The sequence below is a fragment of the Mucilaginibacter polytrichastri genome (genome assembly GCF_001911425.1).
In the GTDB taxonomy this organism is placed as follows: domain Bacteria; phylum Bacteroidota; class Bacteroidia; order Sphingobacteriales; family Sphingobacteriaceae; genus Mucilaginibacter; species Mucilaginibacter polytrichastri.
The window spans coordinates 3,556,906-3,612,433 of the sequence record NZ_MPPL01000001.1 but is presented as its reverse complement, the minus strand read 5'-3'; the positions used below and the strand labels follow the sequence as shown (position 1 = coordinate 3,612,433).

Sequence of the window (55,528 nt, the reverse complement as noted above, 5' to 3'; positions counted from 1 at the left end):
GGGTTATAACCGTGCCGGCCGGATCATAGATCAGCTGGAAGCGGCGGGTATCGTAGGCCCGTTTGAAGGCAGCAAAGCCCGCGAGGTTTTATACCCCGATGAGTACAGCCTGGAACGCCACCTGGAAGAATTATCCAAACCGCGCGATTAGTTATGGGGTTTCTAAAAAAAATATTTGGCCTAAATAAGGAGATAAATCGAACTTCTGATGATACATTACAAAATGATGCTCATGTTTTTAAACCTGTTTTGAAAGAGGAATTGAAACCTGTTAAAGTAAAAAATGAATTAAGCTCAGTAACGGTTCATGTCGTAAAATTGGATGAAAATTATTCAGTTTTTTTATTGAATGTCCTTTCAAACAGTATAATTATAAAAGCAATCAATTGTGTTGAAAATGATATAGTTGATAAAAATAAGATACTCAGAATTGAACTATGCGATTTGCAAAACCAAGAGAGAAAAATTTTATTGTTAGATATTCCATTTACCGTTGGTGTTGTAAATTATGTCCATGATCTGAAGAGAAATGTGTTATCGGTCAAGCCAATAGCTATACTAAATACTAATACTGAGGTAGTAGGGACAAGGCTATTGGAAATAAAAAAAAATCGCTATATAAATGTTCCTTTAATAGAAGAAGATCCATTCACAAAGTCCCGAAACATAAAATGGCGAAATGTAGGAGGTGTGGTGGGTGTTTTGGATCTCGCAAAGTATGCAATAGCTACCTCTTCAGATGATGGCTTCTTACTCCTAATTGCATTCATTAAAAGAAACAATAAGTCATATCTTACTTTAAATTATTTTACTGACGGATTATCAAGTCAACTTTCAAGATTTAGAATAAGTGAAGGTGATACTATAGATTTTCTTTTTGATGATGGTTTAATACGTAGTTTTGTCATCAACGACAAAACATATAAACCATTAGATAAGACTGACCAATATGTTGATAGTCGATCTGTATCAGGGATACATCAAAATAATATAGAGATTGATCAGACTGCTATTAATGAGTTTGCAAGTAAGCGATTAGTGGCATGGAAGCTATCAATTAAGAAGTTTGATTTAGAAATAATAGGTAAAAAAAGTGGACACGGTGATTATAAGACGTGGAATGATTGCCAATTTGTCTTAAAAAATTTGGCCGCTGATTTCGAGATAGTGTCGTCCTTAGGGAGTGATTATTTGGACACTTATACATCAAATAAATTATCAGAGATCAAATCTAAAATTGAAAAACTAAATACTTTCGATCCAAATGAACGCGATTCAATGTTTGAAGATGCCGCACGTTTAATAGTATTACATCAGCAAGGCTCAACCTCATTAATTCAGCGTAAACTAAAACTGGGTTATAACCGTGCCGGCCGGATCATAGATCAGCTGGAAGCAGCAGGTATCGTAGGCACGTTTGAAGGCAGCAAAGCCCGCGAGGTTTTATACCCCGACGAGTACAGCCTGGAACGCCACCTGGAAGAATTATCCAAACCGCGCGATTAAACTATCTATACATTTTACTATCTAACTTAATAAACGCCCCCCTGTATGTTTTGGGGAGAAAAGCTCATGAAAAAATATACACTACTATTTATACTCGCCATTATAGGCATCAACCCATTATTTGCACAAAAGGATACACAGGCTAAAGGTATTTTAGACGAGGTTACTAAAAAATACAAAAGCTACGACGCTATAAAAACCGATTTTGTGTTTACGCTAGAGAATCCGCAGGCAAATATTAAAGAAAGCCAAACTGGTACTTTAGTAGCCAAATCGAAAAGCAGTAAATTTAAAGTTACCATTTATGGTAAAGCTGTTGCCGGCAAACCTGCTGTAGCCCAAGAGATTATAAGCGATGGTAAAAGCCAGTGGACTTACCTTAAAAAGGATAACGAAGTACAGGTTAGTGATGTAGATAAAAGCGGAGAAGGCTTAAACCCCGCCCAGATTTTTACCATTTACGAAAAAGGCTATAAATACCTGTACACCGGCGACCAAAAACTAAACGGTAAACTTTGCCAGGTAATAGAATTAAGCCCGACAGATACTAAAAAATCGGTGTTTAAGGTAAAGTTGTTTATTGACAAGGCACAGAAACAGATTTATAGCGCATTGATATTTGATAAAAACGGTAACAAGTATAACTACACAATTAAATCATTTGCAGCCAATGGCGCGGTGCCGGATAATACCTTCAGCTTTGATACCAAAGGGCATCCGGGTGTGGAAGTGGTTGATTTGCGTTAAGCAGATTAAATAGAAGCATATATAGGCCGGCCATGCTGGCCTTTTTTGTAAACATTTGGTAAGTTTTACAGCTTACTTTACTATTTTTGAAAAAGCCACGTTATATATCATAATGTTAACCGTCACTAATCATACTTTAGAAAAAGTTGAAAATCTGCTTAAATCTGCAGGTTACAAGGTGAGGTATGAAAAGGGTAATTTTAAAACGGGCGCATGCCTGCTGCAAAGCAGCCGGATGATTGTGGTCAACAAATTTTCTAACCTGGAAAGCAAGATCCAGGCCCTTGCCGAATTGATACGTGGTACAGATATTGATCAGAAACTATTGGACGAAAAACAGCTGGCCTTTTATCAGCAAATAAAACAAACCGAACTTCAGCTGTGACCATCACTTTTTTAGGAACCGGAACATCACAAGGCGTACCCGTTATTGCCTGCTGCTGCGAAGTGTGCACATCAACCGATAAGCACGATAAGCGGCTGCGTTCTTCTATTTTGGTAGAGGGCGATGGGAAGGTGATTATTATTGATACCGGGCCCGATTTTAGATATCAGATGCTACGGGCAGGCGTAATGCACCTCGATGCTGTAGTTTTTACCCACGAACATAAAGACCATATTGCCGGGCTGGATGATATCCGCGCTTTTAATTTTAAGCAGCAAGCGGCCATAGATGTATACGCAAACGAGCGTGTGCAAACTGCCCTAAAACGGGAGTTCTACTATATATTCAGTGATTTTAAGTATCCGGGTATCCCGCAGGTAAATCTGCATAATATAGATAAAGAAGCATTTAATATTGGCGATGTAGTATTAACACCTGTTGAGGTAATGCACTACAAGTTGCCGGTATTGGGTTTCAGGATTAAAGATTTTACTTACATCACCGATGCCAAAACCATTAGTGATTTTGAAAAGGAAAAGATTAAAGGAAGCAAGATATTGGTGATTAATGCCCTGCAGCGGCAGAGCCACATTTCGCATTTTACGCTTGAAGAAGCTATTGCTTTTGCGCAAGAGATAGGTGCGGAGCAAACTTACTTTACACATATTAGCCATCGCCTGGGTAAGCATGCCGATGTGAGTGCCGAGCTACCTGCAAACATCTATTTAGCTTATGATGGTTTGCAGATAACTATTTAACAAAACCTACACCTTATATATAATATATAGGTATAAGTTTTACCATCCGGCAGCCAATCCCTCTTTTAAAGCCTGCTGATATTTTTCCAGATTAAACGAATAGAGATAAGGTGCTTTGTGGGCACCGCCTTTGCGTGGATGCTCAGACCGGTTTAAGATATCAAAAGCCAGTATTTTACGCTGGAAGTTTCTACGGTCGAGTTTTTTATCCAGTATGGTTTCATAAAGCTTTTGCAACTCGGGCATGGTAAACTCGTGCGGCATCAGGTTGTAACCAATGGGTTGGTAATTAAGCTGCAGGCGCAGGGCATAAAGCGCATTATCCAGAATCTGTTTATGATCGAGAATAAATCCCGGAAGCGCATCCAAACCGCACCACACACATTTTTCTGATAAGCTATCCGGTGCAGGAACCGTATTATGAAAATCAACCAGGGCATAGTAGCCAATGGTTATAAAACGGTTGCTAAACCAGTTGTTTTCATTGTCGGCTACATCTTTATACATCTCATAATGCGGGCGCGAACGCTGCGGGTCGCCAAATACATGAAACTGCTGCAAAAATATTTGATCGAGGCCGGTACGCTCATTCAATATCCGGCTGGCAGAGTCATCCAGGTGCTCGTCTTTTAAAACAAAGCCGCCGGGTAGGTACCAGCTTTGTTCGTCCTTCATTTTTAAAAGTAAAACCTTCAGCTGGCCTTCGTGAAATCCAAAAACCACACAGTCAACAGATATATGATTCAGCCATTTTTCTTTGGCATCGCGGGTATAGTCAATTAATTCCTGTCTTGTAAACATTTAATAATAAGCTAATAACAAATTTTGTAATCAAAAATGAGCAATATATTTTAAATAGGGAACAAAGCATTAACAGTATTTTATTACTAATAGTAATGAAATTTTAACACTTGTATTTACCCTTGTTCAGGCTAAAAATCAACTCTCAAAAATAGCGTTTGTTTAAATTATGTTAAGGCAAATACAAAAGTTGCTTAACATAGGGATTGTTTTTGGCTTAGCTACCTATGTTTTACTATAAAAGGGTGTTATTAAAATCACAATCGCACGTGGTATGTTTTGTGATTAATCTAAAAAACACCTGTGTATGTTTTACACTTATTTGATAAATAAGGTATTTTTTAAATAAATAACAATTCTGCAAAACTCCTTGTGTAAGCCCTACACTTAATCTACTTTAGGATTAAGCCAATTATATAATACTATTGAATAGGGATACATTGAGATCCTGATAGTATTATAACAAAAAAAGATTACGTACGCTCTTCAAATCCATGTTTTAGTAATGGGTTTGTTAAAAGCAGATTTTTTGTAACTAATAGAAAATTATGGTAAAACCTTTACTTAAATTTCTTCTGGGTAAATTAAATCGTACTGCCAAACAGTGTGACGATTACTCTAAGGGCACATTCAATTCTGGCCCTTAGGGGTACGGATTATTGTATGATGCTTTGTGTCTCTCAACAAATAAGCTCAATAATAAATCAATTAAATTAATCAACTAAAATCTCAATCTCATGTTTAAAAGTTTACTCCTCAAGGTAAGGGTGCTGTGCATGCTACTATGCTGCATACTCTCTTCATTGGCAGTTACAGCGCAAACAAAGATCACCGGCCACATTGTTGGCAGTGATGACAAGCAGCCTGTAGTTGGTGCCGCTATTCGCATTAAAGGCACTACTATAGGTACTGTAACTGATGTTAACGGTAATTTTACCTTAAGCGCCTCTTCTGGCCAAACGCTGGTAATTACTTATGTAGGTTATGCTACCACAGAAGTTAACGTAACCGGCGCTGCCGCTTACCCTATTACTTTACAGGTAAATAACAAATCATTAAATGAGGTAATTGTAACCGGTTATTCTTCTCAACGCAAAAAGGATATCTCTGGTGCTGTTGCTGTAGTTAATGTTAGCGATGCTAAAAAACTGCCTACAGGTAGTTCTGAGCAATTGCTACAAGGCCAGGCTTCGGGTGTTAACGTAATTACTGCAGGTGCGCCGGGTGCGGGTAGTAATGTGTTTGTACGTGGTGTATCCAGCTTTGGTAATAGCTCACCATTGTATGTAATTGACGGTGTGCAAACCAACAGCATGTCTGATATTAACCCTAACGATATCGAAAGCATCAGCGTATTGAAAGATGCAGGTTCTGCAGCGATCTATGGTGTATCTGGTGGTAACGGTGTTATAGTTATTACGACTAAAAAAGGTAAAAGCGGTAAAACTACTATTAGTTACGATGGCTTTTACGGCAGGCAGGTGCCTCCCGGCGGAAACGTTTGGAATACGCTAAGCCCTCAGGACATGGCTAAACTTGCTTCTGCAGCAGGTGATAATGGTAATATCGGTACAAATAAAATTTATACCAGCGGCCTTGGTATCCCAACCTATGGCTGGAACGGTACATTGGGTACAGGTACAGGTGATAATATCGATTTGTCTACTTACAAATTTGATGCGAGTAACCCGGCTAATGATTTCCTGATCCAGAAATTTAACCAACAAGGTACAGATTGGTTTCACGCCATATTTAAAGCTGCACCTACACAAAGCCACAATATTACAGCAACAGGCGGTAATGATAAAAATGTTTACTTGTTTTCATTGGGCTATCTAAATCAGCAAGGTACTTTAATTGATACCTACCTAAAAAGATACCAGGCACGTATCAACAGTACGTTTGCGCTTAATGACCATATCCGTGTAGGCGAAACAGCTTATATGATTTACAGACAAACACCTTACGGTAATGCAAATGGTGGTGGTGGTTATGGTAACCAGGCCGAAAATAATGCAGTATCAATGAGTTACCGTATTATGCCGCAAATACCGGTGTATGATATTGCCGGTAACTTCGGTGGTACTTATGATGGCCCTGCCGCACCGCTTGGTAATGCAGCCAACCCGGTTGCCCAACAGGTAAGAACCAAAGATAACTACAACAAAACCTGGAGCGTACAAGGTTCTGCATTTGTTGAAGCAGATTTCTTGAAACACTTTACTGCAAAAACACAAATAGCCGGAACTTATATTAACAACTGGGAATATGGTTTTAGTTCATTAAATGCTTATAATGACTCTGAAAACCACGGAACTTCAAATGCTTATTTTGAGAATTCACAATACAACAGTAATTATAACTGGACAACCACTGTTAATTACAAAGAAATATTCGGCAAACACAATATCAATTTCTTAGCCGGTTATGAGCAAAAGCAGTTTTATGGAAGGTTTGTAAGTGGTGTTTCTACCAATCTTTTCTCTGTAGATCCTAATTATGCTAACGTAAGCAACGGTACCTTAAATAATAAGGCAGCAAGTTACGCGCTTCAGCCAACTGCTACACGCTCATTCTTTGGTAAGGTAGATTATATTTATAATGACCGTTATATCTTGAGCGGTACCATCCGTCGCGATGGTTACTCTCAATTTGGTACTCAAAAATGGGGTAATTTCCCTGCGGCAACTGCTGCATGGCGTGTATCTCAGGAAGATTTCATGAAAGGCTTAACTTGGGTTAACGATTTAAAATTACGTGGTAGCTACGGTGTTGGTGGTAACAATGCCAACGTAACCGGCCCTAACGCTTTTAGCCAATACGGTTCTGGTTTCGGCTCGTCATATTATGCTGTAAACGGTACAGTAACCAGCCAGGGCTTTAATAATACCCAAATTGGTAATGCAAGTACCAGCTGGGAAAAAGATAAAATCCTGAATATTGGTTTAGATGCATCTTTATTTAACAAGCTGGATCTTTCTGTAGAGTATTATAAGAAAACAATCACCGGGTTATTATACCCACAACCATTACCAGCTACTGTAGGTGGTGCTACTGCACCATTTGTAAACCTGGGTGACATTCAAAATCACGGTTTAGATATCTCTGCTACTTACCATGGTACTGCTGGCAGTGACTTTACTTACAGCATTGGTGCAAATATTACTACTTACAAAAATACCATTACTTATATCCCTGGTGATTATTTTGATGCTTCTAACTCTCGTGTTGGTTACATCACCCGTAACGAAGTTGGCCACCCAATTGGTGCATTCTATGGCTACCAGGTAACCGGTTTGTATAACAGTACCGCCGAAGCTTTAGCCGCTCCAACTTATTCTGGTGCTGCTGCCGGTTCATTTAAATACAAGGATGTAAATGGCGATGGCAAAATTGATGCTAATGACCGTACCTATATCGGTAACCCTAACCCCGATTTTACTTATGGCTTAAACCTTAACGCTGCTTACAAAGGATTTGACTTTACTGCAGTATTTTATGGTTCACAAGGCAATGATGATTTTAACTTTACCAAATACTATACAGATTTCTACTCATCATTTACCGGTGGGAAATCAACAGCTGCTCTATATAATTCATGGGGCTCGCCAGGTGTAACAAACCCAACGGTTACCAAAGCAAGTTATACTCAAAGCATGGGTTCAACTATTCCAAGCAGTTACTATGTTGAAAATGGTTCGTTCCTGAAAATGCGTGTTGCTCAAATTGGTTATACCATCCCTACTAACACTACCAAAAAAATTGGTATTAGTAAAGTACGTGTATACTTACAAGGTACCAACCTGTTTACCATTACCAAATACTCAGGTTTAGATCCAGAGTTGCAGCCATCTTCATATAATGGTGTTTCAAATGCTACGCAAAGTGCTGCTTTTGGTATTGATTATGGTAGCTACCCAACCAACCAAAGACAGTACATTTTAGGTGTTAACGTAACCTTTTAACATTTATAAAAAAGATAAAACATGAAAAAGTCAATATATAAAATCATTATACCAGGTACGTTAGCCTTGCTTTCTGTATCCTACTCATGTAAGAATTACCTGGATAAAGCGCCAACAGGTGTTTTAAACTCAGCTGTGCTTGCCAATAAGGCAGGTGTTGAGGGCTTGTTAATTGGTGCATATTCACTGTTAGATGGCGTATACCAGGGGCAACCTGTTGATGCCTGGGAAACCAGTGTTGATAACTGGAGTTTTGGTGGTATTGCGTCTGATGATGCTTACAAAGGTTCAAACCCTACAGATCAGCCGTATGCTGCCGAAATCATGACCCACACCACTAGCTCTGTTAATGAGTATGTGTTAAACAAATGGAAAAACCTTTACAATGGTATTCAACGTGCCAATGATGTTTTGAGGGAACTTCCGATGGTTACAGACGGATCTATCGATGCAACTTACAAAGCCCAATTAATTGGCGAGGCTCGCTTTTTAAGAGGTGTATATGAATTGGAGGCCTCAAAAATATGGAGAAACATACCTTATGTAGATGAAACCATCACCTATGATGCAGGTAACTTCAATGTAGGTAATCCGGGCCCTATCTGGGATAAAATAGAGGCTGATTTTGCTGCTGCGGTTGCTTCATTGCCAACTAAACAGGCACAAATTGGCCGTGTTAATAAATATGCTGCCGAAGCTTATTTGGCAAAAGCCTACATGTTTGATCATAAATATGATTTGGCCAGAACAGCATTAACGGATGTGATTACTAATGGCATAACATCTGGCGGTGCTAAGTATGCACTTGAGCCGTTTGCCAATAACTTTAATCCTTCAACCAAAAATGGCCCCGAAGCAGTATTCTCCGTGCAGATGACTGTATTAGATAACGCAAACGGTTATAATGGTAACTCGGGCGATGTGTTGAATTACCCAAGCGGTGGTCCTGCTGCCTGCTGCGGGTTTTACCAGCCATCTTTTAGCCTGGTAAACTCATACAAAGTAGATGCTGTTAGAGGTTTGCCTTTGCTGGATACTTATAATAATTCTGATTTAAAAAATGACCAAGGCGTTTTAGCTACAGATGTTACCTGGTTGCCAGATTCAACAACCCCGCTAGATCCACGCCTTGACTGGACCGTAGGCCGCAGAGGTATCCCTTATTTAGATTGGGGTATTCACCCGGGAGCTTCATGGGCACGTGACCAGGCAGATGGCGGTCCCTTTAGTCCGATTAAAAACGTTTATTACAAAGCGCAACAAGGTACCACCAGCGATACTTACAATGGCTGGGCTGCAAATCAGGCGAACTCAAATAACTATAATCTTATCCGTTTTGCCGATGTATTATTATGGGCTGCAGAATGTGAAATTGAGTCGACTGCAGGTAGCGTAGCACAAGCAGTAACTTATGTAAACCTTGTCAGAGCCCGTGCTGCTGATCCAACCGGTTGGGTTAAAGGCCGTGTAACCGGTTATACAGGTGGTGATGCAACCAAGCCAATTGTTGATAATACTTTACCGGCTGCAAACTACAAAGTAGGTTTATACTCAGCCGCAGATTTTACGTCAAAAGATCAGTCTCGTAAAATAATCTGGTTCGAGCGTAAGCTGGAGTTAGCTATGGAAGGTCATCGTTTCTTCGATTTACAACGCTATGATGGTTTATATGGTGGCCCGGGTGGTGCTGGATACATGAAAAACATACTTACCAATTATGTTGCACATGATGCCAACATTACCGGTTTTGCCAACCCAACTTTAAAAGGTGTTACCTTTACCCAGGGTAAAAACGAGCTTTATCCTATACCTCAAACTCAGATTGATGTTGAGCGCGGTGCGTTAAAACAAAACCCTAGTTATTAATAGGCATTAACATTATGTTTAAGGCGGAAACACACGTTTCCGCCTTTTTTATAAAACCAGATCATTGATTTTTGCCCATACCCCAAATGAAGTTTTTATATTATATAGCGCTTATTGTATGCTCATTTTCAATTGCTTCGTGCCATAAAAAAAGCATGTTCGAGCTTATACCTTCTGCTCATTCGGGTATAAAATTCAATAACCATATTGTCGAAACAGATTCTATAAACCCGCTTACCCGTATCAATATTTATAACGGCGGCGGTGTTGGTGTTGGCGATTTTAATAAAGATGGCAGGCCCGACCTGTACTTTACCGGCAATGCTGTTGCCAATAAGCTCTACTTAAATAAAGGCAATTTTCAATTTGATGATGTTACCACCGCGGCAGGCGTAGCCGGCAAAGGTGGCTGGGGCAGGGGTGTGGCTGTTGTTGATATTAATAATGATGGCTGGCCCGATATTTATGTTTGTAATACCCTGCTTGGCGATTCGTTGAAACGAACAAACCTGCTCTATATTAACCAGGGCAATGATAAAAATGGCATGCCGCACTTTAAAGAAATGGCTGCCGAATATGGGCTGAATGCGAGGGTACACTCTACGATGGCCTATTTCTTTGACTATGATAATGATGGCGACCTGGATATGTACCTGGTAGTTAATGAACTTAATCCGGGAGATAATCCCACCACTTTCAGACCCATTCACACAGATGGCTCTTACCACAGCACGGGGCGTTTGTACCGTAATGATTGGGACCCTACACTAAAGCATCCTGTTTATACAGATGTTTCTAAAAAAGCCGGCATCGACATAGAAGGATACGGCCACGCGGCCAGTATTGTTGATATAAATAACGATGGCTGGAAAGATATTTATGTGACCAATGATTTTATAACCAACGATATTTTATATATCAATAATCATGACGGCACTTTTACCGATGCTTCAAAGCAATATTTTAAGCATACATCCCTAACTGCAATGGGGCAGGATTTTGAGGACATTAATAATGATGGCCTTGTAGATATGTTTGCCTTAGACATGAACCCCGAAGATAATTTCAGGAAGAAAATGTTTATGAGCCCCAACAGTTATCAACTATACCAAAACACAGATTACTACGGTTATCAATATCAATATGTTCATAATACGCTCCAATTAAACCAGGGGTATAGCCTGGGCGAAGGTGATTCTGTTGGCCACCCGGTGTTTAGTGAGATAGGCTTTTTAAGCGGTGTATCGCAAACAGATTGGAGCTGGTGCCCGCTCATTACAGATTTTGACAATGATGGCTATCGCGATATTGTAGTTACCAACGGCTACCCCCGCGATGTAACAGACCATGACTTTACAACCTTTCGTTCGCAGGCTTACCAGGTGGCCAGCATGGAGCAAATACTCAGCCAGATACCAATAGTAAAGATCCACAACTATGCCTTTAAAAATGGCGGTAACCTGCAGTTTAGTGACGAAACCACCAACTGGGGCTTAACCATCCCGAGCTTTTCAAATGGGGCTGTTTATGTAGACCTGGATGGCGATGGCGATATGGATATGGTGGTTAATAATATTAATGATGAAGCCCTGGTTTATAAAAATACCCTGCGCGATAAAAGCGATACGCAGGCTGTACACTATTTAGGTATCAGTTTTAAAGGGGGCGATCAAAATATTAACGGCCTGGGTGCCTGGGCCAATATCTATTATGACCATGGTAAACAGCAGGTATATGAGAACACCCCGTACCGTGGGTACTTGTCTACCAATGATGCGATAGCGCACTTCGGTCTGGGTAATGTAACCAAGCTGGATTCGGTTGTTATTCGCTGGTCTAACCTTAAAAAACAGGTGTTAACCAATGTGGAGGCAAACCAGGTATTAAAGGTAAATATTGCTGATGCCAAACTGCCTTATAATTTTTTGCATCCTGCCATAGATAAACAGGCCATGTTTACCGAGGTTACCAAAGCCCGTAACATTACCTACAAACACCAGGACGAAGACTTTATCGATTTTAATATCCAGAAATTAATTCCGCATAAACTATCAGAATATGCACCGGCTACAGCAGTGGGCGATGTTAACGGCGATGGTTTGGACGATATTATAGTGGGAGGCAATGCTAAAAATCACGCCCAAATCTTGTTACAACAAGCTGATGGTAAGTTTAGCCAAAAAGATTTGATGCCAGGCGTTAATACTGCTGCACAAACGTTTAAAGACGAAGGCCTATTACTCTTTGATGCAGACGGCGACGGCGACCTCGACCTGTATATTGCCAGTGGCGGTTTCGAAAGCGAAACTAACTCACCAAATTACCGCGATCGTTTTTATGTAAACGATGGCAAAGGCAACTTTACGCAGGAAACATCGGCTATGCCGAATAACTTTACCAGCAAACTTTGTGTACGCGCAGTTGATTATGATAAGGACGGTGACCTTGATCTGTTTATTTCCGGCAGGGTTGATCCGTGGAATTATCCCAAACCGGTATCCAGCATCATTTTACGTAATGACAGTAAAAACGGGCACATCAAGTTTACCGATGTTACTGCCTCTGTAGCTAAAGACCTTAAAAATATTGGCCTGGTATGCGATGCCACTTTTACCGATTTTGACAACGATGGCTGGCCCGATCTGGTACTTGCCGGTGAGTGGATGCCTGTTACCTTCCTGAAAAACGATAAAGGCATATTTAAAAACGTAACTGCCGGAAGCGGTATAAGCGATAAGCTGGGCTGGTGGAACACCATTGCAGCCGGCGACTTCGACCACGACGGCGATATTGATTATATAGTTGGTAACACTGGTTTAAATACTTTTTATAAAGCTACAGAGCAATACCCGGTGTATATAACCGCCAAAGATTTTGATCATAACGGTAGTTATGATGCTTTTCCTTCGGTTTACCTGAAAGACCAAAAAGGGGAGATGAAAGAGTTTCCGGTTAATACCCGCGATGATGTTGTTAAGCAGGTAATCAGTACCCGTATCAGGTATCAGAATTACAAATCATTCGCGACAGCTACTATGGACGAGTTTTTGACGCCCGAAATGCGTAAGGGAGCGGTGAGGCTTAAAGCCAATACCCTGCAATCGTGCTATTTGCGTAATGATGGTGGTGGCAAGTTTACCGCTGTCCTATTGCCTGTGCAAGCGCAAATGTCTGAACTTTGTGGCATCACGGTTGATGATTTTGATGGCGATGGCAACCTGGATGTAGTGATGAACGGTAATGATTTTAGTACCGAAGTTACCACCGGCCGTTATGATGCCTTTAACGGGTTAATGTTAAAAGGCGATGGCAAAGGCGGTTTTAGCCCATTAAGTATTATGCAAAGCGGTATTTACATTCCCGGTGATGGCAAAGCGCTGGTTAAACTGCGCGGCGCCAATGGCAGTTATATGCTTGCAGCCAGCCAGCATTTGGGTGCACTTAAACTGTTTGAGCTAAAACGCCGTGTAAAAACGCTTAAACTGGATGCTTTAGACATGTTTGCGCTGGTTAAATATAAAAATGGTAAAGCTAGCCGGTTCGAATTTTATAATGGTTCTTCGTTCTTGTCACAGTCAGGGAGATTCTTTAATATTGAAAGTAATATGGCGTCTGTACGAGTAACCAATAGTACAGGCAAAACCAGAGACATTTCCCTAAATCAATAACATGTTTAATCCTAAATTATTTAAAGCAACTTGTGTCATTTTAGCCGGGTGCTTTGTTATTAGCTGTTCCCCAGGTAAGAAAACGCCGGTTAAAATTGATGATGCCGAAATATTGCATCAAAACGAAGATCAGTTAACGCAGGTAATTATATATGATGTATTTACCCCGCCGGTAGCCAGCCGTATTTACGGTTATGCGTCATTAGCTTCATACGAGGCTTTGCGTTACTCAGACCCTAAGTACAACTCTATTATTACTCAGTTAAAAGACTTTGGCAAACCGCCAGAGCCTCAAAAGGGTAAAACGTATAACTATACGTTAGCTGCCACCCATGCATTTTTTACCGTAGCGCATAAGGTTATTTTTTCTATAGATACGCTTAAAAAGTATGAAGATGGTGTGTATGCCAAATTCAAAAATAATCTCGACGATTCTACTTTCGCCCGTTCGGCCGCATTTGGCGATAGTATCGGTAGGCTGATTTTAAAGCGTGCGGCTTTTGATAATTACCCGCAAACCCGTGGTAAACCTCGTTTTCTGGGTAGCCGCGATCCGGGCAAGTGGCACCCAACACCTCCTGATTACCTGGACGGGGTTGAGTTTTGCTGGGGTACCATGAAACCTTTTGCCATTAATTCATCATCGCAGTTCCCGGTGCCACCTCCGCCGGCTTTTAGCGAAGATAAAAACAGCGAATACTATAAGCAAAATGTAGATCTGTATAACAAATGTACCCATCTAAGTAAAGAAGAAGAACTAATAGCCCGCTATTGGGACGATAACCCTTTTGTAATACAACATACCGGGCATATTATGTTTGCCAATAAAAAAATAACTCCGGGCGGGCACTGGATAGGTATAACCGCAATTGCCTGTAAAAAAACACATGCTAGCGCTATTAAAACAGCACAGGCCTATGCCTTAACTGCTGTTGCGTTGTATGATGCATTTATATGCTGCTGGCAAGAAAAATATACCACAAACTACATTCGCCCGGTAACAGTAATTGACGACAAGATAGATCACGGCTGGTTGCCGTTGCTGCAAACACCGCCTTTCCCCGAGTATCCAAGCGGGCACAGCGATATCAGCGCTGCATCATCAACCATGTTAACGCATTTATTTGGCGATAACTTTGCATTTCAGGATACCAGCGACTTACATTACATAGGTTTGCAACGCCATTTCGATTCATTCCTTAAAGCATCAGACGAAACCTCTGTGAGCCGGTATTACGGTGGTATCCATTACCTTAACAGTGTTAATGTGGGCGCAAAGCAAGGTCATGAGGTGGGCGAATACATCTGGAGCAAGCTTAAACTGACCAAGTAATTAAATAACCCCTGTAAAATACTAAATGAGCGTATCAACCAAATCTAAATATATTGTTGGCTTGTGTGCTTTTGTGTTGCTTTCATCCGGCACTATGCTGTTTAATGGCTGTAAATCAAAAACCAATACTTCGCAAATTCAGTTAACCGGCGATACCATAGCCGATGGTAAAATGCTTGCTGCTAAATATTGCACCAGCTGCCATAAACTGGTACCGGTAGATGCTTTAAGTAATGATGTTTGGCAATACCATACATTGCCCAATATGGCTAAGTATGTAGGCATATCTACCTATGGTAACGGTTTCTTTAAGCGCGACAGTGCCAGTGGTATTTCTATGAAAGATTGGGAAATCTTAACAGCTTATTACAAGAAAGCAGCTCCACAAACTTTGGCTCCGCAAAAAAGGCCCGAACCATTAATTAACGATTGGGCCAGTTTCTCGTTAAAACTACCTGCCGGTAATGCCGATATCCAAACGGCTTTCACCACAATGGTTGCTTTTGACCCTGCCGGGCATAAAATATACAGCAGCGATATTAATACCGAAAAGCTATACATATGGGATGCGCAGCTTAAGCCAACCGTGATGGCCAGTTTACCATCGGGAGCTGTAAATATGACTTTTGTAAAAGGTGCAGACGGAAAATATGATGGTGTACTATCATGCATCGGCAGGTTAGAGCCTGCAGATTATCCAAACGGGCGTTCTGTAAAGGTTAACTTAAAAGGTAAACCTGTGGTTACAAATATCGAAACGGATCTGTCGCGCCCGGTACAAACACAGGCTGCAGATTTTAATAAAGATGGTTTAACAGACTATGTGATATGTGCACAGGGTAATATTAAAGGGTATTTGTTTTGGATGAAACAGAATGCCGACCATACCTACACCCGTAACGAGATTAAGGGGGTGGCGGGTGCGGTACAAACTGTAGTCGGTGATTTTAATAATGATGGCTGGCCGGATGTAATGGCTTTGTTTGGCACGGGTAACGAAGGCTTATTTTTATTTTTAAACAATCAAAAGGGTGGCTTCACCGAGCGGATGCTCTTACAATTTCCACCGGTAAATGGCTCAACTAGTTTTCAGCTGGCAGATGTAAACCATGATGGCAAACCTGATCTCATCTATACCTGCGGTTATAACTTCCGCGATTCGCGGATCCTGAAGCCGTATCATGGTTTGTATATTTTTACCAATACCGGTAACTGGAACTTTAAGCAAAGCTTTTTTTATCCTATTAATGGTTGTACCAAAGCCATTGCTGCCGATTTTGATGGCGACGGCGATCTGGATATTGCCACGAGCGCCTATTTTGCCGATTTGAAAACTCAGCCTGCCGAAAGCTTTGTTTATTTTGAACAAGATAAGGCCATGCATTTTAAACCGCATGCCGTGCCAGTAAGTAAATATGGCCGTTGGTTTAGCATGGATGTTGGCGATTTTAATGGTGATGGTAAACCGGATATCGTATTGGGCAACTACAGTAAGGGTTTAAGTACCAATGAAAATTTAAATCCTAATCAAAATGGGCAAATCCCTTTGATTGTGCTCGAAAATCAAACTAAAAAATAAAATACCGGCATTTGTATTAAGCAATAAGGGAACCGCGTAGTTGTGCTTCCTTAAAGCTACCTGCAAAATTATAAGGCTATATGTTTAAAATTTCTAAATCAACAATTGTAAAGTTATGCGTGCTTGCCGGTATGTTTGCTGTTGCCGCAATAGCTTTTGAGAGTTGCCATACCAATACAACAACTAATCCGCAGGTTTTTGATGGGCAGCAGCTGGCCACAAAATATTGCACAAGCTGCCATATGTTGGCACAGCCCAATATGGCCGATAAAAAAAGCTGGGAAAAAAGCATCTTGCCTGCTATGGCCAAACAGCTGGGTTTGCAACAGTATATGGGGCAAATTTTTGCCGATCAGCATTCTGCGCTGTCTAGCGCCGAGTGGCAGGCTATTGCCAAATGGTATGTGTCAAAAGCGCCAGATTCATTAATAATCCCAAAACCTGCTGTGGCGCCATTGCGTGATTGGGCCGGTTTTACTTTGGTTCAACCTAAAAAGGTGAGTAAAGAAATGACGGCCATGACTACTATGGTATCCGTTAGCCCCGATGATCATCAACTTTATACAGCCGATGCTACCAATAATCTTTACAAATGGACACCGGATGGCAGATCGAAATTAGTTTATACATTCGACTCTCCGGTTACCGGGGTTGAATTTGTTAAAAGGCCCGAAGGTAACATAGGGGTATTTACCACTATTGGTAATATGATGCCTGTAGATGAATTGAAAGGCCGAATACAGGAGTTAAACCTAAGTGAGGGTAAGCCACAGCCACCGCTGGTAATTACCGATAGCCTGCCTCGCCCGGTACAAACGGTTACTGCCGATTTTAATAAAGATGGCTTAACTGATTATGTAGTATGCGGTTTTGGCCACGATAGGGGGGGCTTGTACTATGTACAGCAACTGCCAGGCAAAAAATATAAAAAACAACTGATGCTGGGCCTGCCCGGTGGGACGCAATTAATAAAAGGTGATTTTAATAACGATGGCTGGACTGATATAATGTGCTTGTTTGCGCAAAATGATGAAGGCATACGTATGTTTTTGAATAATAAAAAAGGGGGTTTTGATGTAAAAACCCTATTGCGTTTCCCGCCAATAAACGGTTCGAGTAGTTTTCAGCTGGTCGATTTTAATCATGACGGCAAGTTGGATATTTTGTATACCAGCGGCGATAATAGTGATTACTCTAAAGTATTGAAACCGTATCATGGAGTGTACATTTTTACCAACCTGGGTAACTGGAAGTTTAAGCAAACTTATTTTTACCATATAGATGGTTGTACAAAAGCAATGGCTGCTGATTTTGACGGTGATGGCGACCTGGATATTGCTGCTATCGGTTTTTTTAGTGATTTTAAATATCACCCCGAAGAAGGTTTTACCTATCTGGAACAAGCCGGTCTCAATAATTTTACTGCTCACCAAGTCCCGGTTGAAAAATATGGCCGCTGGATTAGTATGGATGTAAATGATGTGGACGGGAATGGTAGTCCGGATATTATTTTAGGCAACTTCTCGATAGGGCAAAGGGGTTTGTTGAATCAAAAAGGTTTTAAACCCCAATGGGATAATTTCGAGCCCATTATTATTCTGAAAAACAATATAAAGAAGCACTAAACGGTGCTTATAGTGAAATTATATCATAAAAGGGTAAATCAATACAACGGCAAACGATTGATGTTATGTAGTTTTGTTATAAATAGATATTCAATGAAGAAACTAATTCTTTCTACAATAGGAAGCCTTATTACCTGTTGCCTGCTGCCTTTTACTTTATGGGCACAAAGCGGCGCTGTTAAGCAGGTTAAATTAACTAATTTTCAATTACAGTCGTCATCGCTTATTGGTGAGTCGGGTACAGAGATCTCTAATCCAAAATACCATTCGAGTGTTTACTGGTTGCCGGTTAAGGTGCCGTCAACAGTACTTACGGGTTTGGTGGCCAACAAAATTTATCCCGATCCGTACCTGGGCTTAAACAATATGCTGATCCCCGATGCTTCGGATGAGTTTAACAAGCAATACAATCTGGCGCAATACAGCCACATAGCAGGCGAAAACCCCTGGAAAAAGCCTTATTGGTACCGTACCACATTTAAAGTGGCCGCTGCCGACAAGGGCCGTACTTTTCAATTGATATTTAAAGGTATTAACTACCGCGCTGCGGTTTGGGTTAATGGTAAACAAATTGCCGACTCGACCCAAATGGCCGGGATGTTTGCCGAATACAGCCTCGACATTAGTAAACACGTTAACGCAGGTGGCGATAACGTACTTGCCGTTAAAATATACCCGCTTGATTATCCCGGCTTACCGGATAAAGAGCAATTGGAAGCCATGGGTCCGTTTTACCTGAACGGTGGTCCAACCGGCGATATCGGTAAAAACGTAACCATGTTATGTTCTACAGGCTGGGACTGGATTCCGCCTGTGCGCGATCGTAACATGGGTATCTGGCAGCCGGTATTTTTGCGTACCACAGGTGGTGTAACCATCAGCCACCCTAAATTGGTGACCGACCTGCCTAAACTACCCGATACCAGCGTAGCCAAAATATCCTTAAATCTTACTTTAGATAACCACACTGGTGCATCAACCAACGGTAAACTAATTGTAAGCATTAAGCCCGAAAACTTTACCGGTGCTGCTGTGCAGTTTTCGCAAGCTATTAAGGTTAACGCTAATGCCAATACCGATGTGGCCCTGAATGCCGATAAGATCAGCCAGCTGATGGTTAGTCAGCCGCATTTATGGTGGCCTAATGGTTACGGTAAGCCTAACTTATACCGTATCCGTTTACAATATGCCGACGAAAAAGGCATGATGGATGATACCACCTTTTTATTCGGTATCCGTACGGTGGGCTCAAAGGCAACAACGGTTAATAACTATGTGCGCCGCGAGTTTTATGTGAACGGCCAGCGTATACACCTGAATGGTGGCGCATGGGTGCCTGATATGATGCTTAACCGCGACTCGGCCCGTTATGATTATGAGATGCACCTGTGCCGTAACGCCAACGTAAACCTGGTAAGGATTTGGGGTGGCGGGCCTACTCCGGGCGATGCCTTTTGGAATGCTGCCGATAAATATGGTCAGTTGGTATGGTCTGATTTCTGGATCACCGGCGATACTCAAGGCGAATTTAAAGGTTCGCAAGATTATCCGTTGGAGGGTGGTGTTTTTGTAAAAAATGTGATCAGTACCATACTGCGGGTGCGTAACCACCCAAGCTTATTAGTTTGGACTGGTGGTAACGAAGGCCATGCCCGTAAGGATCTTTATGATGCCATGCGTAACAACGTAATTAACCTGGATGGTACCCGTCCGTTTATCCCATGCTCATCCGGCCATGCGCATTTACCTGCCGACTGGAAAAAATCATGGCCCGATAACCTGGATGCCGGTGTTTACAGCGGTGGCCCTTATGATTGGAAAGACCCTAAAGAATATTATAAACTGGCAGACCTGCAGCACGACTGGGTATTTAAGGATGAAACAGGTATCCCGTCGCAGCCGCCATATACCACATTGCCGAAAATTATTACCAACCTAAGCTGGGACAAAAGCCTGCCATTCCCGCTCAACAACAGCTGGGGATACCATGATGCGGCAACAGGCGCAGGCAAGTATGACGAGTATTACAAGATAATGGCCAAAAGTTACGGCCAGCCAACCGATATCGTAGAGTTTTCGGATAAAATGCAGATGATGAATGCCGTGGGTTACCAGGGTATATTTGAAGCCGCAGGTTCTAAGCTAACCCAAACTGGTGGTGTAATGCTTTGGAAACTGAATGCAGCTTTTCCAAGTGTTATCTGGCAGATCTATGACTGGTACCTGGAGCCTAATGCAGGTTACTATGCTATGCAAAATGCGATAGAGCCATTACATATACAGTTTAATCAAAATGATTCAACAGTGGCTATCATAAACCGTAACCACCATGCAACAGGCAGGTTAAGTGCCGATGCTGCTATTTATACTACCGATACCAAACTGCTGAAATCAATCCACCTGGATAATTTAGGTTTGGCGCAAGAGGGTGTGCAATCAACCATCAAATTAAAAGAAACCCTTGCAGGTATTAAAGGTGTAAGCTTTGTGGTGCTGAATTTAAAGAACGCCGCAGGCAAAGTAGTATCGCATAACGTATACTGGATGGCCCCTGGAAACGATTTTACAGCTTTCAATAAAATGAAGCGTACCCAGGTAGTAGCCAAAGTATTAAAAGGCACCAAAGGTGTAAGCGAAAACAAGTGGACGGTGCAATTAAGCAACAATACGTCGCAAATCGCTTTCTTCGTTCGCCCGCAACTCATGAAGAACGGTGAAGAGGTAATGCCAAGTTACTGGTCTGCCAATTACTTTACACTGGCCCCGCATGAGAGCATTACCGTAACGGTAAGTGCGCCGGTTGCCAAATTAGGTACAACCACACCAACCATTTTAATAGAAGGTTGGAACATTGATAAGCAAACATTAAGCGCGCCATTGGCAAGCAAATAATAAAGAAACTCAATCAATCACTCTAAATCCGGCCGTCTCAAAACTTTTGAGGCGGCTTTTTTATTGTACGGTATTTCCGATTTCGGATTTATTATCTTGTCTCTTGGTTTTTGACTCTTGATTATGAAAATATGGAGAATATTATAGTTATAGGTGCTGGTGCCGCTGGCTTAATGGCTGCCTGTTTATTGGCCAGGGCGGGTAAAAGCGTAACTGTGCTCGAGGCGCGTAACCGTACCGGCGGGCGTATCCATACCATTACCGATGCTGCTTTTTCTAGTATTGAACTTGGAGCCGAATTTGTACATGGAGATTTGCCGGTAACACTTGCCTTACTTGATGAAGCCGGGATTGGCTACAAGCATGCGGGCGGCGAAATGTGGCACTACAAAGATGGCAGATTCTTTGCCGAAGATGAGCAGGTAGAAGGCTGGGATAAATTAATGGACAATCTTAAAAAGCTGAAGCATGATACCAGCATCAGTAGCTTTTTGGAGGAGTATTTTCCGGATGAAAAATATCAGCCCCTCAAAAAATCTGTATTAGGGTTTGTTGCGGGTTATGATACTGCCGACCCCGGCAATGCCAGTACATTTGCCCTGCGCGAAGAATGGCAGAACGAAGACTATAGCGCACAGCACCGGGTTGATGGCGGCTATTGCCGCATAATTAATTACTTGGTTGATGAGATTAAAGCTAGTGGAGGTAACATCCACCTTAACTCGCCGGTTAAGGCTGTAGAATGGACTGGTAACCCTGTAAAAGTAATTACCCTTTACGGAGATACCTATGAGGCCGATAAGGTATTAATTGCTTTATCATTGGGTGTTTTGCAATTACCGGCAGACAATCAGGAACGGATTATCTTTCAGCCTGAAATAACTATACATCATGACGCCTTGCAGCAAATAGGTTTTGGAGCAATTATTAAAATACTGTTGAGGTTTGATGAGGTATTCTGGCAGCAGGCCGGCGGGCAGGATATGACTGATATGGGTTTCCTTTTTTCTGATGAAAAGATACCTACCTGGTGGACACAAGCACCCGGGCACGAGCCTTTACTTACAGGCTGGCTGGGTGGTGGGCCTGCCAGGGAATTGGAACATGCAACCGAAGAAGAACTATTTGAAATGGCTCTCACCTCATTATCCAATATTTATGGCATTAGTATAGCAGATCTGAAACATAAGCTTATTGCCCATTATGTTGTGAACTGGACGGCAGACTTATATTCCCGTGGTTCTTATGCTTACGATACTGTTACGTCTGAAGCAGCGCGTGCTGTACTAAACCTCCCCGTACAGCACACTTTATACTTTGCAGGCGAATATTTGTACCAAGGGCCATCAATGGGTACTGTAGAAGCGGCGCTTACCAGTGGTAAAAATGCTTCAAAAAGTATATTAACTGATTTGCAATGATTTAACTGATATGATATAAATTATCTAAACGTCATAAATTTACTGACTTAAAAGTACGTGAAACTGAAATTATGATTTTTTATGATAGATTCTGACACTAATATTGTAAAAAAAATATCAAAGAAACAGGTTTATTACAAAAAGAGATGGTTTTAACGTTTAAATTTGCCCTATCTCATACACGTTACCCCATGTTTAATAAAATTGCTTTCTACGGCATCACGTCGATTTTTATTAGTTTTTATACGGTAAATGGATATGCTCAGCAAACGCTGAGTATGAAAGAGGCAGTAAGCTTAGGATTACAAAACTATCCTGCAGTTAAAGCAAAAGCTAACCAGCTGAATGCTTCAAAGGCTTATCTGTCAGAAACCCGTACCGAGTATCTTCCCAATTTAAACTTCTCCGGCCAGCAGGATTATGGTACCATTAACGGTACTAATGGTCCGTTGTATGGTTACCGGGGAGGTAATGTGGCTTCATCGGGCCCGGCATTGGCATCCCAAAATTGGAATGCTGCCTTTGGCGCCCTGTATCTTACCAATGTTGATTGGGACTTTTTTGCTTTTGGCCGCGCCGTTGAAAAGGTGAACGTGCAAAAGAAAATTGTGGCAAGAGATCAGAATGATCTTAACCAGGAATTATTTCAACACAAGGTACGTATCGCTGCGGCTTATTTAGATCTGCTGGCTGCGCAACGCATTGTAAAATCACAGCAAGATAACTTAAACCGCGCGCTCGAACTGCGCCGTGTTGTAGTTGCCCGTGTAACCAACGGCTTAAATGCCGGGGTAGATTCATCTTTGGCTAACTCAGAGGTTTCTAACGCCCGTATTGCATTAACCAACGCACAGCAAACCGCCCAGGATCGTAATAGCCAGCTGGTACAATACCTTGGTGTTACGCCGCGGCAATTTGCACTTGATAGTGTTTTTGTAACAGGCGTACCTCCAAACACAGATGCTGCATCTACCGTATCATTGCAAAACCACCCGTTATTGCAGTACTACCAAAGCCGCGTTAACGTAAGCGATAACCAGGCTAAGTATTTAAGTAAACTTGCCATGCCAACGTTTAGCTTCTTTGGTACTTTCCAGGGCAGGGGGTCGGGCTTTTCGCCGGGCGTAACCGCTACCGCGCCTAATGACTACAATGATAATTATGGTTCGGGTGTAGATCCTACCCGCTATAATTACCTGTTGGGCATAGGTGTAAACTGGAACTTCACCAGTTTGTTCAGGGTGCATTACCAGGTTAAATCGCAAAAATATACCTCGATGCAATATAAGGACGATTACGACCTGATAACCCAGCAATTGGTAGCACAACAGGCACTTGCAGAGATACGCATCGGTAATTCATTAAAGAATTATCGCGAAGCACCGATAGAGGTAAAAGCCGCTAATGATGCTTATGTGCAAAAGGGCACACTTTATCGCAACGGCTTATCGAGCATTGTTGATTTTACAACAGCGCTGTTTAATTTAAACCGTGCGCAGATAGACCGTGATATTGCTTACAACAACGTTTGGCAGGCGGTACTGTTAAAAGCTGCAGCAGCAGGTGATTTTGGAATATTTATAAACAACTTACAATAATATAAAGATGGGAATGATAAAAGGCGCACTACAAAGACCAATTACTGTGTTGGTTATTGTGGCCGGATTGTTTTTCTTTGGTATAAATGCTATACGCAATATCAAGATTGATATTTTCCCGGATCTTAACCTTCCGGTAATCTACGTTTCGCATCCGTTTGGTGGTTACACTGCCGATCAGATGGAATCATACTTTGGTAAACAATATGTAAACTTACTTTTGTACGTATCGGGTGTAAAAAGTATCGAAACCCGTAATATTACCGGTTTAACACTCATTAAATTAACTTTCTATCAGGGAACAAATATGGCACAAGCCGCGGCGGAGGTCACGGCTTACACCAACAGGGCCCAGGCTATCTTCCCCCCGGGAACACAGCCACCCTTTATTCTCCGTTTCGATGCTTCTACCTTGCCGGTTGGCCAGTTAGTATTAAGCAGCCCAACCCGTACCAATAACGAGTTGCTGGATATGGCCAACATTTATGTACGTTCTTCATTTACATCGGTACCAGGGTTGGTATCACCGGCGCCGTTTGGTGGTAATACCCGTACTGTAGTTGTTAAGATTGACCCGGAGCTGTTACGCTCGCATAGCTTAACGCCCGATCAGATTGTGGCCGCTATTCGCGATAATAATCAGAATACCCCGGCCGGTAACGTACGCATAGGCGACTTTAACTATGTAACCCCGGCCAACACTTCAATTAAGAAAATCCCTGACTTTGGTAATATTCCTATTTACCGCAATGGTATCCAAACCGTGTTTTTGCGCGATGTTGGTACGGTAGAAGATGGTGCAGATATAACCAGCAGTTATGCACTTATTAATGGTAAACGCTCTGTATACCTGCCTATCACCAAGTCTGCCGATGCATCTACCTGGGAAGTGGTTCAAAACCTGAAGAAAGCAATACCCCGTTTCCAGGCTTTATTGCCGGATGATGTAAAGCTATCTTATGAGTTTGACCAATCTATATATGTAATTAACGCAGTAAAAAGTTTGGCCGAAGAGGGTACCATTGGTGCCATACTTACAGGTTTAATGGTATTGCTGTTTTTGGGCGATAAGAGAGGGGCGCTTATTGTAATTTTAACTATCCCTACATCTCTTGTCTCTGGTATTTTATTCCTTTCGTTATTCCACCAAACCATCAACATTATGACGCTGAGCGGGTTGTCGCTGGCTATTGGTGTACTGGTAGATGAATCCACGGTAACGATAGAGAATATTCACCAGCATTTTGATATGGGTAAACCCAAAGCCCTGGCCATTTGGGATGCCTGTAAGGAAATTGCGTTCCCTAAATTGCTGATCCTGTTTTGTATCCTGGCGGTGTTTGCACCGGCCTTCACCATGACGGGTATCCCAGGTGCATTATTCTTACCATTAGCATTGGCTATCGGTTTCTCTATGATTACGTCTTATTTACTGGCACAAACCTTTGTACCGGTAATGGCCAACTGGATTATGATCAACAAGCATGAAAAAGCTGATTATGCCATGGAAGACGAGGGCGACCACGCTGCTCAAAAAGAAGAAGAGTTGCATCAAATGGAAGAAAGAGCTAAAGAGGGCGGCGGCTTCGATAAATTCAGGGTTAAATATTTGGGCCTGATAGATAGTATGCTAAAAACCCGTAAGCTCATCTCTATCGTTTATGTGGTTGGTGCTTTGGGTGCGGCATATTTTATTCTGAGTATTACCGGGCGCGATGTATTGCCTAAGGTAAATTCGGGCACCTTTCAGGTGAGATTACGCGCACCAGACGGCACACGTTTAGAGCGTACAGAAGCTGTTGTGATTAAAACACTGCACATGTTAAATGCGATGGTGGGCCGCAAAAATATCCAGGTTACATCTGCATTTGTTGGGCAGCACCCGTCGCAGTTTTCAACAAGCCCAATCTATTTATTTATGGCCGGCCCGCAAGAGGCTGTGCTACAAGTAAACCTGGCAGAAGACTATAAAGTAAACCTGGACGATTTTAAAGAGAAGTTTAGAGCGCGTATGGCTAAAGAGCAGCCCAACGTGTCGCTTTCGTTCGAACCAATCGATTTAACAGATAAAATTTTGAGCCAGGGTTCACCTACACCTGTTGAGGTGGCCATTTTGGGCAAAAATAAAAAGCAGAATATCCAGTTTGCTTACAAAGTACTCGAGAAGCTGAAGAAGCTGGATTATATGCGCGATGTACAATTAGGGCAAGCTGTAAAATACCCGGCTATTAATATCAACATAGATCGTGTTCGTGCTGCACAATTGGGCTTAAGCCTTAGTGATATATCGCGCTCATTAATCGCAGCAACATCTTCATCAAGGTTTACAGATAAAAACGTATGGCTGGATGAGAAAGTTGGCTTAAGCTACAACGTACAGGTACAGGTGCCAGAATACCAAATGGCCGATATTAATTCTATTAAGGAAATCCCGATTATGGCCAACCAGCAACGCCCTGTTTTAGGTGATGTTGCCGATATTAAAATGGGTACTACCTATGGTGAGGACGATGATATAGGTGCCATCCCAATGGTTACCGTAACCGCCAACCTCAACAAAAAGGATTTGGGTACCGCTTCAGACGATTTGCAAAAGGTAATTAAATCATTAGGTAAATTACCCCGTGGTTTAACAGTACAACCCCGCGGTTTAACCCAAACGCTTGATGATACCCTGGGTAGCTTACAAAACGGCTTATTAGTGGCTATCATTGTGATATTCCTGATGCTTACTGCCAACTTTCAATCCTTTAAAGTGGCATTGGTTGTGTTATCTACAGTACCGGCGGTACTATTTGGTTCATTGCTGTTGGTTAAAATAACCGGTTCTACACTAAACTTACAGTCTTATATGGGTATGATTATGTCCGTAGGGGTATCTATTTCCAACTCGGTATTATTGATCTCCAACGCCGAAGAGATTCGTAAATATAATGGTAATGCACTTAAAGCCGCCCGTGAAGCTGCTGCACTGCGTTTAAGGCCAATCCTCATGACCAGTTTGGCCATGATGGTGGGTATGATCCCGATGGCATCCGGCCTTGGCGAAGGTGGTGATCAAACATCGCCACTGGGCCGTGCGGTTATAGGTGGTTTATTTGCATCAACATTTGCTGCCTTGCTTATATTACCTTTAATATTTGCATGGGTACAAGGTAACGCTACTACAGATTCTGTATCACTAGATCCGGAAGATAAAGAAAGCAAATTCTATGTGCCATTGAAACATAGCCCAGAAGGCGGTAACGATCAGCATTTAATAGAATTACAATAATTAACAGAATTAGTCCCTGATACAGATCAGTAAGAAATACACATGAAAACTATAGCGTTAAAAATGCCGGTTAAATTATCAACAGCTTTGGTGGCTTTGATAGCATGCAGCTTAACTTTGAGCAGCTGCGGTGACAAAAAAGAAAAAGAGAAAGAAGACCAGGCTGCCGAGCAACAGGAGCAGGGTGTTGATAACCCGGTTGTAGAGACCGTTAGTTTACAAAAAGGTAAGCTAACCTCTAACATCCAGGTGCCGGGCGAACTGGCACCCTATCAACAGGTTGATCTTTATGCCAAAGTAAGTAGCTACGTTAAGCAATTAAAAGTTGACGTAGGTTCTGAAGTGCATTCCGGCCAGGTTTTAATGACCCTCGATGCACCGGAGATTAATTCACAATTGGCAGAAGCTAAAGCCCGTATAGCGCAGCAAACAGCGGCTTATGCGGCAAGCAAATCAAACTATGATCGTTTGGTTAATACAGCTAAAACGCCCGGTACCATCGCCCAAAATGATGTAGACCAGGCTGCTGCAAAAAAGGATGCTGATTATGCAAACATAGAGGCAGCCAAATCATTCTACAAACAAATTAGCGCCAACCTGGAGTACTTGGTTATCCGTGCACCGTTTGATGGCGTGATTACCGCCCGTAATGTAAACATTGGCGCTTATGTTGGCCCAAGTGGTACCGGGTCGGCCCTGCCGGTGCTGGTATTGCAACAACAGAGCAGGATGCGTTTAATTGTATCTATACCCGAGGCCTACACCGGTGGTTTAAGTAATAAGGATGAAGTTTCATTTACCGTTCGCTCTTTGCCTAACGAAACTTTTACCGCTAAAGTGGTACGTTTATCTGGCGCGCTTGATGCCCGTTTACGGTCTGAACGCTTAGAGATGGATGTTTATAATAAGAACAAAAAGCTTTTACCGGGAATGACTGCTGAAGTAAATATGCCGCTTCCGTCGCGCGATAGCAGTTTTATAGTTCCTAAGGCAGCGGTAGTACGTTCGACAGAGAAAGTGTTTATTGTTAAGGTTGACTCAAACCATCACGCTAAATGGGTTGATGTTAAACCCGGCCTGGAAGATGGCAGCGGAAACATTGAAATTTTTGGAAAAGGAATGACCGTTGGCGATAAGATACTGACTAAAGCCACCGACGAGATTAGAGATGGTATGCCGCTTAGGGATAAACCAGCCACTAAAGACGACGAAAAAGGCGGCGACGAATAATATTAATACCTACCTATGAATAAAAAAGACCGGCTCATTGAACCGGTCTTTTTTTTGATCTGAAAGTATTTTATCCCAATAAAACTCCTGAATTAAGATGCTTGTCCAGCTAATAAATATAATACTGCCATGCGGATGGCAACACCATTCTCCACCTGGTCTAATATAATAGATTGCTTGCTGTCGGCTACGTCGCTGGTGATCTCTACCCCGCGGTTAATAGGGCCCGGGTGCATTACCGTGATCTTTTTATCAAGGCCATCTAATATTTGTTTGTTTAAACCATAAAGCATGGTATACTCCCGCAGTGAAGGGAAGTACTTAATGTCCTGGCGTTCTAACTGGATGCGCAGCATATTGGCTACATCGCACCAGTTTAATGCTTTAATTAAGTTATGCTCTACCTTAACACCCAATGAACCGATGTACTTAGGGATTAGCGTAGTTGGCCCGCAAACCATTACTTCGGCGCCTAATTGTTTAAGGCAAAGTATGTTGGATAGTGCCACCCGCGAGTGCAGGATGTCGCCCACAATCACTACCTTTTTACCTGCCACATCACCATATTTTTCACGGATAGAAAAAGCATCGAGCAAAGCCTGAGTTGGGTGTTCATGCGCGCCGTCGCCAGCGTTTACAATCTGCGCTTTAACATGCTTTGATAAAAATACGCCAGCGCCGGCATAAGGGTGGCGCATTACCACTAAATCAACCTTCATGGCCAGGATGTTGTTCACGGTATCGATCAGGGTTTCGCCCTTGCTTACCGATGATGAAGATGCGGCAAAGTTTACCACATCGGCAGATAATCTGCGTTCGGCCAGCTCGAAAGATAAGCGGGTACGGGTAGAGTTTTCGAAAAAGATATTGGCGATGGTTACATCGCGCAGCGAAGGCACTTTTTTAATAGGGCGGTTTAAAACCGATTTAAATGTATCAGCAGTTTCAAATATCAGCTGAATATCAGCCGCGTTTAAATCTTTTATGCCTAATAGGTGCCGTGTGCTCAGTCCTGCCATGTTTGTTTATTTCGGATATCGGATGTTCGATATCGGATTTATTATTATTTCACTATAATTTGTCATCCTGAACGATAGTGAAGAATCTTCTTCGCTGTGCTATTAGAAGAGGATTCTTCGTGCCTCAGAATGACAAATAGTATTATTTATTGTCATGTCGTACAAGGAAATCCGATATCGAACATCCGAAATCCGACATTAAAAATTACTCATTCACTAATACAATCCTATCCTCGCTGTCGGCTTCTTTCCAGCTTACTACTACTTTTTGCGATGCGATAGAATCAACCTCAATACCTGTATAATCTGCAGCTACCGGCAGGTGCCTCGAATAGCGGCGATCTACCAATACCAATAATTCTACCTTTTCGGGGCGGCCAAAGGCTTGTAATGCGTCCATAGCGGCGCGGATGGTACGGCCGGTCCAGAGCACGTCGTCCATCATAATTACTTTTTTGCCTTCAGTAATAAAATCTATTTTGGTTTGATTGGGTACCAGTTGTTCTCCACGGCGGCGAAAGTCGTCGCGGTAGAAGGTAATGTCAAGGTCGCCCTGTAATATGGTTTTGCCGGGTAGTATTTTTCGAAGTTCTTCTGCAATGCGTTTAGCCAGGTAAATGCCGCGGGGCTGTATACCAATAATAACAGAATCAGAAAAATCATTATGATTTTCGATTAACTGACGACATAAACGCTGTATGGTTATCTGAAATTTCTGACCGTCGAGCAGCGTAAGATTTTGCATCGTTTGGGTGGATTTGGGCAAAGGTAATGAATTTGTTGATTTGTTGAGGAGGGAATTTGGAAATTGGTTGATGCAATCTTAAACCGTCATCCCGAATTTATTTCGGGATCCCACGGGGCAGGTGGGGTGTGCTATGTTGTATACAGTATACTGTATACTTAGCATGTGGGTTGCTGAAACAAGTTCGGCATGCCGTGCGGTTAGATTTGGATATTTACTAACTCTTGCCCTGTAGGGCAGAGATCCAGCAGCACGCAATCTGCACAGGCGGGCTTATAATAAAAGCACACTTGTTGCCCATGCCGCATCATTACCTGGTGATTGTCGAAAACTTCTTTCGCACTAAAGCTTTCGGGTAGTAAGTTCTCTAAAACTCTATTGGCTTTGCCTTCGCCAATTTTAGCGTCAATGATACCCAAACGTACAGCAACACGAAAATGATGAGAATCTACAGGCAAAGCCCTTGCCCGCAGATTGCTGAATGATAAAGTAGCCGCGCTTGATTTAGGGCCAACACCAGGTAGTTTCTCTAACCATTGTCTCGCATCATACACATCCATATCAGCCAAAAAGTCTAAGGTTAGTTCGCCACGGCGCTCCGTTATTAACCGTAATATTTGTTGTAGGCGCGGTGCTTTTTGTTCTGGCCATGTGCTGGGTTTGATGGCTTGCAATACTTCTTCTACTGGTGCATCACGAACTTTTTCCCAAGTGCCGAATTGCTCAATCAGGTTAGTGAATGCCTGTGCCGAATCACGATTTTTAGTGCGTTGAGATAATATGGTGTCCACTAGTTCACTCAAAGGATCACGTTTGTACAGATACCTTATTTTGCTACCATAAACCAGATACAATCTATGGTGTGCCTCTAATACAAATTCTGCTTTATCTAGAATAACGGTGAGCATGCTCTAATATACATCCGTCATGCCAAACTTGTTTCGGCATCCCACAGGACAAGTCTTAAACATTTCATTTCGTAAACTTAGCAAGTGGGGTGCCGAAACAAGTTCGGCATGACGTAAAGAAAAATTATAGCTCATAAAAAAAAGCCCCGTGCTTTTGGCACAGGGCTTTAAAAGGGAATTTATTTAATGCTTATTGAGCTTCTTCTTCCTCTTCAGATTTTTTAGGTGCTGCTGGAGTGGCTTTTTTTGCAGCAGCTTTGCTTTCTGCACCTTCCATTTGCTCTTTTAATTGAGCAAGTACACTTAAATCACCCAAGGTTGATTTCTCAACAGATTCTTTCACTTTCTTAACTGCAGAAACAGTAGATTTTGCTTCTTTTTTGCGGTTTTCGAAATCTTGCATTCTGGCTTCTGAACGAAGATCTTCCCAAATACGAGCATGTGAAATTACAATACGTTTTGTATCCTTATTAAATTCAATGATCTTAAATTCAGCAGTTTCTTCTGCTTTCAATGGAGAACCATTTTCTTTAACTAAGTGTTTGGTAGGCGCAAAGCCTTCAACACCGTAAGGTAAAGCTACAATTGCACCTTTATCTGTTACTTTTAACACAGTACCTTCGTGTACGCTATCTAAAGTAAAGATGGTTTCAAAAGTATCCCAAGGATTTTCTTCCAGTTGTTTGTGACCTAAGCTCAGCTTGCGGTTTTCAACATCCAGTTCAAGTACAACCACGTCTAATTTCTCACCAACTTTAGTGAATTCGTTAGGGTGATTTACTTTTTTAGACCATGAAAGGTCAGATATGTGGATTAAACCATCGATACCGTCTTCCAGTTCAACAAACACACCAAAGTTGGTCATGTTTTTAACTGTCGCGATGTGTTGTGTACCAACAGCATAACGATCAGCAGCTTGTTGCCATGGATCAGGCGTTAATTGTTTAATACCTAATGACATTTTACGTTCTTCACGATCCAATGTCAATACTTGTGCTTCAACTTCGTCGCCAACTTTCAAGAATTCTTGTGGGTTGCGTAAGTTTTGAGACCATGACATTTCTGACACGTGGATCAAACCTTCAACACCCGGGATGATTTCTAAGAATGCGCCGTAATCAGCAACAGTTACAATTTTACCTTTAACCTTAGAACCGATAACGATAGTCTCGTCAAGGTTTTGCCAAGGGTGTGGTGTTAATTGTTTTAAACCAAGGGCAATACGTTTTTTCTCGTCATCAAAGTCAAGAACAACCACGTTGATTTTTTGATCAAGTGCAAGTACTTCTCTCGGATGCTCGATACGGCCCCATGAAATGTCAGTAATGTGCAGTAAGCCGTCAACGCCACCAAGGTCGATGAATACACCGAAATCAGTAATGTTTTTAACTGTACCTTCCAATACCTGGCCTTTTTCAAGTTTGGCAACAATTTCTGTTTTTTGGTTTTCTAAATCGTCTTCAATCAGCACTTTGTGCGATACCACTACGTTTTTAAACTCGTGATTGATTTTAACAACTTTGAATTCCATTGTTTTGCCCACATAGATATCATAATCCCTGATAGGTTTGATATCGATTTGTGAACCTGGTAAAAAGGCTTCAACGCCCATTATATCAACAATTAAACCACCCTTAGTTCTGCTTTTTACAAAACCTGTGATGATCTCATCATTGTCAAGAGCTGCATTAATGCGCTCCCATGATTTCTGAGTTTTCGCACGTTTGCGTGATAATACTAACTGACCGTTAGCATCTTCTTGTGATTCTACAAATACGTCAACGGTATCACCTACTTTAAGGTCCGGAGTATCGCGGAATTCTGATAATGATACCATACCATCAGATTTAAATCCAATGTTTAATACCACATCTTTGTTATTGATGTTTACAACTGTACCAGTGATAATTTCGCCCTGATTGATTGAAGAGAACGTACCATCGTACATTTTCTCAAATTTTTCGCGTTCTTGATCGCTGTAGTTACCAAATTTTTTGTCATCAGCATCCCAGTCAAAATCGCCTGCGATAACGGTAACTTTAGATTTGATCTCATCAATAGAAATTGAATCAGCTTCTGACTCAATGCTTTCTTTTTCCTGCGGAAGCGCAACTGTTTCCAGTTCAGCCTCGTTAGACTTGAATTCTTTTTCTGTTTCTTGTTTTTTTGCCATTAAATAAATTGTCTCCTTTTCCCAAGTCAATTGGGACTGCAAAAGTACGGATATAATTTTGATTCAAAAAAATTTATTTAATGTTAATTGCTGATATTGAGGAAGTTTTTTGTATTTAATAGTACTTTAACATTGCGCTAAAGTGATTGTAGCAGGCTGGGACGAAAAATGTTAATAAGCAAACGGAGTGTAAGCTCATTTTTACATTCCATTAGTTTTCTATAAACACAAAACACCGATACTTGTCGTTTTATTCATATGTCTGCTGTATTCCGTTCATTAAAATACCCCAACTTTAGGCTTTATTTTGTTGGCCAGTCGCTCTCGCTCATTGGTACTTGGATGGAGCGTATAGCCGTTAACTGGCTCGTTTACACGGTTACACACTCGGCCTTAATGCTGGGTGTGGTCAACTTTTGTGGCCAGATACCTACCATGCTGCTTTCGCCTTACGGCGGTGCTATTGTAGACAGGCACAACCGCTACAAAGTATTATTAACCACCCAGATAGCTGCCATGATACAAGCTACCATAATGGCGGTGTTAATATTATCGCATATTTATTATATACCGGCCATTATTGGGTTGAGTATTGTGCTGGGTATTATTAATGCCTTTGATACCCCGGCCAGGCAATCGCTCATGATCAGGCTGATTGATGATAAAAACGATCTGCAAAATGCTATCGCCCTTAACTCGTCTATGGTAAACGTGGCCCGATTGGTTGGCCCGGCTGTAGCGGGTATATTGCTTACAACGGTTGGTATGGGCGTATGCTTTTTGGTAAATGCCATTAGTTTTATTGCGGTTATCGTATCGTTATTAATGATGAAGCTGGAACCCGAGAAGGTTAACAAGGCGGTGGGTAGCATCTGGGAAAATTTAAAAGGCGGTTATGAATACCTCAATAACGAAAAGAATATTAAGCTGATGATCTTACTGATGGCCTGCGTGAGTTTTTTTACCATGACGTATAGTACGCTGCTGCCCATCTTCGCTAAAGATATTTTTCATGGCAATGCATCAACCTATAGCTGGCTTAATAGTGTATCTGGCCTGGGTGCTCTTTGCGGGGCCATCTACATGGCTACCTTAAAATCGACAGAACACCTGCGTAAAACCGTAATTATTGCTTCCATGATTTGTGGTGCAAGTATTGCCGCTTTTGCCTGCAGCCCGCAGTTATGGCTGGCCTGCATATTTATTGCCACTGGTGGTTTGGGTATGATGATCCAGATTGCCGGGACTAATACTTTTATACAAACTACGGTATCGCCCCAAATGCGCGGCCGGGTAATAAGTTATTATGTGATGGCTTTTATGGGTGTGCAGCCTATCGGCAGCTTTTTTGCAGGGCTGGCAGCGCATCATTTTAATGCCCGTTATGTTTTGTTTGTACAGGGTATCGCCGGGCTAATTGCTGCTATACTGTTTGGGTTGTTTTTTAAACGGGCAAAAGAGCGAGAGATAGCCGTAGCTGCTGTTTCGCCTGCAGGGTCAGAGTTAATTCCCTAAGTTTTATTAATTAGTTTGGGCCGCAAGGCTGTTGCTAATATGGTCGAAGATGTCCATAAACGTAGGCTCCATAAGCTGGCGGTAGGCAATAATAATGTCGCCCATTTTAGCTTCCTGTTCTGGGGTAAATGGGTGAGCCCATACGCGCATACAGATACGCTTTAAGGCATAAGCCACTTGTGCCGTATCTATATAAGTATGCAGGTAGCGGCTCTTTTTAAAACCCTCAAAAAATTTCATAAACACATCTGGATTTTTCATCCCGCTGAAGATCAGGAACTCATAAATGATCCCACGCTCGCAACTGTCTAAATGATTGTAAAAGCCATCTACAGTAATTTTATGCGTAGTAAGCAGCAAATTATCCAGTATCAGTTCTGATGCAATATGCCCCAGAAAGAACGGCTTTACCGGTGACCCTACCAACGCCGGGAGTAAAACCAGCTTCAACTGGTGCGAGTGATGCTTGAAAAAATCGGAGGAATGGAAATAACGGTCCACATCCAGGTGTTTTTGCCAGCCGCCTATTAAACTTTGGATCCTGCTATCCGGATGGTGCAGTTTTTCGGGGTGCAAAATAATTGATTTATCGGCATTCTTTAACAGGTCAGGCAGTACGGTGCCTAAAATATGGTAGCAATTAGTAGCATCCCTGTCGAAATAAAAATGAGATAAAAAATTCATACAGCATAGGCAAAATAGCCAAATTAAAGCGGATAAGGAAATTTTAATGGTTGTTTTGTGTGATGATTGTGTTAAAAGTATGCTTCTACTCTGCCTTTCAACTTCGCACTTCATTGCGATGAACGAAGCAATCGCGAATCTAACAGAGTATTAAACTTCAAAATTTCACAATCCGTTTTTTATTAGGAAAGGGTGTAGGTATTGATCGTCAGTGGATGTTCATTTCTTTTTCTCTCAGAAAGAAACGAACCAAAGAAAAAGTCGCAGCCGGGCCCTGTTGCTTGAAAGTGTAGTGCTTTAGCAATCCGGTGGTTGCCGCAACATTGCCAATGCTGCATGGAGGAAAGGTTATGTTAAGGTAATGGTTAGTTCGGCAATATAGGCTTGCTTTTCCTTTTTTATCTTGATTCTTGGCTCTTGGTTCCTGATTCTTTTCTCCGGCAAACAGCTTCGGGCAAAAGAGGGCAGAACAATGGTGGCCTTGTGCGCTGGAAAGAGGCATTGGAGATTTTGCAGAAGGGTAAAGGCCTGAGCGAACGCAGTAGGGCGAAAGATCCCGGCCTGTGTTGTTCTGAACGCTTGTGCGGCATGGCCATGTGCCTAAAGAAGCCTTTTGCCGATGAGCCTTTTGATTACTTTTTGGCTAAAAAGTAATAGCCCTTCCCCGCGGCGATTGAGCGGGACTAACGATGATTACTTGTACCAACCATTCATAGTAGTATCTGCGTTAAACAAAGTCAGTTATAATCGGTCGGGCATTGCTTCGTACCGCAATGACGTGCGAAAACGAATGCTACGAGGTTGACATCCCGACAGATGTTGGAACTCGCAAAGACATCGTAATAATGAATAAACCACTCTCCCAATTTATCTTCATTATTCTATCTTTGCAATCCTTATTTATACGATAATGAACTTTGTTGAAGAATTAACCTGGCGTGGCATGCTGCATACCATTATGCCGGGTACCGAAGATATGCTGAATAAAGGCATGGCTTCAGGATATATTGGATTTGACCCGACTGCAGATTCATTGCATGTTGGCCACTTAACCCAAATCATGACTTTGATCCACTTTCAACGCGCGGGCCATAAGCCTTATGCGCTGGTAGGTGGGGCAACAGGTATGGTGGGTGATCCGTCTGGTAAATCTGCCGAACGTAATTTATTATCGGAAGATATACTACAGCATAATTTAGAATGCGTAGAAAAGCAATTAGCTAAGTTTCTAGATTTTGAAAGCGGCGCTAATAGTGCCGAAATGGTTAACAATTACGATTGGTTTAAGAATTTTACTTTCTTAGATTTTATCCGCGATGTGGGTAAACATATTACCGTTAACTATATGATGGCCAAAGACTCGGTAAAGAAACGCCTGGAAGGAGAAACCGGGATGTCATTCACCGAGTTTACTTACCAATTGGTACAAGGCTATGATTTTTACTACTTGTGGAAGCATAAAAATTGTGCCCTGCAAATGGGCGGCAGCGACCAGTGGGGCAATATCGTAACAGGTACAGAATTTATCCGCCGTAAGGACGGGGGCGAGGCTTTTGCCTTAACCACCCAATTGATTAAAAAGGCCGACGGTACCAAATTCGGTAAAACAGAAAGCGGCGCAGTATGGTTAGACCCTGCTAAAACCTCCCCATATAACTTTTACCAGTTTTGGTTAAATACTACCGATGTTGACGCTAAAAGCTATATCCGCATATTTACCCTGTTTGAGCAGGGCGTGATCTTAGCCATAGAGGCAGAACATGAGCAGGCCCCGCATCAGCGTGCTTTGCAAAAGGCTTTGGCTAAAGATATTACTATCCGGGTACATGGTGAGCAAGCTTATGAAAAAGCGATTAAATCATCTGAGTTTTTATTCGGTAACATTGGTATCGAATTTTTAAACGAATTGAATGATGAAGAGCTAAAAGGATTGTTTGAAGGTGTGCCGCATTACACCATATCAACGGCAGAGCTTGCCGAAGGCATTAACGCGGTAGAATTATTGGCTACCAAAACGGCGGTATTTCCTTCAAAAGGCGAGGCCCGGAAAATGATCCAGGCTGGTGGCACTGCGATCAACAAAACTAAAATTGCATCTGCCGAGCAGGTTTATACTTCGGCCGAACTGATTAACGGTAAATTCCTGATCGCCCAAAAAGGAAAGAAGAATTACTTTTTGATCATCGCTGAATAATTAACATTTCTATATAAAACAATGAAGGCCCGATCAACAGATCGGGCCTTCATTGTTTTATATCCTATCGATTAAAAATCGCTTAACAAATCTAATTTCTTGGCATTATATTCTTCCTGAGAAATCAAACCGTTATCGAAAAGTACTTTTAGTTTTTTCAGTTTTTCGGTTAGTTCATCCGGCTTAGCTGCTACAACCGGTTCAGGTATGTGAACTGGTTCTGGCTCTGGTGCAGGGATAGCTACAGGCGGGGCAACCGGCGCAGGGGCTGGCTGGTGTGCAACCGGTTGTTGTTCTGCCGGTATGTTGATGATGTGGCCTTCTTGCCTTTCTACACGCTTGCGTTCTTCTTCGCGGCATTGCTGCGAAAACTGGTATAGCTTGCGGGCTTGTACTTTAGGTAAATAATCTACACCCATTTCGGCGCCTTTGGTGGTGGTAACACTAAATACTGCACCTATAATTTCTTCTTTAACGCTTACGTCGGCAATATCTTTCCAGGTAAAATCCAGGAACTTGATAGACAGGCCCAGGTTTGCAGGGGTAAAAAACAGCACGCGCCTATTAGTAACCGCAATACAATCTGGCAGTATGTTTACCAAAGGTTTTTTTTGGGTGGCAATATATAGTGTTTCTTCGCCAGCGGGTAATAATTCTTTTAAGCGCGAATATACTTTTTCAACTGCTTTAGGTTCCTGCTGGTCACTTAAAAATTTGTCGATCATTTTGAGTTTGATTTTATAAACCGGGGGCAAAAATAAATAAAATTATGAGCTAACGTCAAGCAATCAGCAAATTACATCCGCGAATGTCGGCATTATCAAAACGGCCGAGCACTTCGAACGAACCATCCGGGTATATCTTGCCCAGATCCTGCGTGGCAATAAACGCGCAGGAGTTAATATTAGCCAGATCAATAATGTTAATACCACCGGTGCGGCCACTAGTTAAAGTGGTAATTGGGTCGTTGGTATCGCGGGTAATGATCTTCATCCAGGGCGGGCAGTTAAAAATACCTGAGCCTTTGGAGTATGCCTGCGAGAGCAATTCCGTCATCCCATACTCGGAGTGGATGTGCTTTACACCAAATCCATTAGTCAAAGTTTCATGCAATTCTTCGCGGATCATTTCTTTGCGACGGCCTTTCATCCCACCAGTTTCCATCACAATCAGTTCGGGGAAATTAATGAGGTACTGCTCTGCAAAATCTAACAGGGCAAACGTAACGCCGATCAATAAGGTTGGCTTACCTGCCGCCTGCTGCTTTTGCAACTGCTGGTAAAGGTCTTCATGATTATAAAGATAGAATCCGCTATCCGGGTTTTCTGATTGTTTGATCAGATCTTCGGCCATGTAAATGAGCGATGATCCTTCCCGCTCGAGGTAAGAGGGCAGGAGTGCCAGCACACAATAATTGCGGATATCTCCATAAAACAGGTCGAAAGCACGTCTAAAACTTTGCTCATACCAACTTACATCGGTTACCATATGGCGGCTGGTGATCATCCCTGTAGTACCCGAACTGGTAAAAATAACCTGCGGCTCATCAGCAGAACTTAAAATCTCCTGAGATTTAAAAAACTCGACAGGTAAAAAAGGGATTTTATAAATATCACTTATCAAAGCCGGATCAATATTTATGCCTTTGATAAACTGGTTATAAATGGCATTGTTTTCGGCCTGAAACCGGAATACCTGTAAGGCTGCTTCTTCAAACTGCTGATTGGTAGTAATAGAGAATACTTGTTGCTGATCGGGCTTTTGCACGGTGCAAAGATAATAATCAAATCACGCTTCTTAAAAGTATTAAGTCACCGTAATTACATTGTTAATTAACTTGTAATATAATTATTAAATTAAAAGTAGTAAGATGAAAACTTAATTTCCTTTAAGTAGTTGTATATACAATAAACTTAAATTATAAAGATATGCCAACTACCAAACACAGCCACCACGAAGATGCGGCTAAACACCATGACGAAGCTGCGAAAAGCCATCGTGCTGCTCACAAAGAACACACAGAAGGCAATGATGAGAAAGCTGCTCACCATGCACAAAAAGCACAAGGCCACCACACACAAGCTGGTGAACATGCTAAAGAAGCTTCAAAGAAACATGCTACAAAGCACGCTTCTAAATAAGCCCTCACTAAACTAAAAAAGCAAAGGGTCGCGATGGTATCGTGGCCCTTTGTACTTATAATGAGTTTTTCAATAAAATTAAACGTGTGTAAAAGCCCGCTTAACCAGCAAACCAGATAAGGCCGACATGCCGCCCAGTATACCACCAATAAGCATGGTAATGATGAGCAGATAGATCCAACCGGGCAGATGCACCATTTGTGCTACGCGCCCTGCCAAAATATGATCATTAGGCACACTTTTTAATAAGGCATGGATACCCCATACCAATGCCACCCCAAAAAAACCCGACCAAAACGACTGCGTTGCGGTACGGCCTGCATAAAAAGTAGCAACAAAAGCGATAATGGCGGCTGCCCACCAGGTAAATAAAAACCCGCTGCAAAAAGTGGCAATGAATATGATAACAAACAGCATTATTTGGCAGTTAAAGTTAGTGTGGATTTAATTTTGTTCGATTGGTCATTGGCGGATTGCATAAACAGTAGCGGGTTCAACTTACCGTTTTGCCATGTTTTTAACATATCGTCATAAAAGAAACTTCCCGGGTTACCAGACTCGCCGCCGGGGAAAACGCCATAGCCTTTTACCTGCGGCCCCATTTGCACCACCATGCGCCATGATGGCCCGTGCCCGTCTATCAATGCATTTACGGTTGTGGCTGTACCACCTGCTTTAAAATTACCGGCACCAAAGCCTGGTATATTGGCCAAATGATTAATATACGTTTTTTTTACATTGCCCCATTGCCATTTGCTGTTACCCGGTTTGCCATATTTACGGGTGAGCTGGCTCACGGTGGCAGCAAAAGAATTATTTAAAGCATCGCCTGCGGTTTCTGTAACCGGTGTAGTGGTGTTATCAAACCATTTAGATTGCGGGTCTTTCAGCAATAATTGCTCGGTACGGTCGCGGTTTGGCCATTTAAGGTTGTTATTGTCTGTTGGTTTGCCAAACTGATCTTGCCAGGTTTGGGTATAAAAGTTAACCCACCAGGCATTAAATATACTGGCGCCAACTTCATCGGCATCAAATCTTTTATTCCATTTCTTGACTATGTTAAGTACCTGCACCTGGTTCTCGTCCAATTTGCTGGGGTCAATGTATTTAATCATTTCGGCCAAAACATCCTGCGCAAAAATGCTGTAGTTGTCGGTTTGTAATGTTCGCATACTATCAACGGTGGCTTTCTGCATCACAGCCAGGCGGGTATTTATCCGTTTGCCACGTTCGTAAGGGCCAAACTGCCAATTGATATAATATGGATAACTCGGGTCTGTCGACCATTGGTTGGCCGAACTCAGATAGCCCTGCGCCGGGTTCCTGGCAGTAGGGTTTTGCGCTGCCGGGATCCAGCCGTGCCAGTCGTTATCCGCGTCGCTGCCATCCAGTATAAATTTACCCTGGTCTTTAAATTTCAGCGGCAGTTTACCGTTAGGTGTAATGGCAATGTCCTTATCGGCGCTGGCAAAAATAAAGTTTTGTGCAGGTGCTGTATAATAAGTTAAGGCTGTGCGATAATCAGCATAATTTTTACCCCGGTTAAGCAGGTAAAAAGTTTTAAACTCGTCCGATTCATCATGCGCTATCCATCTCAGCGCCGTACCCACCGGGATGTTTCCGTATGAATAATGAGGTTTTTTATTCGTATCCTCATACACAACCGGCCCATGGTGGGTATATAAAACGGTATCATACAATGTTTTTTCGCCGCGGATGTTAATCTCCTCAATACGGCGGGTTACCTTGTTCCATTTGTTATTGTACCAGTATTCGTTTTTAGACGCATCTTTAAATTTAATCTGGTACCAATCCAGCACATCGGCATCAACATTGGTTACGCCCCAGCTAATTTTGTTGTTGTAGCCAATAACCACACAAGGCGCCCCCGGCAGGGTAACGCCATATACGTTTACGCCAGGCGCTTCCATTTGCATCTGGTACCAAATGGATGGCAGCGTTAAATTTAAATGCGGGTCATTAGCCAGGATAGGGTAGCCGCTTGCAGTTTTACTGCCGGCAATTACCCAGTTATTACTGCCAATGCCCTCTACCTTTTGCGTGGTTTTAATATCGCTTTGCTCTGCCAAAAAGCTTTTTGATGGTTTGGGAATGGGCAGTGCCTTAAAATCCCATTTAGTACCTGCCGGAATGATGGGGTCTGTACGGAAAGGATAATCGGGGAAAAGATCTTTTACTGTGGCTGCGCCGAATTTCTTTAATGTACTGGTCATCAAAAACTCATCAGATCCGCCCGCTAAGGTTTCAGACATAAGTTTTAACAGAAAAGCACAGTTAATTGGTTTCCACTCTTCGGGTTTATAATCAAGTAGTTTAAATTCTATCGGGTAATCGCGCGGACTCAGATTGCGTACATAACTATTAACGCCTTCGGTGTAAGCAGTTATAACCTCACGCATCACAGGGTCTTTCATTATGCCTCTCAGCGTGTTCTCTGCACCATAAACCATCCCCATGCGGCGGTGATAACGGTCTACCTCCAGTGCCTTAGGTCCAACCACTTCGGCCAGTCTGCCAGATGCACTGCGGGTTTGTATGTCCATTTGCCAAAGCCTGTCGCGGGCGGTGATGTAGCCTTGCGCCAGGTAAAGGTCGTGGTTGTTTTTGGCGAATACATGTGGGATCATGTTGCTATCAAACCGGATGGTAACCGGCTGCTGCAAGCCCTCTATTTTTAATTCTTCGGATGTTAAAATGTGTTTGCTTTCTGCATTTTGCCAAAACCCGTTAGCCGGATTAAAGAAGTTGCCAATAGGCGGCAAGCTGCCAAACTTATGTTGCAAAGCCCATATCAGCGCTAAAGTTACAGCAACAGAAAAGATAGCCTTAAAGTATTTCATTGAGGGATATTGATGAGAACAAGATAAGGAATTTGTTGGAGCACTAATAACAAATTTGTCATTGCGAGCGATAGTGTGGCAATCTCATAGCTACCCTTGTTCGATTTGATTAGCTACGAGATTGCTTCGTACCTCGCAATGACAATTTTAATTTGAAATGAAACTACATCATCTCCTTATCCTTCTTCTCATGGTAAGTTTTATTGGCCAGGTAAAACAGCACGATAACCAGAAATACTTCGAAAGAAATAGATGCAAATTGTACAGCGGGGTAGGTGCTTGCAATGTTATAAATTAACAATGCAAGCGCCAGGATACCGCCAATGAGATATAGATAAAAGAATCTCGAATTAGTCATGTTAATTATCTTTGTTTTTTGAAGATAGCTGCGGCCAAAGGCGGCACATTAATACGGATAGAATTATCCCGGCCATGCCAGTTTTCGGGTTCCGAATTTATAGTATCGTAGTTAATGATGCCACTACCCCAATATGCTGTTTGGTCGGTGTTGAAAACCTCTTTCCATTGGCCTGCCACAGGTACGCCAATCCTGTAATCGTAACGTACAACCGGGGTCATGTTCAATACCACAACCAGGTCGTTTGTCTGGTCATTACCTTTACGGATGTAAATTAGTATCGAGTCATTCGCATTACCACCATCAATCCATTCAAAACCACTCCAGTCAAACTGCTTTTCGTACAGTGCAGGTTCTGTTTTATAAAGTTGATTAAGGCCTTTTATGGTTTCTTTTATACCGTTATGGCTTTCGTATTGCAGCAGGTGCCAGTCTAACGAGTGTTGGTAGTTCCATTCGCTGCTTTGGCCAAATTCGCTGCCCATAAATAACAGTTTGGTTCCGGGGTGGCTAAACATATAACCATACAGCAGGCGCAGGTTGGCAAAGCGCTGCCAGTCGTCGCCCGGCATTTTGCTTAGCATAGAACCTTTGCCGTAAACTACCTCATCGTGCGAAAAAGGCAGCATGAAATTCTCGGTAAAGGCATAGATTAAACTAAAGGTGATCTGCTCGTGGTGGTATTTGCGGTTAATAGGATCTTCGCTGAAATACTTGATGGTATCATGCATCCAGCCCATCATCCATTTCATTCCAAAGCCTAAGCCCCCCATAAACACCGGGCGACTAACGCCACTGAACGATGTAGATTCTTCTGCTATATTTTGTACATCGGGGAAGTTTTGGTAAACCGCCTCGTTAAATTCTTTCAAAAAAGAGATGGCTTCGAGATTTTCATTACCGCCGAAAACGTTTTGTTCCCATTCGCCATGTTTGCGCGAATAATCGAGGTAAAGCATAGATGCAACGGCATCTACACGTAAGCCATCTACGTGGTAACGATCCAGCCAAAAAAATGCATTACTGATTAAAAACGCACGTACCTCGTTACGGCCGTAATTAAATATATATGATTTCCAGTCGGGGTGGAAGCCTTTCTGCGGATCGGCATGCTCATATAAGTGTGTGCCATCAAAATTATACAAGCCATGTGCATCACCCGGGAAGTGGGATGGAACCCAATCCAGTATAACGCCAATGCCGGCTTTGTGTAGTTCTTCTACCAAAAACATCAAATCTTGCGGGGAACCATAGCGAGATGATGCCGCATAATAACCGGTGATCTGGTAGCCCCAGCTTGGATAATACGGGTGCTCTGCTATCGGCATAAACTCTACATGTGTAAAGCCCAGCTCTTTAACATAAGGCACCAGTTTTGCCGCAAGCTGGCGGTAGGTTAAAAATTCGTCGGGGCTTTCGGGGCTGCGCGCCCACGAGCCAACGTGCATCTCGTAAACCGAATAAGGTTTATTAATGCCATTATGCTGGCGGCGGTCATACATCCATTCTTCATCCTTCCACTCGTAATAAGTATCGGTTACGATAGATGCCGTGCTTGGCGGTATTTCCCAGCGCAGGGCAAAGGGATCACCTTTTTGCAGGTCTTCACCGGTATTTGAATTAATAAAATATTTATAAACCTCGCCATTGCCAACGTGTGGAATAAAGCCTTCCCAAATACCCGATCCATCCCAACGTGCATTTAATGGGTGCGAACCTGCACTCCAGTAATTGAAATTACCAATTACCGAAACATATTTGGCATTAGGCGCCCAAACGGCAAAATAAGTACCCGTTACACCCTGGTGCTGCACCACGTGCGAGCCCAGTTTTTCGTAAAGCTTAAAGTGCTTACCGGCCTTAAACAGGTTGATATCAAAATCGGTAAAGCGGCTGTAAAATTCTATGTAACCTGCATGGTTGCCGGTTATGGTGAGTGCTTCGGTTGGGTTGCCATCTTCTGTTGTAGATTTAACTGTTTTCGAAGCCTTCGGGATAATAACCTTATCAATCCCGGCTGCTTTTGTTGTCACTTTTTTTGCAGCAGCAGCAGCAGCAGCAGGTTTTATTGTTTTTGTTGATTCAGGAAACGGCGTTGCAGCTGAGGCAGTACTGTCGTTTAATGATGGTTCTGTGTTGGTTTTATTAGTTTGCTTTGCCATGGGTTTAGCATTAAGACCAGTCTGTATAAATTAAAAATGATGGCCTTTTAAGGTTGAACGTAAATATTTGCCGCTTGTTTGTGCAAGCTCATGTAAAGTAGCAATATTGTTGGTTAGATAAAAGTGTTTGCGTTAAACAGATGGATTATTCTATTATATTTAGAAACAAATCATGTTCTATCATTGGTTCAGAACAGGATATATTATTGCTGAAAAAGTTATTAAACTTGGAAATTTTTACTGATTAAAAAATTTAGCGTGAAATCAATAATCATAGCAGTATTAATACTTTTTAGCCAAGTAACTTTTGCTCAAAAAGTATCTAATATGTTATTTCCTCCGCCAGTACTTCCCGATGGCTATCCTAATTATGTTAACGCCTGCGATCTCAATGAACATAGGAAAGAATTGGTATACACGCGGTTTACTTACAGTGGAATAGAGGAGTATTGGAGTTTACATTCATGGAATAAAGATTGTAAGGACGTTGGTATTGAGTTAGAAATACCAGATAATATAAATATTAAAAGCCGTCATCTAAAAGAACTACGATATGTACATGAAAATTATTGGAAATGTTACTTAGTTATTGACGTTGTGGGTTTTTTTGAAGAAGGATATGTTTACGGTTATGGACATTTGGGAATGAATAAATCCAAATTTACTGTAAAGCAAATAATGAATATTCAAATAATGAACAAGAAATAATGCAAAGGCCCCGGTTTTATAGGGGCCTTTGCATTACTTAAGTATTTCGATATGCTTAAAGTTTTTGGAGAATTTAAACTCGTAGCATTTTTCTTCGGTGAGTACAAAATCGCCTACAGTTTTGCCATCGATAATTATTTTAGATGGTTTAAATGGCAGGCCAATGATTTTGAAGTGATAGTTTTCGTATCGTGGTGTATATAAGCCTTCCATCGTTTGCTCAATGGTTAGCAGTGTATCCTTACCGCTTACAATAAACTTTTTCTCCAGGTAAATATCCTGTTCGTAAGCAAAGGTTTCACCGTAATCTTCAAACAAGAACGAGTTTACCTCGTGGTTGCTGTAATAAACGTTCAGTTTAACTTCATCAATCTCTTTTTCGCCTACGTATTGCATTACCGGGTACTCCGGCAATACAGCACCGGCTTTAATAAATACCGGGATGGTTTCTAAGGGGGTAGGTACCATAACTTCCACGCCACCATCTGCTATTTCATTAGTCCAGAAGTTATACCACTGGCCTTTGGGCAGATAAACCGGGCGACTGGTTTGTCCGGGTTCCATAACCGGGCAAACTAATATTTTATCTCCGTAGGTAAATTCATCCTGGCGGGCCTGGTTGGCTAAAATGTCCTGCTCTTGCAAAACTACCGGCCTTAATATCGGGAAGCCATATCGGTGATGCTCCCAGAAGGTAGAATACAGGTAGGGTAGCAGGCGGTAACGCAGCTCAATAAATTTACGATTAATAGTAGTGTAAGGTTCGCCAAAGCTCCATGGTTCGCGCTCTTTGGTATCGCCGGCCGAGTGTGCACGCATAAACGGCGAGAAGGCGCCAAACTGGATCCAGCGGGTAAACAACTCGCCATCCGGCTCGCCGCTAAAGCCGCCTATATCTGTACCACAAAACGGCACGCCCGACATAGACAAACGCTGGCACTGGATATTACCCAAACGCAAATGTTCCCATGATGCTACGTTATCACCCGTCCAAACGGAGGCATAACGCTGCAGGCCCGAGTAACCCGCACGGGTAATGGTAAACGGACGTTTATTTTTCATCAGCTTGCGCAAACCTTCGTAGGTTGCACGCACCATCTGCATGCCGTAAACATTATGTGCCTTACGGTGCGACCCACGGAAACCATCGTATTGGTGGCGTACATCATCCGGGAAGGTACCTGCGCCAAAAACGGCAGGCTCGTTCATATCATTCCATACGCCGGCAACGCCAAGCTGTACTAATTCGTCGAATAAACCGCCCCACCAGGCACGTACTTCCGGATTGGTAAAATCAGGGAACTGGCAGCGGCCCGGCCAAACGTGGCCTTCCATAAAGTAATCATCACTACGGCGGCAGAAATAACGTTTCTCTTTACCTTCTTTAAATACGCTGTAATTATCATCCACACGGATACCCGGATCAATAATTACCACGGTTTTAAAACCATCAGCAGCCAGTTCCTTAATCATTTTTTTAGGATCGGGGAAATATTTGCGGTTCCAGGTAAAGCAGCGGTAGCCATCCATGTAATCAATATCCAGGTAAATACCATCGCAAGGGATCTGGTTTTTACGGAAGCCTTTAGCAACCGACATTACCTTACTCTCCGGATAATAACTCCAGCGGCATTGGTGATAGCCCAGCGCCCAAAGCGGCGGCATAGGGTGGGTGCCTGTTAACAGGTGGTAACTTTTTACCACGTCCATCATATGCGGGCCGTGGATGTAATAATATTGCAGTTCGCCGCCATCTGCCCAGAAACTGGTTTTGGTACGGTCTTCGGCACCAAAGTCAAATGTGGCTTTAAAAGTATTATCAAAAAAAATACCGTGGGCAATACCTTCGTTTAAGCTAATGTAGAAGGGGATACTCCGGTACAAAGGGTCCTGGTTCCAGCCGAAAGAATAGGCATCGGTGTTCCAGTTTTTAAACCGCCGGCCACGGAGATTAAGATCTGATGCTTTATCGCCCAGGCCATAAAAAGCTTCGTCGGTATTACATACCTTGGTGCCAAACACATAATAGCCACCAAACTGCGTGTTCTCTTCCCAGTGCATGGGTACAGCATCCTGGTTGGTAATATGGTTTTGAGTATCAGAAAAAGAGATAAAAAAATCTATTTTACGGATATGGCAGTTTACCGTACTGGTAGATACCCGGTATTCCAATTCGTCTTCGTGCAGTGAAAAAACAGAAACCTTTTGCTCCTGCTTGGGTACGGCGTAAGAGAATTCTTCTAAGAAAACACCGTGTGGCGCTAACCTTACCCGGATAATTTCGTCAGTTACTACGGTAACTTCAACCCTGGCTTCGCTGTCTGTAAAAAAGAACTTGTTACCAACCTCTTTAACGTCTGTTACCGTGCCTAAATATTTTTTAACAATGGGTTTTAGCCCCAGCACAGGATTATTGAGGTGATGAAACTCATCATCATCTTCTTCGCTGATGAGCTTGTTTCCTAATAAATCATCGGGATTAAGTATATTTTCGTCCATGAATTTGATTTCTTGGTGATCAGTAGTGCTTGAGCTTAAAGAAGCCAATATATTGATATTTACCAACAATTGCGCCAATAAATGTCAATCTAACGTTATTGCAACGTTTGCTTAACATTAATATCCTTACTGTCTTGCACAAATAGCACCGAAATTGCGGCGAAAAGCATGAAAATGCCAGCTAATAGAATGGCATAGATAGATTGCCCGTTGTAAAAATATTTTACGATCGGCCCGCCGAAAAAGCCGTTAACAATTTGCGGGAAAGTGATAAAGAAGTTAAAGATACCCATATATACCCCCATTTTTTTTGCCGGGATAGCGCTTGATAAAATGGCATAAGGCATAGCCAAAATACTACCCCATGCCAGGCCGATACCCACCATTGGCGCGATAAGCCACATAGGGTCTTTAATAAAAAATATTGATAATAAACTGATTCCACCCATTACCAAAGAGAAAGCATGTGCCTGTTTACGGCTGGTAGCTCTAGCAACAGAGGGTAGTACCAAAGCATAAATAGCAGATACACCATTGTAAACACCAAACAGGATGCCCACCCAATTACCCGCTTCGCTGTATTTTGCCGAAGAGGTATCGCCGGGAGCCACATGGTAAATGTGCGATGCAATGGCCGGGGTTGTAAATACCCACATTGAGAAAAGCGCGAACCAGGAAAAGAACTGAACCAACCCTAATTGCTTCATGGTTTTGGGCATCTTTTTTAAATCATTGAGTATTTCGGTAAGTCCACTTTTGGGTTTCTCCTCTACATCTTCAGTGGGATGAAAGCTGGCATACTCGGCGGGTGAGTATTCTTTTGTGCGGATGATAGTCCACAAAACGGTAAGCAGCAGCATGGTGCCACCCACATAAAAAGAATATTTTACGTTGTCTTCTACCTGCCCGTTTGGAGCGGTAGATGCTACATGAAACCAATTCGAGAAAATATAAGGCAGGCAGGAACCTACTACAGCACCCAACCCAATTAAGCAGGTTTGTACCGAGAAACCGATGCTGCGCTGGCTATCCGGCAGGTTATCGGCAACTAATGCACGGAAGGGTTCCATCGCTACGTTGAACGATGCATCCATAATCATCAACATACCTGCGCCTACCAAAATAGGAGGGGCGATAGAAGCGATGGCGGCCGAGTTTGGCATCAGGAATAAAGCGATAGCCGATAATATAGCCCCGGTTAAAAAGTAAGGACGACGGCGGCCCAGCCTGTTCCAGGTACGGTCGCTGTAATGGCCTATGATGGGCTGAACGATCATCCCGGTGATGGGTGCTGCCAGCCAAAACCATGACAAATGCTCTACATCTGCCCCGAACTTTGTCAGGATACGGCTGGCATTTCCGTTTTGTAAGGCAAAGCCAAATTGGATGCCCAGAAAGCCGAAGCTCATGTTCCAGATTTGCCAAAAACTTAGTCTGGGTTTTTCGGCTACAGCGGGTTTACTCATTTAATTAGGGTTTATTATTGGTTCGTTAGTTCATCGTTCATTGGTTGGGAACGGGTAAACTTTGTTTCATCTCTTCTTTAAATCATCTCCGCCCGTCATGCCGAACTTGTTTCGGCATCCCACAGGACAAGCCACGTGCTTAGTACACCGGTTACTTAGCATGTGGGGTGCTGAAACAAGTTCAGCATGACATAGTTTATTACTGAATTTTCAACATTACCCCACTAGTTGCCGGCAGCGTAATATCCAATCCATTATTAATATCACTCGTACTATACGCAGTGCCATTTAATAAATCGATAAAATTTACACTACCGCTTACGTGCAATTGCTGCAATAAGTCGGCAGGTAGTTTCACGTTTAAATGCTGTTCGTTTCTATTAAAGTTGGTAATTACTAATACTCTTTGGTTATCGGTATAGCGTAAATACATGTATACGCGCTGGTTAAAACCGGTGTTATGTTCGTTAGCCATCATCAGCTCGTAAAACCTACCACTGTTTAATGCTTCGTTATCTTTTACAGCGTTAAGCAGTTTACGGTAGAAACCGCGCAGTTGTTTTTGGCTGTCTGATAACTGCCCGCCATCGAACTGGCCATTGTTTAACCATTTTTGATGCTCGGGTACGCCCCAGTAATCGAAGATACTGCTGCGCCCATCCTGCCCGCCGAAGCCTTCTACGCCGGCTCCAGGTTCACCAACTTCCTGCCCGAAATAGATCATTACCGGGCCTGTATTTAAGGTTGCCGTAACGATCATCCCCGGGACTGCATACCAAGGGTTGCCTGCAAAATCGGGGGATGCAATGCGTTGCTCATCATGGTTTTCCATAAAGCGGATCATGTGCTCATCAATGCCTTTGCTATCGTTATTCCAAACACTGTTAATATCCCAGGTGCTGGCATGGCTATCATTACTAACCAATTTTCTCACAGCATCATACAAGCCAACCTTGTCATACAGGTAATCGAAATGTCCCTTAAATAAGTAATTATTGTATTCGGTTTTATTGTAAGCTTCGCCGATAAAAATAAGATGGGGGTGGGCTGCTTTTAGTTTTGGAATTACCCAGCCCCAAAACTCAAAAGGTACATACTCCACCATGTCGCAACGGAAACCATCGATGCCTTTGTTGCTCCAAAAGTTAAGGATATCGTACATCTTTTGCCAAACCGGGGGGATAGGGTCAAAGTGTGTTTGATGCCCGTTTTGGTAATCAACGCCATAATTTAGCTTGATGGTTTCGAACCAATCATCTAACGATGGTGCGGCACTGAATATATTGTTACCTGTTGCTTTGGCAGGGTTCTCATCAAAATGCCCATCTTTCAACGGACTATGGAAATCATTCCCGCCCGGGTTATACCCTCCGGGAACTTTAAATGGCTGACCGGGGATATAGTAGAAATCATTTTTAGGGTCGAATGCTTTGTTTTTATCATCGTCTTCACCAAAATTTCGCATACCTGCCGGCATTACATCCGAGTGATAGGTACGGGCTACGTGGTTGGGCACAAAATCCATCAATACCTGCATGCCATTGGTATGGGTACGTTTAATTAAGGCTTCGTATTCGGCCATGCGGTTTTTAACATCGATGGCAAGGTCGGGATCTACATCATAATAATCTTTAACCGCATAAGGCGAACCCGCGCGGCCTTTCACCACATCCGGATCATCGGGAATGATACCAAAAGCCGAGTAATCAGTCATGGTGGCGTGCTCAATTACACCGGTGTACCAAATGTGTGTAAAGCCCATCTTTTTGAGCTCCTGTAAACCGATATCAGTAATATCGTTAAACTTGCCAACGCCATTTTCTTCCACGGAGCCGTAAAACTTATTTACAGTTTTAGCATTGCCAAACAGCCGTGGCAACAGCTGGTATATCACTAGTTTATGGTTTGGATCGGATTGCATACGTTTTTTTGTTTTTTGCTGGGCAACAGTTAATTGATTAACGCATAAAGCGGCCAACAAAATGTAAAATCTGAATTTCATATTAGACTTTCTGCTCTGCCCTTGCTTTAATTACTTTCAGAATGTTTAGTTGAATATCTTTCATAATCCAATTTGCCCAGATGCTTGCGTAGAAATTAAATGTGGTACTCAGTTTAAAATTACTGTAAAGCTTTAACCGGCAAGTATGGCTATCAATTTGTTCCAATTCGTAAGTGCCGGTTAATACATCAAAAAAATCACCTCCAACAACAATATGCTTGTCCATTGTTGCTGATGGTATTTCGTAAGGATTGGCTTTGATGGTAAACGTCATTGATTTCAATGGCTGATAGGCAATCACGGTTTCGTGAAATACTAACCCCTTGTCAAAAATTGCCTCGCGTTTACCGCCAACACCCGCCGTATCTAATTCAGCTTTTATAGGTCGTGGAAACCCAAGGAAGCGTGTAAACGAGGCACTATCTTGCGCGGTAGAAATGGCGCGTACACGGGTTACATTTTGCCAAATCTGTGTTTTAGTGGCATGTATCTCAATTTCGGTATATGCTCTGTATTTACCAGGTATAACACTGATCATTTTTTCCAGCGGGGAAATCAAAAAAGGCAACAAAGCAACTATGAAAACGTAAGTGTTATTGATGCGATCTTCTTTTTTTAGCTTATAATATCGGGCTGTTAAACCGCCCAAACCTGCAAGTATTAGAAATACCGGTAGTATCATTATCCAACATGCAGCTCCCTCTATTTTTAAAAACAGCGTTAGTAAAAAGAAAGTTACTATCGGGATAAATGGAATAAAAAAAGCATTGGATTTATACCTAACTGTATCTAAATTACATAAGTACACAGTAATATAACCAACGGCAAATGGCAAGCCTACCAAAAAGGTAACAGTCATTACACTAAAAAAGCGACTAAAACTATCTATTGCGAAGACCCATCGCATAATTATGGCAAAGCCTAAAGCCGCTACTATACCTAAAATAAGCCGTTGGGTTTTGTTCATTCTATTAAGCTTCTAAAATGACATCGGCATTGGCTTTCACCAATTGTTCTTTGCCATGTACTATAACTACGATTTCTGCTTCAGAATGGTTAGTGATTTGCACACCTTCTTTGCTCACTTTAATATTAAGCAATGCGCCGCGGAAACCAACATGGAAAGAGAACGAATTCCATTTAGCCGGTAAAAACGGTTGGAATGATAGCTTGCCATCCTTAACGCGCATACCGCCAAAGCCTTCTACTACCGACATCCAAGTGCCTGCCATGGAGGTGGTGTGGCAACCATCTTCGGTATCGTTGTTATAATCGTCGAGATCTAAGCGTGAGGTACGCAGGTAAAACTCGTAAGCACGTGCCTCGTCGCCCAGTTTGGCAGCTAAAATAGCGTGTACGCATGGCGATAACGATGACTCATGCACCGTGCGCGGCTCATAAAAGTCGAAGTTTCTGCGGATGGTTTCCAAGTCGTATTCATCCTCGAAGAAATAAATACCCTGCAATACATCGGCCTGTTTAATATAGCAAGAGCGCAGGATACGGTCCCAGCTCCATTTTTGATTAATAGGGCGATCTGCAGCGGGTAGGTCTTTCACCAGGATCTGCTCTTTATCCAGGTAGCCGTCCTGCTGTAAAAATACGCCTAGCTTCTCTGAATACGGATAGTACATCTGCTCCACAATGTTACTCCATTTGGCAGTTTCCGAGTCGATACTAAAGTTGATCTTTGTTGCCAGTGCATTGTATTTGTCAGGCTCGTTTGCTTTTACCTGTTTTACAACTTCCAGTGTATATTTCATACACCAAACGGCTAATTTACTGGTGTACCAGTTGTTGTTAATGTTGTTTTCGTACTCGTTTGGACCGGTTACACCAAGCATCACATACTGTTGCTTATCATCGCTCCAATTAACACGCTGCGACCAAAAACGGGAGATGGCGATCAATACCTCTAAACCATAATCGGCCAGGTAAGCATCGTCGGCTGTGTAACGGACATAATTAAATATAGCATAAGCAATGGCGCCGTTACGGTGAATTTCCTCAAAGGTAATTTCCCACTCGTTATGGCATTCGGTACCGTCCATAGTAACCATGGGGTATAGGGCAGCACCATTGTTAAAGCCAAGTGAAGCCGCGTTTTCAATCGCTTTACCTAATTGCTTATAGCGGTAAAGCAACAAATTGCGGGTAACTTTTTGATCGGCTGTTGCCAGGTAAAAAGGCACGCAATAGGCTTCGGTATCCCAGTAGGTTGAGCCTCCGTATTTTTCGCCGGTGAAACCTTTGGGCCCGATGTTTAAACGATCATCCTCGCCGGTATAGGTTTGGTTTAGTTGGAATATATTAAAACGGATACCCTGCTGTGCAGAAGCATCGCCTTCGATAATAATATCGTTGTGTTTCCATTTCTCGGCCCAGGCAGCGGCTTGTTCGGCCAGCATGGTGTCAAAACCTTTGGCTGCAATGCGTTGGAGTGTGTCATTTAAAACTTCCTCTAACTGATCGGCAGGATGGTTTTGTGATGATAGGTTAGCTGCAAACTTATAGATAGTAACAGGCTCGTTGGCCTTTACCTGCAACGTGGTTTGCAGGGCTACATATTTCTCCTTTTCAACCGGTTTAAAACCGGCGTCAATTGGCTGATTGTTTTGCAAAATACTTACCAGCATCCCTGTAGCTACTTCAAAGCCTGTTTTTTTGGTACGAAGCTGTACAAAAGCACCATTAGTAGATGTGCCTTTTTTTACTTCATCCCAAAATTTTTCGTCGTAGTTGGCATCTTTATTTTTTACATCGCCATCAATGTAAGGTGTTATAGTAACCTCGCCGCTAAAGTTTAATGGGGTAAGGGCATAACGGATAGCGCCGGTCTCATCATCGGCCATGCTGCAAAAACGGGTAGATTCTACAGCTACCTGTTTGCCGTTTTTGGTGGTAGCAGTGAAGGTACGTTTAAGGTACCCTTCTTTCATGTTTAGCTCGCGGCTAAACTGTTGGGTGGTACATTGAGCCAGATCAAGTTGTTCGCCTTCAATAGTAATATCGATACCTATCCAGTTTGCTGCGTTTAATACTTTGGCAAAATATTCGGGGTAGCCGTTTTTCCACCAGCCTACACGTGTTTTATCGGGATAGTAAACGCCGGCTACGTAATTGCCTTGTAACGTGTCGCCGCTGTAGGCTTCCTCAAAATTGGCGCGCTGGCCCATGCGGCCATTACCTAAACTAAATATGCTTTCTGAAATCTTATTGTAGTGTGGATCAAACCCTTCTTCGATAATTTTCCACTCATCAACTTTGATGTAATCTTTCATGTATAATTCTTGTAATAAGTATCTCTTTTATTGTTTACCCCCTTTTGTCATTCTGAACGATAGTGAAGAATCTTCTTCGATTGCAAAGTGTTGAGCTTTGATGGTGCAGAAGATTCTTCGTTACACTCAGAATGACAAGACGGTTTTTATAATTTTTTGTAATG

37 protein-coding genes and 1 pseudogene are annotated in these 55,528 nt (G+C 42.4%); 21 read left to right on the top strand and 17 right to left on the bottom strand.

All coding sequences use genetic code 11. From position 1 onward, the window contains the following. The 5 genes and pseudogenes from RG47T_RS26765 to RG47T_RS15220 form a co-directional block, all read left to right on the top strand. A partial coding sequence (locus RG47T_RS26765; RefSeq protein WP_253187560.1) for a DNA translocase FtsK occupies positions 1-151 on the top strand: 151 nt, incomplete at its 5' end. Positions 152-1,254: 1,103 nt separating this feature from the next. After that, positions 1,255-1,506: pseudogene (locus tag RG47T_RS27165) on the top strand (DNA translocase FtsK); the annotation flags it as partial. A gap of 66 nt (positions 1,507-1,572) precedes the next feature. After that, complete coding sequence (gene lolA1, locus RG47T_RS15230) at positions 1,573-2,253, top strand: outer membrane lipoprotein periplasmic chaperone LolA1 (protein WP_074493485.1); 681 nt, start codon at positions 1,573-1,575, stop codon at positions 2,251-2,253. A 112-nt stretch (positions 2,254-2,365) separates the two neighbouring features. Further along, a complete protein-coding gene (locus tag RG47T_RS15225; protein ID WP_074493483.1) occupies positions 2,366-2,638 on the top strand; it encodes a hypothetical protein in 273 nt (90 codons plus the stop codon). Then, positions 2,635-3,396: an MBL fold metallo-hydrolase gene (locus RG47T_RS15220; protein ID WP_074490268.1), complete on the top strand. Its 762-nt coding sequence runs from the start codon at positions 2,635-2,637 to the stop codon at positions 3,394-3,396. Before RG47T_RS15225 ends, RG47T_RS15220 begins: the two co-directional genes overlap by 4 nt. A gap of 39 nt (positions 3,397-3,435) precedes the next feature. Here RG47T_RS15220 and RG47T_RS15215 read toward each other — a convergent pair whose 3' ends face one another. Beyond that, positions 3,436-4,197: an NUDIX hydrolase gene (locus tag RG47T_RS15215; protein ID WP_074490267.1), complete on the bottom strand. Its 762-nt coding sequence runs from the start codon at positions 4,195-4,197 to the stop codon at positions 3,436-3,438. A 737-nt stretch (positions 4,198-4,934) separates the two neighbouring features. Here RG47T_RS15215 and RG47T_RS15210 point away from each other — a divergent pair. The 11 genes from RG47T_RS15210 (at position 4,935) to RG47T_RS15160 (ending at position 28,648) form a co-directional block, all read left to right on the top strand. Beyond that, the gene (locus RG47T_RS15210; RefSeq protein ID WP_074490266.1) at positions 4,935-8,162 is read left to right on the top strand and encodes a SusC/RagA family TonB-linked outer membrane protein; all 3,228 of its coding nucleotides are present in this window, start codon (positions 4,935-4,937) and stop codon (positions 8,160-8,162) included. A gap of 21 nt (positions 8,163-8,183) precedes the next feature. Then, entirely contained in the window at positions 8,184-10,028 is a 1,845-nt protein-coding gene (locus RG47T_RS15205; protein WP_074490265.1) for a RagB/SusD family nutrient uptake outer membrane protein, read from the top strand. A gap of 155 nt (positions 10,029-10,183) precedes the next feature. Next, positions 10,184-13,696: a VCBS repeat-containing protein gene (locus RG47T_RS15200; protein ID WP_253187523.1), complete on the top strand. Its 3,513-nt coding sequence runs from the start codon at positions 10,184-10,186 to the stop codon at positions 13,694-13,696. 1 nt (position 13,697) lies between these two features. Then, positions 13,698-15,029, top strand: a complete 1,332-nt coding sequence (locus RG47T_RS15195) for a vanadium-dependent haloperoxidase (RefSeq protein ID WP_074490263.1) — start codon at positions 13,698-13,700, stop codon at positions 15,027-15,029. Positions 15,030-15,054: 25 nt separating this feature from the next. Further along, positions 15,055-16,608, top strand: a complete 1,554-nt coding sequence (locus RG47T_RS15190) for an FG-GAP repeat domain-containing protein (protein WP_074490262.1) — start codon at positions 15,055-15,057, stop codon at positions 16,606-16,608. Positions 16,609-16,688: 80 nt separating this feature from the next. Continuing rightward, entirely contained in the window at positions 16,689-18,233 is a 1,545-nt protein-coding gene (locus RG47T_RS15185; protein ID WP_074490261.1) for an FG-GAP repeat domain-containing protein, read from the top strand. 93 nt (positions 18,234-18,326) lie between these two features. Beyond that, positions 18,327-21,125: a glycoside hydrolase family 2 protein gene (locus RG47T_RS15180; RefSeq protein WP_074490260.1), complete on the top strand. Its 2,799-nt coding sequence runs from the start codon at positions 18,327-18,329 to the stop codon at positions 21,123-21,125. Positions 21,126-21,256: 131 nt separating this feature from the next. Next, the gene (locus RG47T_RS15175; protein WP_074490259.1) at positions 21,257-22,546 is read left to right on the top strand and encodes a flavin monoamine oxidase family protein; all 1,290 of its coding nucleotides are present in this window, start codon (positions 21,257-21,259) and stop codon (positions 22,544-22,546) included. Between the two features lie 191 nt (positions 22,547-22,737). After that, on the top strand, positions 22,738-24,144 hold the full coding sequence (locus RG47T_RS15170; protein ID WP_171972539.1) for a TolC family protein: 1,407 nt from the start codon (positions 22,738-22,740) through the stop codon (positions 24,142-24,144). Between the two features lie 7 nt (positions 24,145-24,151). Beyond that, positions 24,152-27,418 (top strand): efflux RND transporter permease subunit, encoded by a 3,267-nt coding sequence (locus RG47T_RS15165; RefSeq protein WP_074490258.1) that lies wholly within the window; start codon positions 24,152-24,154, stop codon positions 27,416-27,418. A gap of 42 nt (positions 27,419-27,460) precedes the next feature. Then, positions 27,461-28,648: an efflux RND transporter periplasmic adaptor subunit gene (locus tag RG47T_RS15160; protein WP_074490257.1), complete on the top strand. Its 1,188-nt coding sequence runs from the start codon at positions 27,461-27,463 to the stop codon at positions 28,646-28,648. A 92-nt stretch (positions 28,649-28,740) separates the two neighbouring features. On the opposite strand, the gene RG47T_RS15155 is transcribed toward RG47T_RS15160, so the two are convergent. The 4 genes from RG47T_RS15155 to rpsA form a co-directional block, all read right to left on the bottom strand. Further along, on the bottom strand, positions 28,741-29,667 hold the full coding sequence (locus RG47T_RS15155) for an aspartate carbamoyltransferase catalytic subunit (protein ID WP_074490256.1): 927 nt from the start codon (positions 29,665-29,667) through the stop codon (positions 28,741-28,743). A 205-nt stretch (positions 29,668-29,872) separates the two neighbouring features. Continuing rightward, a complete protein-coding gene (gene pyrR, locus RG47T_RS15150; RefSeq protein ID WP_074490255.1) occupies positions 29,873-30,412 on the bottom strand; it encodes a bifunctional pyr operon transcriptional regulator/uracil phosphoribosyltransferase PyrR in 540 nt (179 codons plus the stop codon). A gap of 200 nt (positions 30,413-30,612) precedes the next feature. Next, entirely contained in the window at positions 30,613-31,320 is a 708-nt protein-coding gene (locus RG47T_RS15145) for an endonuclease III domain-containing protein (RefSeq protein WP_074490254.1), read from the bottom strand. 190 nt (positions 31,321-31,510) lie between these two features. Then, entirely contained in the window at positions 31,511-33,493 is a 1,983-nt protein-coding gene (gene rpsA / locus RG47T_RS15140) for a 30S ribosomal protein S1 (RefSeq protein WP_074490253.1), read from the bottom strand. A 258-nt stretch (positions 33,494-33,751) separates the two neighbouring features. Between rpsA and RG47T_RS15135 the strand changes: the two genes are divergently transcribed. Further along, the gene (locus RG47T_RS15135; protein WP_074490252.1) at positions 33,752-35,008 is read left to right on the top strand and encodes an MFS transporter; all 1,257 of its coding nucleotides are present in this window, start codon (positions 33,752-33,754) and stop codon (positions 35,006-35,008) included. A gap of 6 nt (positions 35,009-35,014) precedes the next feature. Here the strand turns inward: RG47T_RS15135 and RG47T_RS15130 are convergent, their stop codons facing one another. Further along, on the bottom strand, positions 35,015-35,692 hold the full coding sequence (locus tag RG47T_RS15130) for a hypothetical protein (protein WP_074490251.1): 678 nt from the start codon (positions 35,690-35,692) through the stop codon (positions 35,015-35,017). 417 nt (positions 35,693-36,109) lie between these two features. Here RG47T_RS15130 and RG47T_RS15125 point away from each other — a divergent pair, with 417 nt between their 5' ends. Both RG47T_RS15125 and tyrS read left to right on the top strand, forming a co-directional pair. Then, entirely contained in the window at positions 36,110-36,346 is a 237-nt protein-coding gene (locus RG47T_RS15125; RefSeq protein ID WP_074490250.1) for a hypothetical protein, read from the top strand. A gap of 256 nt (positions 36,347-36,602) precedes the next feature. After that, positions 36,603-37,886 carry a tyrosine--tRNA ligase gene (gene tyrS, locus RG47T_RS15120; protein WP_074490249.1) on the top strand — a complete coding sequence of 428 codons (1,284 nt, stop codon included), beginning with the start codon at positions 36,603-36,605 and terminating at the stop codon, positions 37,884-37,886. 71 nt (positions 37,887-37,957) lie between these two features. Here the strand turns inward: tyrS and RG47T_RS15115 are convergent, their stop codons facing one another. Together RG47T_RS15115 and RG47T_RS15110 are read right to left on the bottom strand one after the other, a co-directional pair. Then, positions 37,958-38,611: a PH domain-containing protein gene (locus RG47T_RS15115; RefSeq protein ID WP_074490248.1), complete on the bottom strand. Its 654-nt coding sequence runs from the start codon at positions 38,609-38,611 to the stop codon at positions 37,958-37,960. 55 nt (positions 38,612-38,666) lie between these two features. Beyond that, positions 38,667-39,653: a long-chain-fatty-acid--protein ligase gene (locus RG47T_RS15110; protein WP_074490247.1), complete on the bottom strand. Its 987-nt coding sequence runs from the start codon at positions 39,651-39,653 to the stop codon at positions 38,667-38,669. A 161-nt stretch (positions 39,654-39,814) separates the two neighbouring features. On the opposite strand from RG47T_RS15110, the gene RG47T_RS15105 reads away from it, so the two are divergent. Beyond that, positions 39,815-40,027 (top strand): hypothetical protein, encoded by a 213-nt coding sequence (locus RG47T_RS15105; RefSeq protein ID WP_074490246.1) that lies wholly within the window; start codon positions 39,815-39,817, stop codon positions 40,025-40,027. 78 nt (positions 40,028-40,105) lie between these two features. Here the strand turns inward: RG47T_RS15105 and RG47T_RS15100 are convergent, their stop codons facing one another. From RG47T_RS15100 to glgB, 4 genes are all read right to left on the bottom strand, one after another. After that, entirely contained in the window at positions 40,106-40,444 is a 339-nt protein-coding gene (locus RG47T_RS15100) for a hypothetical protein (protein ID WP_074490245.1), read from the bottom strand. Then, entirely contained in the window at positions 40,444-42,888 is a 2,445-nt protein-coding gene (locus tag RG47T_RS15095) for a penicillin acylase family protein (RefSeq protein WP_074490244.1), read from the bottom strand. Before RG47T_RS15095 ends, RG47T_RS15100 begins: the two co-directional genes overlap by 1 nt. Positions 42,889-43,051: 163 nt before the next feature. Continuing rightward, a complete protein-coding gene (locus RG47T_RS15090) occupies positions 43,052-43,246 on the bottom strand; it encodes a hypothetical protein (RefSeq protein ID WP_074490243.1) in 195 nt (64 codons plus the stop codon). A gap of 5 nt (positions 43,247-43,251) precedes the next feature. Beyond that, the gene (gene glgB, locus RG47T_RS15085) at positions 43,252-45,408 is read right to left on the bottom strand and encodes a 1,4-alpha-glucan branching protein GlgB (protein WP_074490242.1); all 2,157 of its coding nucleotides are present in this window, start codon (positions 45,406-45,408) and stop codon (positions 43,252-43,254) included. A 258-nt stretch (positions 45,409-45,666) separates the two neighbouring features. Between glgB and RG47T_RS15080 the strand changes: the two genes are divergently transcribed. Beyond that, a complete protein-coding gene (locus RG47T_RS15080) occupies positions 45,667-46,116 on the top strand; it encodes a hypothetical protein (protein WP_139235766.1) in 450 nt (149 codons plus the stop codon). A 33-nt stretch (positions 46,117-46,149) separates the two neighbouring features. Here the strand turns inward: RG47T_RS15080 and RG47T_RS15075 are convergent, their stop codons facing one another. The 5 genes from RG47T_RS15075 to RG47T_RS15055 form a co-directional block, all read right to left on the bottom strand. Further along, positions 46,150-48,615: a glycoside hydrolase family 31 protein gene (locus tag RG47T_RS15075; protein ID WP_074493478.1), complete on the bottom strand. Its 2,466-nt coding sequence runs from the start codon at positions 48,613-48,615 to the stop codon at positions 46,150-46,152. A gap of 95 nt (positions 48,616-48,710) precedes the next feature. Next, on the bottom strand, positions 48,711-50,081 hold the full coding sequence (locus RG47T_RS15070) for an MFS transporter (protein WP_074490240.1): 1,371 nt from the start codon (positions 50,079-50,081) through the stop codon (positions 48,711-48,713). A gap of 199 nt (positions 50,082-50,280) precedes the next feature. Then, the gene (locus tag RG47T_RS15065) at positions 50,281-52,002 is read right to left on the bottom strand and encodes an alpha-amylase family glycosyl hydrolase (RefSeq protein ID WP_074493476.1); all 1,722 of its coding nucleotides are present in this window, start codon (positions 52,000-52,002) and stop codon (positions 50,281-50,283) included. 82 nt (positions 52,003-52,084) lie between these two features. Continuing rightward, positions 52,085-53,050 carry an SRPBCC family protein gene (locus tag RG47T_RS15060; protein WP_074490239.1) on the bottom strand — a complete coding sequence of 322 codons (966 nt, stop codon included), beginning with the start codon at positions 53,048-53,050 and terminating at the stop codon, positions 52,085-52,087. A gap of 4 nt (positions 53,051-53,054) precedes the next feature. After that, positions 53,055-55,364, bottom strand: coding sequence for a glycoside hydrolase family 65 protein (locus RG47T_RS15055; protein ID WP_074490238.1), 2,310 nt, complete (start codon positions 55,362-55,364; stop codon positions 53,055-53,057). Positions 55,365-55,528: the final 164 nt, after the last annotated feature.

What these genes read in the sequence shown, in the direction of transcription:
- RG47T_RS15160 (WP_074490257.1), top strand. Translation starts at nt 27,461, where the DNA reads ATGAAAACTATAGCGTTAAAAATGCCGGTTAAATTATCAACAGCTTTG.
- pyrR (WP_074490255.1), bottom strand. Translation starts at nt 30,412, where the DNA reads ATGCAAAATCTTACGCTGCTCGACGGTCAGAAATTTCAGATAACCATA.
- RG47T_RS15075 (WP_074493478.1), bottom strand. Translation starts at nt 48,615, where the DNA reads ATGGACGAAAATATACTTAATCCCGATGATTTATTAGGAAACAAGCTC.
- RG47T_RS15115 (WP_074490248.1), bottom strand. Translation starts at nt 38,611, where the DNA reads ATGATCGACAAATTTTTAAGTGACCAGCAGGAACCTAAAGCAGTTGAA.
- RG47T_RS15225 (WP_074493483.1), top strand. Translation starts at nt 2,366, where the DNA reads ATGTTAACCGTCACTAATCATACTTTAGAAAAAGTTGAAAATCTGCTT.
- RG47T_RS15200 (WP_253187523.1), top strand. Translation starts at nt 10,184, where the DNA reads ATGTTCGAGCTTATACCTTCTGCTCATTCGGGTATAAAATTCAATAAC.
- RG47T_RS15070 (WP_074490240.1), bottom strand. Translation starts at nt 50,081, where the DNA reads ATGAGTAAACCCGCTGTAGCCGAAAAACCCAGACTAAGTTTTTGGCAA.
- RG47T_RS15135 (WP_074490252.1), top strand. Translation starts at nt 33,752, where the DNA reads ATGTCTGCTGTATTCCGTTCATTAAAATACCCCAACTTTAGGCTTTAT.
- RG47T_RS15170 (WP_171972539.1), top strand. Translation starts at nt 22,738, where the DNA reads ATGTTTAATAAAATTGCTTTCTACGGCATCACGTCGATTTTTATTAGT.
- RG47T_RS15210 (WP_074490266.1), top strand. Translation starts at nt 4,935, where the DNA reads ATGTTTAAAAGTTTACTCCTCAAGGTAAGGGTGCTGTGCATGCTACTA.
- RG47T_RS15180 (WP_074490260.1), top strand. Translation starts at nt 18,327, where the DNA reads ATGAAGAAACTAATTCTTTCTACAATAGGAAGCCTTATTACCTGTTGC.
- RG47T_RS15055 (WP_074490238.1), bottom strand. Translation starts at nt 55,364, where the DNA reads ATGAAAGATTACATCAAAGTTGATGAGTGGAAAATTATCGAAGAAGGG.
- RG47T_RS15105 (WP_074490246.1), top strand. Translation starts at nt 39,815, where the DNA reads ATGCCAACTACCAAACACAGCCACCACGAAGATGCGGCTAAACACCAT.
- RG47T_RS15190 (WP_074490262.1), top strand. Translation starts at nt 15,055, where the DNA reads ATGAGCGTATCAACCAAATCTAAATATATTGTTGGCTTGTGTGCTTTT.
- RG47T_RS15145 (WP_074490254.1), bottom strand. Translation starts at nt 31,320, where the DNA reads ATGCTCACCGTTATTCTAGATAAAGCAGAATTTGTATTAGAGGCACAC.
- tyrS (WP_074490249.1), top strand. Translation starts at nt 36,603, where the DNA reads ATGAACTTTGTTGAAGAATTAACCTGGCGTGGCATGCTGCATACCATT.
- RG47T_RS15155 (WP_074490256.1), bottom strand. Translation starts at nt 29,667, where the DNA reads ATGGCAGGACTGAGCACACGGCACCTATTAGGCATAAAAGATTTAAAC.
- RG47T_RS15090 (WP_074490243.1), bottom strand. Translation starts at nt 43,246, where the DNA reads ATGACTAATTCGAGATTCTTTTATCTATATCTCATTGGCGGTATCCTG.
- RG47T_RS15165 (WP_074490258.1), top strand. Translation starts at nt 24,152, where the DNA reads ATGGGAATGATAAAAGGCGCACTACAAAGACCAATTACTGTGTTGGTT.
- RG47T_RS15095 (WP_074490244.1), bottom strand. Translation starts at nt 42,888, where the DNA reads ATGAAATACTTTAAGGCTATCTTTTCTGTTGCTGTAACTTTAGCGCTG.
- glgB (WP_074490242.1), bottom strand. Translation starts at nt 45,408, where the DNA reads ATGGCAAAGCAAACTAATAAAACCAACACAGAACCATCATTAAACGAC.
- RG47T_RS15205 (WP_074490265.1), top strand. Translation starts at nt 8,184, where the DNA reads ATGAAAAAGTCAATATATAAAATCATTATACCAGGTACGTTAGCCTTG.
- RG47T_RS15175 (WP_074490259.1), top strand. Translation starts at nt 21,257, where the DNA reads ATGGAGAATATTATAGTTATAGGTGCTGGTGCCGCTGGCTTAATGGCT.
- lolA1 (WP_074493485.1), top strand. Translation starts at nt 1,573, where the DNA reads ATGAAAAAATATACACTACTATTTATACTCGCCATTATAGGCATCAAC.
- rpsA (WP_074490253.1), bottom strand. Translation starts at nt 33,493, where the DNA reads ATGGCAAAAAAACAAGAAACAGAAAAAGAATTCAAGTCTAACGAGGCT.
- RG47T_RS15060 (WP_074490239.1), bottom strand. Translation starts at nt 53,050, where the DNA reads ATGAACAAAACCCAACGGCTTATTTTAGGTATAGTAGCGGCTTTAGGC.
- RG47T_RS15130 (WP_074490251.1), bottom strand. Translation starts at nt 35,692, where the DNA reads ATGAATTTTTTATCTCATTTTTATTTCGACAGGGATGCTACTAATTGC.
- RG47T_RS15215 (WP_074490267.1), bottom strand. Translation starts at nt 4,197, where the DNA reads ATGTTTACAAGACAGGAATTAATTGACTATACCCGCGATGCCAAAGAA.
- RG47T_RS15100 (WP_074490245.1), bottom strand. Translation starts at nt 40,444, where the DNA reads ATGCTGTTTGTTATCATATTCATTGCCACTTTTTGCAGCGGGTTTTTA.
- RG47T_RS15185 (WP_074490261.1), top strand. Translation starts at nt 16,689, where the DNA reads ATGTTTAAAATTTCTAAATCAACAATTGTAAAGTTATGCGTGCTTGCC.
- RG47T_RS15065 (WP_074493476.1), bottom strand. Translation starts at nt 52,002, where the DNA reads ATGCAATCCGATCCAAACCATAAACTAGTGATATACCAGCTGTTGCCA.
- RG47T_RS15195 (WP_074490263.1), top strand. Translation starts at nt 13,698, where the DNA reads ATGTTTAATCCTAAATTATTTAAAGCAACTTGTGTCATTTTAGCCGGG.